The organism is Acinetobacter sp. ANC 4910 (genome assembly GCF_004331035.1).
Taxonomy (GTDB): Bacteria; Pseudomonadota; Gammaproteobacteria; order Pseudomonadales; family Moraxellaceae; genus Acinetobacter.
On sequence record NZ_SJNT01000008.1, the window covers coordinates 115344 to 173014 of the forward strand.

General features: G+C 42.9%; 44 protein-coding genes and 4 tRNA genes (2 of these 48 cut by a window edge). 14 read left to right on the forward strand and 34 right to left on the reverse strand.

The features are described 5' to 3' along the window. The 13 genes from E0H82_RS10620 to E0H82_RS10680 form a co-directional block, all read right to left on the reverse strand. A protein-coding gene (locus E0H82_RS10620) for a TPM domain-containing protein (RefSeq protein ID WP_131264616.1) crosses the window boundary here: on the reverse strand, positions 1-1011 show its 5' portion. It extends 39 nt beyond the left edge of the window; the window shows 1011 of its 1050 coding nt (coding positions 1-1011); it begins with the start codon at positions 1009-1011; its stop codon lies beyond the left edge, outside the window. 26 nt (positions 1012-1037) lie between these two features. After that, the gene (locus E0H82_RS10625) at positions 1038-1628 is read right to left on the reverse strand and encodes a LemA family protein (protein WP_131264618.1); all 591 of its coding nucleotides are present in this window, start codon (positions 1626-1628) and stop codon (positions 1038-1040) included. A 142-nt stretch (positions 1629-1770) separates the two neighbouring features. Then, positions 1771-2649 carry a metal-dependent hydrolase gene (locus tag E0H82_RS10630; protein WP_131264620.1) on the reverse strand — a complete coding sequence of 293 codons (879 nt, stop codon included), beginning with the start codon at positions 2647-2649 and terminating at the stop codon, positions 1771-1773. A 190-nt stretch (positions 2650-2839) separates the two neighbouring features. Beyond that, positions 2840-4261: an FAD-dependent oxidoreductase gene (locus tag E0H82_RS10635; protein ID WP_131264622.1), complete on the reverse strand. Its 1422-nt coding sequence runs from the start codon at positions 4259-4261 to the stop codon at positions 2840-2842. A gap of 69 nt (positions 4262-4330) precedes the next feature. After that, a complete protein-coding gene (gene gltB / locus E0H82_RS10640) occupies positions 4331-8806 on the reverse strand; it encodes a glutamate synthase large subunit (protein WP_131264732.1) in 4476 nt (1491 codons plus the stop codon). A gap of 446 nt (positions 8807-9252) precedes the next feature. Beyond that, entirely contained in the window at positions 9253-10125 is an 873-nt protein-coding gene (locus E0H82_RS10645; RefSeq protein ID WP_131264624.1) for a hypothetical protein, read from the reverse strand. A gap of 10 nt (positions 10126-10135) precedes the next feature. Continuing rightward, on the reverse strand, positions 10136-11218 hold the full coding sequence (gene aroB, locus E0H82_RS10650; RefSeq protein ID WP_131264626.1) for a 3-dehydroquinate synthase: 1083 nt from the start codon (positions 11216-11218) through the stop codon (positions 10136-10138). A 20-nt stretch (positions 11219-11238) separates the two neighbouring features. Continuing rightward, positions 11239-11781: a shikimate kinase AroK gene (aroK, locus tag E0H82_RS10655; RefSeq protein ID WP_116760968.1), complete on the reverse strand. Its 543-nt coding sequence runs from the start codon at positions 11779-11781 to the stop codon at positions 11239-11241. A 37-nt stretch (positions 11782-11818) separates the two neighbouring features. Continuing rightward, the gene (pilQ, locus tag E0H82_RS10660; protein ID WP_165492944.1) at positions 11819-13933 is read right to left on the reverse strand and encodes a type IV pilus secretin PilQ family protein; all 2115 of its coding nucleotides are present in this window, start codon (positions 13931-13933) and stop codon (positions 11819-11821) included. Between the two features lie 60 nt (positions 13934-13993). Beyond that, complete coding sequence (locus E0H82_RS10665) at positions 13994-14521, reverse strand: pilus assembly protein PilP (RefSeq protein WP_131264630.1); 528 nt, start codon at positions 14519-14521, stop codon at positions 13994-13996. After that, entirely contained in the window at positions 14518-15264 is a 747-nt protein-coding gene (locus tag E0H82_RS10670; protein ID WP_131264632.1) for a type 4a pilus biogenesis protein PilO, read from the reverse strand. The genes E0H82_RS10665 and E0H82_RS10670 overlap by 4 nt, the downstream gene beginning before the upstream one ends. Continuing rightward, on the reverse strand, positions 15261-15938 hold the full coding sequence (locus tag E0H82_RS10675) for a PilN domain-containing protein (protein ID WP_131264634.1): 678 nt from the start codon (positions 15936-15938) through the stop codon (positions 15261-15263). Before E0H82_RS10675 ends, E0H82_RS10670 begins: the two co-directional genes overlap by 4 nt. Continuing rightward, complete coding sequence (locus tag E0H82_RS10680; protein WP_116760958.1) at positions 15938-16996, reverse strand: pilus assembly protein PilM; 1059 nt, start codon at positions 16994-16996, stop codon at positions 15938-15940. The genes E0H82_RS10675 and E0H82_RS10680 overlap by 1 nt, the downstream gene beginning before the upstream one ends. Positions 16997-17161: 165 nt before the next feature. Here E0H82_RS10680 and ponA point away from each other — a divergent pair, with 165 nt between their 5' ends. Next, entirely contained in the window at positions 17162-19687 is a 2526-nt protein-coding gene (ponA, locus tag E0H82_RS10685; protein ID WP_131264636.1) for a penicillin-binding protein PBP1a, read from the forward strand. A gap of 56 nt (positions 19688-19743) precedes the next feature. Here the strand turns inward: ponA and E0H82_RS10690 are convergent, their stop codons facing one another. The 8 genes from E0H82_RS10690 to E0H82_RS10725 all read right to left on the reverse strand — a co-directional run bounded on the left by E0H82_RS10690 (position 19744) and on the right by E0H82_RS10725 (position 28937). Next, complete coding sequence (locus tag E0H82_RS10690; RefSeq protein ID WP_131264638.1) at positions 19744-20547, reverse strand: putative RNA methyltransferase; 804 nt, start codon at positions 20545-20547, stop codon at positions 19744-19746. A 73-nt stretch (positions 20548-20620) separates the two neighbouring features. Then, on the reverse strand, positions 20621-21739 hold the full coding sequence (gene mraY, locus E0H82_RS10695) for a phospho-N-acetylmuramoyl-pentapeptide-transferase (protein WP_131264640.1): 1119 nt from the start codon (positions 21737-21739) through the stop codon (positions 20621-20623). 1 nt (position 21740) lies between these two features. Beyond that, entirely contained in the window at positions 21741-23150 is a 1410-nt protein-coding gene (locus E0H82_RS10700; RefSeq protein WP_131264642.1) for a UDP-N-acetylmuramoyl-tripeptide--D-alanyl-D-alanine ligase, read from the reverse strand. Between the two features lie 12 nt (positions 23151-23162). Beyond that, positions 23163-24659, reverse strand: coding sequence for a UDP-N-acetylmuramoyl-L-alanyl-D-glutamate--2,6-diaminopimelate ligase (locus E0H82_RS10705; RefSeq protein ID WP_131264644.1), 1497 nt, complete (start codon positions 24657-24659; stop codon positions 23163-23165). 10 nt (positions 24660-24669) lie between these two features. After that, positions 24670-26493, reverse strand: a complete 1824-nt coding sequence (ftsI, locus tag E0H82_RS10710; protein ID WP_131264646.1) for a penicillin-binding protein PBP3 — start codon at positions 26491-26493, stop codon at positions 24670-24672. A gap of 12 nt (positions 26494-26505) precedes the next feature. Then, positions 26506-26769: a cell division protein FtsL gene (locus E0H82_RS10715; RefSeq protein ID WP_228157497.1), complete on the reverse strand. Its 264-nt coding sequence runs from the start codon at positions 26767-26769 to the stop codon at positions 26506-26508. A gap of 79 nt (positions 26770-26848) precedes the next feature. After that, positions 26849-27760 (reverse strand): 16S rRNA (cytosine(1402)-N(4))-methyltransferase RsmH, encoded by a 912-nt coding sequence (rsmH, locus tag E0H82_RS10720; protein ID WP_131264648.1) that lies wholly within the window; start codon positions 27758-27760, stop codon positions 26849-26851. A 175-nt stretch (positions 27761-27935) separates the two neighbouring features. After that, on the reverse strand, positions 27936-28937 hold the full coding sequence (locus E0H82_RS10725) for a sulfate ABC transporter substrate-binding protein (RefSeq protein WP_228258648.1): 1002 nt from the start codon (positions 28935-28937) through the stop codon (positions 27936-27938). A 401-nt stretch (positions 28938-29338) separates the two neighbouring features. On the opposite strand from E0H82_RS10725, the gene E0H82_RS10730 reads away from it, so the two are divergent. From E0H82_RS10730 to E0H82_RS10750, 5 genes are all read left to right on the forward strand, one after another. Further along, a complete protein-coding gene (locus E0H82_RS10730) occupies positions 29339-29635 on the forward strand; it encodes a hypothetical protein (RefSeq protein ID WP_131264650.1) in 297 nt (98 codons plus the stop codon). A gap of 125 nt (positions 29636-29760) precedes the next feature. After that, positions 29761-31269, forward strand: coding sequence for a glutamate--tRNA ligase (gltX, locus tag E0H82_RS10735; protein WP_131264652.1), 1509 nt, complete (start codon positions 29761-29763; stop codon positions 31267-31269). A gap of 57 nt (positions 31270-31326) precedes the next feature. Then, positions 31327-31402: transfer RNA gene (locus E0H82_RS10740), tRNA-Ala, on the forward strand. A 30-nt stretch (positions 31403-31432) separates the two neighbouring features. Further along, positions 31433-31508, forward strand: a tRNA-Glu gene (locus E0H82_RS10745). 128 nt (positions 31509-31636) lie between these two features. Next, entirely contained in the window at positions 31637-31978 is a 342-nt protein-coding gene (locus tag E0H82_RS10750) for a hypothetical protein (protein ID WP_131264654.1), read from the forward strand. 22 nt (positions 31979-32000) lie between these two features. Here the strand turns inward: E0H82_RS10750 and E0H82_RS10755 are convergent, their stop codons facing one another. Next, positions 32001-32978: a cation diffusion facilitator family transporter gene (locus E0H82_RS10755; RefSeq protein WP_131264656.1), complete on the reverse strand. Its 978-nt coding sequence runs from the start codon at positions 32976-32978 to the stop codon at positions 32001-32003. A 169-nt stretch (positions 32979-33147) separates the two neighbouring features. Between E0H82_RS10755 and E0H82_RS10760 the strand changes: the two genes are divergently transcribed. Beyond that, positions 33148-33951, forward strand: coding sequence for a DUF4198 domain-containing protein (locus tag E0H82_RS10760; RefSeq protein WP_131264658.1), 804 nt, complete (start codon positions 33148-33150; stop codon positions 33949-33951). Between the two features lie 45 nt (positions 33952-33996). On the opposite strand, the gene E0H82_RS10765 is transcribed toward E0H82_RS10760, so the two are convergent. The 4 genes from E0H82_RS10765 to E0H82_RS10780 are packed head-to-tail and all read right to left on the reverse strand — an operon-like array spanning position 33997 to position 40271. Next, a complete protein-coding gene (locus E0H82_RS10765; RefSeq protein WP_131264660.1) occupies positions 33997-37179 on the reverse strand; it encodes an efflux RND transporter permease subunit in 3183 nt (1060 codons plus the stop codon). Beyond that, the gene (locus E0H82_RS10770; protein WP_131264662.1) at positions 37169-38416 is read right to left on the reverse strand and encodes an efflux RND transporter periplasmic adaptor subunit; all 1248 of its coding nucleotides are present in this window, start codon (positions 38414-38416) and stop codon (positions 37169-37171) included. The genes E0H82_RS10765 and E0H82_RS10770 overlap by 11 nt, the downstream gene beginning before the upstream one ends. A gap of 1 nt (position 38417) precedes the next feature. Next, positions 38418-39785, reverse strand: a complete 1368-nt coding sequence (locus E0H82_RS10775) for a TolC family protein (RefSeq protein WP_131264664.1) — start codon at positions 39783-39785, stop codon at positions 38418-38420. A 57-nt stretch (positions 39786-39842) separates the two neighbouring features. After that, the gene (locus tag E0H82_RS10780; protein WP_416224499.1) at positions 39843-40271 is read right to left on the reverse strand and encodes a cation efflux protein, CzcI-like; all 429 of its coding nucleotides are present in this window, start codon (positions 40269-40271) and stop codon (positions 39843-39845) included. Between the two features lie 180 nt (positions 40272-40451). On the opposite strand from E0H82_RS10780, the gene E0H82_RS10785 reads away from it, so the two are divergent. Beyond that, positions 40452-40880 carry a tetratricopeptide repeat protein gene (locus tag E0H82_RS10785; RefSeq protein WP_228258650.1) on the forward strand — a complete coding sequence of 143 codons (429 nt, stop codon included), beginning with the start codon at positions 40452-40454 and terminating at the stop codon, positions 40878-40880. Positions 40881-40932: 52 nt separating this feature from the next. Here E0H82_RS10785 and ettA read toward each other — a convergent pair whose 3' ends face one another. Next, positions 40933-42594, reverse strand: a complete 1662-nt coding sequence (ettA, locus tag E0H82_RS10790) for an energy-dependent translational throttle protein EttA (RefSeq protein ID WP_131264669.1) — start codon at positions 42592-42594, stop codon at positions 40933-40935. Positions 42595-42888: 294 nt separating this feature from the next. Here ettA and E0H82_RS10795 point away from each other — a divergent pair, with 294 nt between their 5' ends. Together E0H82_RS10795 and E0H82_RS10800 are read left to right on the forward strand one after the other, a co-directional pair. After that, the gene (locus tag E0H82_RS10795; RefSeq protein ID WP_131264671.1) at positions 42889-44166 is read left to right on the forward strand and encodes an O-acetylhomoserine aminocarboxypropyltransferase/cysteine synthase family protein; all 1278 of its coding nucleotides are present in this window, start codon (positions 42889-42891) and stop codon (positions 44164-44166) included. Between the two features lie 284 nt (positions 44167-44450). Next, entirely contained in the window at positions 44451-45338 is an 888-nt protein-coding gene (locus E0H82_RS10800) for an SDR family NAD(P)-dependent oxidoreductase (protein WP_131264673.1), read from the forward strand. Between the two features lie 124 nt (positions 45339-45462). Here E0H82_RS10800 and E0H82_RS10805 read toward each other — a convergent pair whose 3' ends face one another. Next, a complete protein-coding gene (locus E0H82_RS10805; RefSeq protein WP_131264675.1) occupies positions 45463-47652 on the reverse strand; it encodes a SulP family inorganic anion transporter in 2190 nt (729 codons plus the stop codon). 275 nt (positions 47653-47927) lie between these two features. Further along, a complete protein-coding gene (locus tag E0H82_RS10810) occupies positions 47928-50294 on the reverse strand; it encodes a Tex family protein (protein ID WP_131264677.1) in 2367 nt (788 codons plus the stop codon). Positions 50295-50631: 337 nt separating this feature from the next. Between E0H82_RS10810 and ompR the strand changes: the two genes are divergently transcribed. The 3 genes from ompR to E0H82_RS10825 all read left to right on the forward strand — a co-directional run bounded on the left by ompR (position 50632) and on the right by E0H82_RS10825 (position 55078). Further along, positions 50632-51396, forward strand: coding sequence for a two-component system response regulator OmpR (gene ompR / locus E0H82_RS10815; RefSeq protein ID WP_116759040.1), 765 nt, complete (start codon positions 50632-50634; stop codon positions 51394-51396). Between the two features lie 271 nt (positions 51397-51667). Further along, a complete protein-coding gene (locus E0H82_RS10820) occupies positions 51668-53128 on the forward strand; it encodes an ATP-binding protein (protein ID WP_131264679.1) in 1461 nt (486 codons plus the stop codon). Positions 53129-53560: 432 nt separating this feature from the next. After that, complete coding sequence (locus E0H82_RS10825) at positions 53561-55078, forward strand: acetyl-CoA hydrolase/transferase family protein (protein WP_131264681.1); 1518 nt, start codon at positions 53561-53563, stop codon at positions 55076-55078. A gap of 76 nt (positions 55079-55154) precedes the next feature. On the opposite strand, the gene E0H82_RS10830 is transcribed toward E0H82_RS10825, so the two are convergent. The 5 genes from E0H82_RS10830 to E0H82_RS10850 form a co-directional block, all read right to left on the reverse strand. Then, positions 55155-55667 carry a hypothetical protein gene (locus E0H82_RS10830; RefSeq protein WP_131264683.1) on the reverse strand — a complete coding sequence of 171 codons (513 nt, stop codon included), beginning with the start codon at positions 55665-55667 and terminating at the stop codon, positions 55155-55157. Positions 55668-55752: 85 nt separating this feature from the next. Then, complete coding sequence (locus E0H82_RS10835) at positions 55753-56505, reverse strand: class I SAM-dependent methyltransferase (RefSeq protein ID WP_131264685.1); 753 nt, start codon at positions 56503-56505, stop codon at positions 55753-55755. A gap of 111 nt (positions 56506-56616) precedes the next feature. Beyond that, a tRNA-Phe gene (locus E0H82_RS10840) sits at positions 56617-56692 on the reverse strand. Between the two features lie 138 nt (positions 56693-56830). Further along, positions 56831-56906: transfer RNA gene (locus E0H82_RS10845), tRNA-Phe, on the reverse strand. A gap of 219 nt (positions 56907-57125) precedes the next feature. Then, positions 57126-57509 carry a GNAT family N-acetyltransferase gene (locus E0H82_RS10850; protein ID WP_131264687.1) on the reverse strand — a complete coding sequence of 128 codons (384 nt, stop codon included), beginning with the start codon at positions 57507-57509 and terminating at the stop codon, positions 57126-57128. Between the two features lie 96 nt (positions 57510-57605). Here E0H82_RS10850 and hisB point away from each other — a divergent pair, with 96 nt between their 5' ends. Beyond that, on the forward strand, positions 57606-57671 hold the 5' portion of the coding sequence (hisB, locus tag E0H82_RS10855) for an imidazoleglycerol-phosphate dehydratase HisB (RefSeq protein WP_131264689.1). The gene runs 528 nt beyond the window's last position; 66 of the gene's 594 nt are visible here — the first part of the coding sequence; its start codon is at positions 57606-57608; the stop codon falls past the right edge of the window.

The following is a 57671-nucleotide window of genomic DNA, read 5'->3' on the forward strand; positions in this document are numbered from 1 at the left end:
GCCACCACCTCGATAGCCGCCTCCTCCACCAAAGCCTCCTCCGCCTGAACCCCGCCCAGAGCCTGAAGCCAGTATTTGCAAAATTAATTGTGCCAAAGAGGTAACTAATAATAAGAAAATACCGGCACCCACCAATAGACTGGTCAATACACCTACGCCACTGACCAAGCCCGCAACCACACCTGCCACACCCGCAGTCGCTGCACTGAGGCGTTTACCGATCATCATCGATGCAAAGGTGCCAACAACAATAATAATTAAAGCATAGGTCCAAAATTGTGATCGTGCTTTTTGTTCATGTAATGCCTGAGCTTGTTGCTGTTGTAATTCTTGTGCTGCTTGTTGTGCAATTTCAGGATCTAAATTCAAGATCCGCTCAATTTCATTCAGTCCCGATTGAATGCCTTGTGCATATTCAGCTTGTTTAAAATAAGGGGTGATGTCGTTACGAATGATTCGCCCAGCCACAATATCAGGCAATACCCCTTCTAAACCGTAACCCGTTAAGATTTGAATTTTACGGTCATTAATCGCAATGACCATGAGCAATCCATTATCGCGCTTTGCCGTTCCCAACTGCCATTGTTCAGCGACTCGCATCGCATAGTCAAAAATGGCTTCCTGCCCTGTAGTCGGCACAATCACTACACCAATTTGCGCCTTACCCTGTTCATGCAGTTTTAAAATATGTTGGCTCAAGGCCTGTTTATCTGAATCAGACAAAATATTGGCTTGATCAATCACAGGCGTATTTAGACTTGGCAATTGGCGCATTTGCCCATCAGCCAAATCATTTGCAACTTGTACTGAAGATGCAGCCTCTTGTTCAGGGGCTAAAGATTGAGCGCCTTTTTTCGCTTGCTGAATAACCTTACCAATCACCACAGCATCTTCTGAATTATTGATAGTCGGAGATGTCTCAGCCCAGCAGATTGAACAGAAAATTAAAGACAGCAAAGCACCTAGCAGGAACTGTGTCGCCTGTTGGATGGGGTACTTTAAGCAATACATTCACTTATTCCAGTTAAGTTAAATACTTAATCAAAGGAGACTTTAGGTACAGTTTGTGCACTTTGTTCTGCACTAAAGTTTGGCTTGGTGTGCATGCCAATGACTTTTGCGGTCATCACCTGCGGGAATTGACGGACATAGGCATTGTAATCTTGTACTGTAGTGATATAGCGATTGCGTGCCACAGCAATTCGATTTTCAGTGCCTTCTAGCTGAACTTGTAAATCACGGAATTGTTCATTGGCTTTTAAATCTGGGTAATTTTCAGAAACAGCAATTAACCGCGATAATGCACCCGTCAACTGACCTTGTGCTTCTTGATACTTTTGAAAAAGTGCAGGATCTTCTAGCACTTCTTTATCCACTTTTAAACCCGCCACATTGGCTCTGGCTTGAGTGACTTCTGTAAGGACTTGCTCTTCATGTTTGGCATAACCTTTGACCACATTGACCAAATTCGGCACCAAGTCCGCACGACGTTGATACTGGTTTTGTACTTCTGACCAAGATGCAGTCACGGCTTCATCTTTGACTTGTAACGTGTTATAGCCACAGCCTGTCAACATCAAACTGCCACTCAACAATACAATCAACGCACTATTTTTAATCCACGGCATCGTTCAATCCTCATCTTTTTTTTGGCATGTCATTTCTTATTGAATGCAAATATTGTAGACCAAATTAATTTTCGTTGTGTTTGATTTATTTAATCGCCAATCAGTATAAAAAGACGGAAAAAGCCCTCACGTTGGTCTTTGATTATGATGCAGATATTGCTTCCACCACGAATTCTTGCATCTGATAATCCTCCGCCAAGCGTTGTTTCCAGTAATTCACAATTTGACTGTAGTCATATGCCGCAGGATGAAACTCCTTTTGGTAATAGCTTAAATATTCAGGTGCCAATTGAATCAACATTTTCAGCAATAAATAACTGCCAAAAAGATTCCCTCTCACTTTCAGTACACTTTTTTTACGATCTTGCCAAAACAAACGACTGGCGGAATAAAAAGTTAAGCTGGCAAAACCTGTGGTGACACTCCGCATAATCATGCGACGGATTGCATCATCTCCATAGACATGCTGATAAACATCAAACGCCACAGCTCGATGTTCAATTTCTTCTATGGCATGCCAGACCCATAATTTTTGTGCATCCTCCTCCAAAGTACTGAGCACTTCAGGATGGCGTAAAATATAACCCCCCAATAAAGCGGTAAAATGTTCAAAAGCACAGGTAATCGCTAACTGGATTTTAGGATGTAAGTTTTTGACATGATGATCTTTGCGTGCCAACCAATCTTGAAAACGATCTAAATTATAGTCTTCACGTCGCCACGCCTGATTAAACTCCATGTGTGCTTTGGAATGCATGGCTTCTTGCCCAATAAATGCAGTAATTTGCGCTTGTAACTGCACATCGGTTACCTGATCCCTTACATTACGCACACTATGAACAAAAAATTGCTCCCCAATTGGAAAGGTTGAGGACAGCGCGGTCAGTAAATGCGACATCACGGGTGAGTTGGCAAAATAATGGCGACGAATGGCGTGGGGATTAAACTGCAATTTTCGAACAGTAATTCCATGTGCCTTAGGACGATTTAAGTATGATTTTTCTGTCGTCTGTTTCAGCATGATGACGTCTCAATATAAGCAAAGTACAGATGCTCAGTATCTAAATGTCATGCTCATCACAAAATGGCAAAAATGCTTAGCCGATTAGCCAAAAGATTCAACCCGACCATTGGTCAAAGCATGAGCATAAAAAAACCCACCGAAGTGAGTTTTTATTTGCGTTCAGAATGCTTAAGAATGTAAATCTATCTTATACATCAAGATAGTCTAAAATACCTTCAGCAGCTTGGCGACCTTCCCAGATTGCAGTCACAACCAAGTCAGAACCACGCACCATATCACCACCCGCAAAGATTTTTGGATTCGAAGTTTGGAATTTATATTGTTGCTTTTCAGCAGCAACAACACGACCCGAACCATCTAAACCAATATTGGCACCCGCGAACCAGTCTGCTGGACTTGGACGGAAACCAAATGCTAGCAATACTGCATCTGCTGGTAAAATTTCTTCAGAACCCGGAACAGGTTCAGGGCTACGACGACCACGGCTATCAGGTTGACCCATTTGTGTGGTGACGAATTTAACACCTGTAACTTTGCCATTTTCACCGACAACCTCAATTGGCTGACGATTAAAGAGGAACTTCACCCCTTCTTCATAGGCATTTTTTACTTCACGTGCAGAACCTGGCATATTGCTTTCGTCACGACGATACGCACAGGTCACATCATGCGCCCCTTGGCGTAATGAAGTACGGTTACAGTCCATTGCTGTATCACCGCCACCGAGTACAATAACCTTCTTACCATCAACATTGATGTATTCGCTTGGATCTTTTTCCCAGCCTTGACAACGGTTCACATTGGCAATCAGGAAATCTAAAGCATCGTAAACGCCATCAAGATCTTCACCCGGGAAACCGCCTTTCATATAGGTATAAGTTCCCATGCCCATGAACACTGCATCATAGTCTGCAAGCAATTGTTCAATGGTCACATCGGTGCCAATTTCAGTATTTAAACGGAATTCAACGCCCATCCCCGTGAAAATTTCACGACGACGTTTCATCACGTCTTTTTCCATTTTAAATTCTGGAATACCAAAGGTTAATAAGCCACCAATTTCTGGACGCTTATCAAATACTACGGGCTTAACCCCACTGCGTACCAAAATATCAGCACAACCTAAACCCGCAGGCCCAGCACCAATAATCGCAACTTTTTTGTTGGTCCATTTCACATGAGACATGTCTGGACGCCAGCCCAGTGCGAATGCCGTATCATTAATATACTTTTCTGCATTACCAATGGTTACAGCACCAAAGCCGTCGTTTAAGGTACATGCCCCTTCACATAAACGGTCTTGTGGACAAACGCGACCGCACACTTCTGGCAAAGTATTGGTTTGATGACAAAGTTCTGCTGCTTGGAAAATACGACCTTCAGCAATCAGTTTTAACCAGTTTGGAATGTAGTTATGGACTGGACATTTCCATTCACAATACGGGTTGCCACAACCTAAACAGCGGTGGGTCTGATTAGCAGCCACTTCCGCAGTAAACGGTTTATAAATTTCCACAAACTCTGCTTTGCGGACAGTAATATCTTTTTTCTCTGGATCTTGACGCGCAACATCCAGAAATTGAAAGTCATTATTTAGGCGCTCTGCCATGTCTCTCTCCGTGGGTAGGTGCAGTCATGGTTATTTGCTGCACCTGCCTATATATCTGCAGTAGTGGAATTATTGAGGATCAGCTTTGGTCGTTTTTAAAAGCGTAAGCAAATTAGCAGCTTTTGGTTTTACAAGCCAGAATTTACGGCTGTAAAAATCGAACTCGTTGCGGATCTTATAGGCCCAAGCACTACCCGTTTCAGCAATATGCTCATCGAGAATACGCAGTAAGAACTCTTTATGTTCTTCCATTGATTCAGTTGAGATACGGTTCAACTCAATTAACTCATGGTTGTAGTAGTCAACAAAGTCATTGTCCAAATCCAGTACGTAGGCAAAACCACCTGTCATACCTGCACCGAAGTTGTGACCGACTTTACCCAGTACAGTGACCACACCACCTGTCATATATTCACAGCAATGGTCGCCCGCACCTTCAATTACCGCGAAAGCACCTGAGTTACGCACCGCAAAACGCTCGCCCGCTGTACCTGCTGCAAACACCTTACCGCCAGTTGCACCATATAAACAAGTGTTACCAATAATCGCAGTTTCTTGCGTTTGGAATGGCGAACCTTTTGGTGGAAAGATCGAAACACGACCACCCGCCATACCTTTACCGACATAGTCGTTCGCATCACCTTCAAGTTTGATATGCAAACCACCTGCATTCCATACCCCTAAAGATTGACCCGCTGTACCTTTTAGATTCATCACAACTGGGTGTGATTCCATATCCAAATTGCCATAACGACGTGCAATTTCACCAGAGATACGTGCACCAATTGAACGGTCACAGTTACCGACCGTGAAGCTATACTCACCACCAGTTCCGGCTTCAATTGCTGGCAACATTTCTGCCACCATTTGCTCTGCCAATAAGCCTTTGTCGAAAGGTGCATTGCCTTCAACTTGGCAATATTGCGCCTTACCGTTAGCCGCAGGATGTGATTCAAGCAATGCGCTTAAATCAAGGTGAGCATGTTTTTCAGTCTCACCGGGTAAAACTTCAAGCAAGTCAGTACGGCCAATCAAGTCTTTCAAGCTCGCCACACCTAAGGCAGCCAACCACTCACGTGTTTCTTCTGCAATAAAGTGGAAGAAATTGATCAACATTTCAGGTTCACCAATATAGTGTTCCTGACGAAGATGATCTTGCTGCGTTGCAACACCAGTCGCACAGTTGTTCAAGTGGCAGATACGGAGGTATTTACAACCTAAAGCGATCATTGGCGTAGAACCAAAACCAAAGCTTTCTGCACCTAAAATTGCGGCTTTAACCACGTCTAGACCTGTTTTTAAACCCCCATCAGTCTGCACGCGCACTTTGCCACGCAAGTCATTCACACGAAGTGCTTGATGTGCCTCACTTAAACCGAGTTCCCATGGTGAACCCGCATGGTGAATCGATGAAAGTGGCGAAGCGGCTGTACCACCGTCATAACCTGAAATGGTAATGAAATCGGCGTAGGCTTTCGCAACACCTGCGGCAATTGTCCCTACGCCTGGCTCAGACACCAGTTTCACAGAAACCATGGCTTTTGGATTGACCTGTTTCAAGTCAAAGATCAATTGCGACAAGTCTTCAATCGAATAAATATCATGGTGCGGCGGTGGTGAAATCAAGGTCACACCCGGTACTGAATAACGTAAACGTGCAATTAAGCCATTCACTTTACCACCTGGCAACTGACCACCTTCACCTGGTTTTGCACCCTGCGCGACTTTGATCTGCAACACTTCAGCAGAGGTTAAGTAGGCTGGTGTTACACCAAAACGACCTGATGCAATTTGTTTGATTTTTGAGTTACGAATTGTGCCGTAACGTGCAGGATCTTCACCACCTTCACCAGAGTTCGAACGACCACCAATGGTGTTCATGGCAATTGCAATTGCTTCATGCGCTTCAGGAGACAATGCACCCAAAGACATACCCGCAGAGTCAAAACGTGGCAAGATTGCCTCAACTGACTCAACTTGCTCTAAAGCAATCGAGTTATCTGTTTTTAACTTGAATAAATCACGAATGGTTGCAATTGGACGATGATTCACCAACTCAGCATATTCTTTAAAGTCAGCATAATTGCCTGAACGTACTGCTTTATGCAACGCATTAATCACATCAGGGTTAAATGCATGGTATTCCTTGTCGAATACAAATTTCAGCAAACCACCTTGCTCAATTGGCTTACGTGCTTTCCACGCAGTATCGGCCAATTTTTTCAAGTCATTTTCAAGGTCAACAAATGTCGCACCTTTAATACGGCTTGGTACACCTGTAAAGCATTTACTCACAACTTCTTCAGATAAACCTACCGCTTCAAATAACTGACCACCGCGATAAGATGCTACTGTTGAAATCCCCATTTTTGATAGGACTTTAAGTAAACCTTTATCGATACCTTTACGGAAATTCGCTTGTGCATGAATTGGATCACCCAATAATTCACCTTTTGCAATCAAGTCATTGATTACATCGTAAGCTAAATATGGGTAAATCGCTGTTGCACCAAAACCTAAGATCACTGCAAACTGATGTGCATCACGCGCAAGTGCTGTCTCTACAACAATATTTGCATCTGTACGTAAACCAGCATTGATCAAGAAATGATGAATTGCGCCTGTAACCATTGCAGCATTCGCAGGTAAAAAGCCTTCACGGATTTTACGATCTGAAATAATTAATAAAGTTTTTCCATCACGAATCGCCTGTGCGGATTCTTCACAGATTCGGCTTATTGCAGACTCTAAGCCTTCCTCTTCAGGATAGTTCAGATCAATATCTGCAATTTCATATCCTTTACGTCCTAATGTACGAATCTGGTGCATTTTCGAATTCGACAATACAGGACTTGAGACGATTAAACGATCTGCATGTTCTGGACCTTGTTCAAATACATTTTGCTCACGACCAAAACACGTTTCCAATGACATCACAATCGATTCACGTAATGGATCAATCGGTGGATTGGTGACTTGTGCAAATTGCTGACGGAAATAATCAGTCACATGACGAACTTGACGGGACAACACCGCCATAGGTGTGTCATCACCCATTGAGCCGACTGCTTCCTGACCACTTTCAGCGATTGGGCGAAGTAGTTGATCACGCTCTTCAAAGGTGACCATAAACATCTTTTGAGCTGCTTTGAGGTCATCACCTTTCAGGCCTTGATCACACAAATATTCTTCAAGTTCTGGGCTGCCTTGTAGGCGAATTGAATTTTCACGCAACCACTCACGATATGGGCGCATTTTTTTCAAATGGTTGCTGACATCTTTAGTATCTAGCAATTTACCTGTAAAGGTATCTACCACAAGAATTTGACCAGGACCGACACGACCTTTTGAAATTACATCTTCAGGTTGATAATCCCAAACACCAATTTCAGAGGCTAAGGTAATATAGCCATTTTTAGTGATCACCCAACGTGCTGGACGTAAACCATTACGGTCCAGCATACAGATCGCATGACGACCATCCTGAATCACGAGACCTGCAGGTCCATCCCATGCTTCCATGTGCTTCGAGTTAAACTCATAGAATGCACGTAAGTCTGCATCTAAAGTTTCAACATTCTGCCAAGCTGGTGGAACCAACATCCGTAGCGCACGGAACAGGTCCATGCCACCGCCAACGAGAATCTCAAGCATATTGTCTAAGCTTGAAGAGTCTGAACCTGTACGGTTCACAATCGGCTTAAGCTCAGTTAAACCTGGTAATAACGGATTTTCAAACTTTGGAGTACGCGCCATTGCCCAGTTACGGTTTGCCGTAATGGTATTAATCTCACCATTGTGTGCAAGATAACGGAATGGTTGTGCCAAAGGCCAACGCGGTAAAGTATTGGTCGAGAAACGCTGGTGGAACACCACGATATGTGAAGCTAAACGCTCATCAGCAAGGTCTGTATAGAAGTCTGCAATTGCAGCAGGCATCATTAAGCCTTTATAGCTGATGACTGTTGAACACAATGTTGTGACGTAGAATGATGGATCATTACTAAGTTGCTGCTCTGCACGACGGCGTGCCAAGAATAACTTACGGTTAAATTCAACCTCAGTTACTCCCATAGGGCAGTTCACAATAACTTGTTCAAAGGCTGGTAAAGATTGCATCGCAATTTCACCCAGTACCGCATTATTGGTTGGCACTACACGCCAAGCCAGAACACGTAAACCTTCTTCTTCAATTTCTTTACTTAGAATTTGTTTTGAATGTGCAGCGATTGCTGGATCCAAGTTAAGAAAAATCGTACCCACTGCAAAAATTTCACTGAGGGTAGTATCGCTCAGTTTTTTCGCTTCTTCACGGAAGAACTGTTTCGGCATCGCCAACAATAAACCACACCCATCTCCGGTCTTACCATCGGCGGCAATACCACCACGGTGGGTCATACAGCTCAAGCTATGAATAGCGGTCTTGACCAGATCATGACTTTCGTTCCCTTGCATATGTGCAATAAGGCCGAAACCACAGTTATCTTTAAACTCATCCGGTTGGTATAAACCTTGAGCGGGAGCTACAGTATTAGGCGATGGCATGTGCATAGCGTACCCTTCTTTCTACTTGGCCCTGAATCGGGCGCTGACTATCTAACTTCTTTGCGACTTAGTCTAACTTTCTCACACTAAGATCAATTTAATGCAATGATCTTGCACTCTCATGTCAAAGATAGACTGAATTTATCTTTTGTACATGACCGAAATGCAAGAAACTATTGCGACTTTTGCGCACTCTTTTAAAGCAAGCAATCTTGATGTTTTCGCACACTCTTTGAATCTTTTCGCGCCAAAATAGTGACATCAACTCAAATCATGCACCATTTAAGCAAAAAATATGCCAACTTAGTGTTATTAGATCAAATTCTTTTAAATACAGAAATATCAAGTGTTCGACCTAAATTAGAGCATTTGAAGACTGATCTTAATTGCACCATTTTTGAGCATTTAATCATTGGTATAGCACAATGTGCTCTATTTTAGAACGATTAATTAAATGGATCTGCAATTTCTTGGCGCACAGGCGAATTTGAATTGGCAGGTGTAGGCGTTGATTTTGTGCCAGTCTCAGCATGTGATTGAGATTTTTGCACATCAATCACATTGCCTTCAGCATCTCTACGGATTACTGTCGTGTTAGTAGATGTATTGCTCGTATCTGAGCCATTCTCTGTTGTATCCACAGTTTTCGGTTTGTTTAAATTCAACATAGCTGCGTCTGATTTTGGCAAAGCCGCAGGATTTAATTTAACTTCATACACTGGTATGGAACCCTGCAACTCCTCCATCCCCATATCATTCACTTGCGCCTGATAATCCTCCAAAGCTCTCACTGTCGGATGGACAGATGCTGGTAATTTTAAATCAAGCTGCTCTCGCGCTTGGTTTGCTTCTCTCTCATTCGAATATAAGCCATAAAATAAAACATATCGCTCTTGTTGTTGATCTCCAGCCAAACGGAGATAAAAATAATTTTGTCGATTGCTCTGTTTATTCAAGAAGCTTTTAATAATGTCTTCTTCAGTGACACTAAAGAGTTCTAGCGATGACTTATTTTTCTGCTCCTCAATAAACTTACTTCCTCGGAATTCATTCGTATGATTTCCCGTCGCAACAACTCTAGTGGTCAACGTAATAGGACGAACTTCTTCTTGTAAAGTGCCTAAATTGGTTGTCGCCGTGACACGTGCGGGTTGAATTTGTAGCTCTGCATCAGACTCCACCGTTTTATTCACTTCGACCAGCTCTTCACGACTGTCCGATCCTGCCCAAAATATCAATGCTACGAAAAGACACAGCACTCCACCCACAAGCCAAATATAACGCTGTGTATTTTGCCAATATTTGTGGAGTGCTGTCATGATTTCACCTTTATATTGTTTGATTGGCAATAATCGCCTGCTGCATCAGTTCAACATCAAACTCTTTCGTAATGATTGCTTGCCCCAACTGTTTTAGCAACACCAATCTCAGTTGGCCATTTAATACTTTCTTATCATGCGCCATATAGCCCAAGAAATCTTGCAATGGAATCGCGGGACATACTATCGGCAAACCAGCGCGCTGTATGATTTTTTTTGTACGTTCCAAGTCTGCTACCGAAATCCACCCCATGCGTTGTGATAAATCTGCAGCCATGACCATTCCTGTCGCAACAGCTTCTCCATGTAACCATACACCATAGCCCAAATAAGACTCTATTGCATGACCAAAAGTGTGGCCTAAATTTAACAAGGCCCGCTCACCTTGCTCTTTTTCATCATTTGCCACAATTCGTGCTTTATGTGCACATGAACGATAGACCGCTTCAGCCAGCAAATCAGGATCTCTTGCGACCAAGCCATCCATATTCGCTTCTAACCATAGCAAAAAGCTTTCATCGCCCAATAAGGCATACTTGATGACTTCAGCCAAACCTGCAGAGAGTTCACGATCAGGCAGACTTTTTAATTGTGCCATATCTGCCATTACCACTTGTGGTTGCTGGAAGGCCCCAATCATGTTTTTACCCAAAGGGTGATTGATCCCTGTCTTGCCGCCAACACTAGAATCTACTTGAGACAAAAGCGTGGTTGGTACTTGAATAAAATACACACCACGCTGAAAACACGCCGATGCAAAACCAGCCATGTCGCCAATCACACCACCACCCAATGCCAATACCGTACAATCGCGGTTAAAGCCAGCTTCAAGCAAAGCATCAAAAATCAGATTCAAGTGCTGAATATCTTTATATTTTTCACCATCAGGCAAAACACAGGTAGCAACCTTTTTACCCAATGCTTCAACAGCTTTTACATAATGTTCTAAATACAAAGGCTGAATGGTGGTATTGGTCACAATCATGACTTGCTGCCCGAAAATATACGGCGCCAGTAAATCTTGAGGATTTAAATCACTGCCAATGAAGATAGGGTAACGGCGCTCACCGAGTTCTACATGTAAAGTTTGCATGGGTTCAACTACTTTCGTATTCAATCAATAGGTTGTGTGGTAATCATCGTTAAGATTTTATGCGCAAGATCTCGTGCAGCACCTTGATTGGTCTCAATAATATAATGAGCCACATCCCGATATAAAGGATCCCGAATCGCAAGTAAATCACGTAATTTTTGCTCAGGGTTCTCAACCTGTAGGAGAGGACGATTTTTATCGCGATAAGTACGCTGAAGCTGAATTTCAACAGGAGTATAGAGATAAACAACGATACCACGTTGCTTTAAAAAATCACGATTGGGGGCTTGAGTTACTGCACCACCACCAGTCGCCAAGACCAAATCTGGTCGGGCAGTCAACTCATCAATCACTGTAGTTTCACGGGTACGAAATCCCGTCTCACCTTCTTTTTCAAAAATCCACGGAATTGTCGCACCAGTTTTTCGTTCAATTTCATGATCACTGTCTAGAAATTCACGACCCAACAATTCTGCCAAATGCCGTCCGACTGTTGTTTTTCCTGCCCCCATTGGCCCTACCAAATAGATATTTGGTAGGGAACTAAACTCTTTGCTTGGCAAGGAGTCACCTATTAATTTTGTTTAAATTGAAAATATATTAATGATTTCTTGAAACACTGTCATTAACAATTCGTGGCGTCACAAAAATCAACAGCTCTTGCTTATCATCCGACTTGGTATCCTTCCTGAATAATGCACCAATATAAGGAATATCTCCCAAGAAAGGCACCTTAGTTTGTGAGTTACTGGTGGTCTGCTCAAATACACCACCTAAAATCACCGTTTCGCCATTATTAACTAAGACATTGGTCGTAATCGTATTCTTGTTCAAAATCAACTCGCCATTTGGTGCTTCACCTGCTATCGAATCTTTAGCGATATCGAGTTGCATTTGCACTTTACCATCTGGAGTAATACTTGGTGTCACTTCCAAACTGAGTAAAGCTTCCTTAAATGAGGTGGTTGCTGTTGAGCCTGAAGCAGAGTTGGTTGTAGTTTGATAAGGTACTTCCTGACCGGTCGCCACCTTAGCTTTTTGCTTATCTCCTGTCAGTACTTTTGGTGTTGAAATGACTTCACCATAGCCATCAGCTTGCAAAGCTGAAAGCTCTAGATCCAACATAAAATCAGACAAGCTAATCAAGCTAAAGGCAATTTGCCCCGCAGGATTGGCCACACCCAAATCGACATTTAGGTTATCAGGACGCTGAATGGTGTATTTTCCATCAGCATCAGGAGTTTTTAAATCCCATAAAGTTTGATCACTCCCCCCAACCAAGAGGTCGTTATTGCTATTAATCCCTTGTGAAAGAATTCCCCACTTCACCCCCATTTCCTTGGTAAACGAAGTGGATGCTCGAACAATTCGCGCCTCTACCATCACTTGCTGCACTTGTACATCAAGCAAATCAACCATTTTTCTAATTTTATCTATGTTTTGTGCCGTATCATTTACGATTAACGTATTCGTACGATCATCTGAAACAATACTTCCTCTCGCGCTTAATAAACTTTCCAAAGCTAAAGAGTCTTGATTATTACTCCCTGTATTTTTACCAGCATCCTTTCTAGAATCTGTTACAAGTTTAAAAACATCAGCAGCTTTTGCATAACTTAAACGTAAATATTCAGTTTGAATTGGTGCCAACTTAATACTCTGTGCAATCGCCTTGGCTTCTTCATCTTCCGCCTTAATCAACTCCGTAACAGGTGCAATCCAAATCACATTGCCATTACGACGCTTGTCTAAATTTTTTGTTTTTAAAATAATATCAAGCGCTTGATCCCATGGCACATCTTTTAGGCGCAAGGTAATATTGCCTTGTACCGTATCGGCGGCCACCATGTTAATGCCAGTAAAATCTGCCAATAATTGTAATACGCGGCGTACTTCAATATCTTGGAAATCCAGTGAAATTTTCTTGCCCGTATAGCTATTTGCCGCACGTGGCTTCATTGGATTCTTATCCACAGGACGCTTTAAACTGATCGTTAACTTATTCTCAGCTTGATAAGCCATGTATTCGTAGCTGCCCGAAGACTGAATAGTAATCACACCACTATTGCCATCATTATAGGCATCGACGGTCGCCACAGGTGTTGCAAAATCATTGACATTTAGACGGCGAGTCAAATGTGCTGGGATTTTACTACCCAACATCCGCACCACAATTTTACTACCTTGTTGCTGCACATCTGCTGGTGTATTGCTACCGAGCAAATCAATAACAACCTGACCTTCGCCCTCTGAACCGCGTTGAAAACCAATGTTAGAAACACCTTGCGATGAGGCTTTAACTGATGTTGCCACAGGGGTCGCAAAACTATTATCTGTTGCATTTATTTTCAGAATAAAGGTATTGCCCTCAACTCGGGTAGTAAAAGCACCTGCATCCGCAAGATTAACAGTTAGTCGAGAACGCTGTGCATCTGAAGACACGTCAACTGAACTGGCCTCTTTTGTCGCAACCTGAATATTATTTTGCTTTAATGTTTGTTGTGCTTTATCAAAATCTAAAATCAGTCTTGATGGTTTTTCAAGTTGGTAAGCTTGAGGCTGTGGCGGTATTCCGTTAAACATCACACGAATTTCAGTCCCTTGCTCAGGAACTTGCATAGGTACGACATTCGTGATGCTCACTTGTGCACTGGCAGCTTGCATGACAGCCATAGCAACCGCACCCATAGAAAATTGACGGAAAATATGATTCATTGTATTACCATCCCCAAATATAAAATCTTGAATACTGTTTTTCATTTTTATTCCTTTAAATTAAGGCGCGGGTCCAATTAAGACGAGGCTACGCGGACGCTCTACATACCCCTCTCGACCATCGGGAATAATTTCCACAAGATCAATCTGTGTAGGCGTAATTTTCACAATTCGCCCTTGATTCACCCCCATGTAATTTCCGACTTGCACACGCTCAATTTCACCATCAGGCGTCTGGATTAGCCCCAAAATTTGTCCAGACTGATTACGCATACTTCCCTTCATATTCAAGGATTCTAAAGCATAACTTTCTAATGGCTGCGACTGACGTGAGAAATTCGGATACACTCGCTTACCCGACATAATTTTTAATTCTGCTGCCAAGGAACTCGGCATAAACGGACTTTTCAATTGATGTGCTGCATAATTGAATGTAGGTACAGGTGGAAAAACAGGTGCTGGCTCAATCGGCAAAGGTTGCTGATTACGAATATTCACCATTTCCATGTTCACCGCATCAATACGTGAATCACACCCCACCAAAACCAATCCAAACATCAAAGCAAATGCTATTTTTTCAAATTTCATTTCTTCGCTCCTTCTGGAGTAACTTGAGCAGGTGGAGTTGTGGTTTTTGCATCAACTGCCGCAGCTTGATTCTCTGTATTACCTATATAGCGATAGGTACGTGCCTTCGCAACATAAGTCACTTGCGGAATTTCAGATTTTTTATCTGTACTAATTGAAGAACTGATATCAAAATCATGTAAGGTCACAATTCGAGGTAATGCTGCAATGCCACTCGCAAAAGAACCAAAGGCATGATAATCGCCTGTCGCCTCAATACTAATTGGCTGCTCAACAAAAAATTCTTGTTTAACTTCAGGCTCTAAACGAATATTTTTAAACTTCAGTCCAGAGTTAACACCTGTCACGTTAATATCTTCAACCAGACCAGGAATTTCAGTTTCCTTCGGCAATTGCTCTAGTTGTTGATTAAAGTTCGCTTCCATCTCCTGCAACTGAGCTTGATATTGTTGCAAATTACGTAACTTTGAATCTTTCTCTCTAAATTCATTCAGCAAATTTTGCTCTTGTGCATGTGCACCAGAAATCGCATCTAACTGCGGCTTGATCACAACAAAATAACCAACAGCACAAATTAAAAAGACAATAAAAATCCAACAGGTAATTTTGACTGATAATGGCCAACTGCCATAATTATTAGGATCCAACGTGTTAAATTGTTGAAAAAATTTATCCACTGTCATTTTTTTCTTAGGTTTAACAACAGCCTCTTGATTTAGATCATCAAACTCATCACGACTCATTTTGCTGCCCCCGCTGTTGAACTAGCTGCTGCATTTGCATCATTTGCCGCCACTGCCATAGAACCTGCAGCCTCATTCGCTGCATTCGTCGGCATAGCGATCTCATCCAGATCCGCAGTCACCACAAAGCTGCCATAACTATCCTCAACACGAGGAACAATAGAGCTAGGTGCTTTATTTTTATTATCTTCCACAGCCAAGAAGGAGTTCATAAAGGCATTACGATACCAAGGCGAAGCCTCTAAATTACGTAAAAATTCAGCCACCGCATTTGGACTTTCGGCCTTACCTTCGATGGTAAATTTATCGCCAACACGAGTGAACTTGGTGATATATAAATTCGAAGGAACTACACGCGCCATTTCATCAATTAAACGCACAGCAATTGGACGTTGACTTTGCAGACCTTGAATCAACTTCATCCGTTCTACAATCGCATTACGCTGTTCTTGCAAACCTTCTAAAGATTTTAGCTGTACATCTAGGTTTTGATTGGTACTGATAATGAGCTGATTCGCTTGTTCTTGATCTTCAAGCTTATAGTTGTAATAGAACCATGCCCCTACAACCAATAACACCCCAATTAAAGCTGCCCCAATACAAATCACAATAAATTCTTTTTTTCGTTTCTCTCTCAGCTCATCACGCCAAGGGAGCAGGTTAATTTTTGCCATTAATCAAAACTCCTCAATGCTAGACCACACGCCACCAAGAGAGAGGAAGCATCATTTTCAATTTTTTTAATATCAATTTTTGGCGAGAAGCCCATTTGTAAAAATGGATTCGCAATCGTGACACGATATCCCAGTTTTTGTTGCAATAACTTGGCCAAACCGGGAATATTGGCATTTCCGCCCGCCAATAAAATATGATCAATTTCATTAAACTGCGAAGATGAAAAGAAGAACTGCAAAGAACGTGCAGCCTGTTGCACCACAGCCTCAAGAAACGGCTCCAAAACTTCCACGTCATAATCGTCGGGCAAAGTACGGCTTTTCTTCGCACGTCCCGCTTCTTCAAATGACAGTCCATAACGATTCTGGATTTCTTGGGTCAGTTGCTTTCCACCAAAAACCTGTTCACGGGTATAGATAATTTTGTCATTTTGCATGACCGATAACGTGGTCATGGTATGCCCAATATCTAAAATACCGACTGTATTCACTCCCATCGGCATAGTATCAGAGAATACTTTATAGACATTTTCCATTGCGAAGCTTTCTACATCCGCAATTTTAGGCGTAATTCCAGCCAGCTCCAGTACTTCTGAACGCGCTTCCACGTTTTCGAGACGTGTTGCCACCAAAAGCACATTGACCCGATTGGGATTAGCTAAACGATCAGACAAAACTTCAAAATCAAGGCTGACTTCATCTAAAGGGAACGGAATATATTGTTCAGCATCCATACGGATCTGAACTTCACGTTCATCATCCGTCATATCCGCATCCATCTCGATAATTTTACTAATCACCATAGACGTTGGAATGGCAATTGCTGCTGCATGCGATTGAACATTTGCTAAATTTAAAGCACGCTCCAAAGCCTCCCCAATAGCTTCAGGATTCAAAATGTTCTTTTCAACAACGCTGCCTTCTGGTAATGGGACCAAAGCATAGCTTTCTACCCAATAGCGACCGTTTTTTACAGACAGCTCTAACAACTTAACAGAAGTGGAACTAATATCTACCCCTATTAACCCCTTATTTGGCTTACGATATAACCTGAGCACAATACTATTCCTATTATTTTTTTATCCCCAATAGAAGTAACTAACCAATTGGCTGCGGTCTATAATTTTATACGGATACAATAACTCATTAACAATCCGTATCTGTAAACGGCTATACTGACCACCAATTAGTTTGCCATTAGCTCCTATTAAAACTTACTTGTTATGAAAAAGCTATCTTGTTCAGGCCGTGTTCATCCATTTTTTTTGATCATAATTATAGTTTTGGTCGCAATTCCTATGGGATTTTATGGCATGTATCTCTATATTGCCCCCTCTTTGCCTGAAATGAGCATCCTAAAAAAAGCCCCCTTATTAAAACCATTACAAGTTTATAGTGCGGATCAGCAACTTATTGCAGAATATGGTGGCAAACTTTCTGTTCCTGTGGAATATGATCAAATTCCAAGAACCTTTATTCATGCTTTTTTAGCCGCAGAAGATTCAGCTTTTTTTGAACACAGTGGGATTAGCTTTAAAGGTCTGGGGCGTGCGGTGAGTGAGAGCATCACAGGCTCAAATGTACAAACTGGTGGTTCTACCATTACCATGCAGGTGGCAAAGAACTATTACCTCAGTCCTGAACGTACACTTAAACGCAAACTAACCGAAGTTTTTCTTGCGCGCAAAATTGAACAAAACTTAAGTAAAGAAGAAATTCTAACCTTATATGTAAACAAGATTTTTCTGGGTAAAAATGCCTATGGCATTGCTGCTGCTGCCAAAATTTACTACAACAAAAATTTAGAAGATTTGAGCATTGCCCAAATGGCAATGATTGCGGGTCTTCCTAAAGCCCCTTCAAAATACAACCCCGTTGCCAATCCCGAACGCGCATTAGAACGTCGCAACTGGATTCTGGGGCGTATGCTGCAATTGGGTTATATCAATCAAGAACAATATCAAAATGCCATTGCTGAACCCATCAATCTCGATATGCCTGAACGCGGTGTAAGCAATCAATTTCCCTATGTTGGCGAAATGGTCCGTGCAGAATTGGTGAGTAAATTTGGGGAACAAGCAATTGATTCTGGTTATAAGGTCTATACCACTATTAATAGCCAACGCCAATTTTTTGCTGAACAATCCGTACAAGATGGTTTAGAGGCCTATGATCGACGCCATGGTTGGCGTGGTGCCGAAGCACATGATAAAGATTTAAAACAATTTACCGCTTATGCAAACACCTACCCTGCAAAAGTCAGCAAAGTGAATGACAACTCCTTTGAAGCCTTCATGCAAGATGGTTCCAGTGTGACTGTACCTTGGTCTGGGATGTCTTGGGCACGCCCTTATCGCAACGCCAACAGCGTAGGCCCTGCACCCAGTCGCGCTTCTCAAATTGTAAACGTCAAAGATATTGTTCGTTTAAGACCAAATGCGGACAAAACCTCATGGTCACTGGTACAAATCCCGAAAGCCCAAGGACAGCTGATTGCACTAAATCCCAATAATGGTGCGATTGAAGCGGTTGTCGGGGGATATAATTTTTATCAATCCAAATTTAACCGAGCTTTACAAGGCTGGCGTCAACCTGGTTCAACCATTAAACCGTTTGTTTATGCTTTGGCATTAGAACGCGGCATGACACCTTTTACCATGGTCAATGATAGTCCTATTACCATCGGAAAATGGTCACCACGAAATTCAGATGGGCGCTATCTGGGCATGATTCCTTTACGTCGTGCTTTATACTTATCACGAAATACGGTCTCGGTACGTTTACTTCAAGCGGTAGGCATTGAACGCACACGCCAATTGTTTATGGATTTTGGTTTACAAGAAGATCAAATTCCAAATAACTACACGATTGCTTTAGGCACACCACAAGTATTGCCCATTCAAATGGCAACAGGTTATGCCACATTTGCGAATGGTGGTTACCGCATTCAACCACATTTTATTGATCGCATTGAAGATGCTTATGGCAAGGTAATTTATCAAGCCAACCCTGAATATGCCTGCATTGAATGTATCAATGAAACCGCAAAAGACGCATCAGAAAGTACACCTGTCACTCCTGATGACGAAGTGATTGAAGTTACCAATCAATCCGCCGAAGCGAAGATAACAGAACCCCATGCAGCCAATGCAGAATACCGTCAAGCACAGCGAATTTTAAAATCCAGCTCTGCCTTTGATATGGCCAACATCCTCAAAGATGTTATCCAACATGGTACAGGGCGTGCTGCACTTAAAATTGGCCGCGATGATTTAGGGGGTAAAACAGGAACCACCAATGATGCCAAAGATGCATGGTTTGCAGGCTTTAATGGCAAATTGGTCACGGTGGCATGGGTCGGCTTTGACCAACCAACCACCTTAGGTCGACGTGAATACGGGGGCGTTGCAGCATTACCCATTTGGACCAACTTTATGGACAATGCTTTAAAAGGCACACCATCAGCTTGGGTACATTTTGACAAAGATGCTAAGGCACCTACATTACATAACGACACCCAATTTATTGAAGGCGAAACCAAAAAAGATTACCGCTCCTCACCTCCGCTGGCACAACCTTTATATCGCCCTAAACCAGCAGCTCCTACACGTGCACCTGAACGAGATTTTGATGATTTGCCAGATGAAGAAAACTTGGTTCCAAGTGATCAAACTCCACCTGCAATGCAACCGAATGCTCCAAGTAAGAAATCAGATGCCATTGAACATTTGATTGATCAATTTCAATAGCAGATCTTAGTCACCCAATAAAAAGCCCTCATGATTTAAGAGGGCTTTTTATATATTTATTTCTTTTGAAATAAATATAGCTGGAATTGTGCAGTCACTTTAAATTCAGCTAAAGCCTCTAAAGCACTTCTTCGATCTACTTTTGCTTTATAAGCATACGGCGTCATTGCAATCAAATTTTTGAGCTGTTGCTGTGGCAGCGTTAAATCTGCACTCACGATATGCGACTCAATGAGTTCAAAATCCTGTGCCAACTGCTGCACAAACTTATTCGGCTCATGTGGCTTCACCTCTTCAAATAAAGCCTCTCGAATAGCAAATAGGTGTTCAGGTGCTGGTGTTACCACCAACAAATATCCTTTATCCTTCAGCACACGCAATATTTCTTGCTGAGGAATCGGACTAAATAAACTACTGCACAGGTCGATAGATTGATCCAATACAGGCAAAGTCGCTCCTGTGCCCACCACCCATGTCAATTCCGAATTCAATTTAGCCGCAACTTGCACTGCATTTTTCGCAATATCGACACCCACACATTGCAACACCTCTGCCTGCATCGCATCGGTGTAATAGCCTTCACCGCAACCAATATCTAACAGGTTTTCAATGCGAAGCTGACGCAGTTTTTCGACCACAGCCTGCTGTAAAGGGGCATAAAATCCGGCACTTAAGAATGCGCGTCGAGCTTGTACCGACTCGGGTGTATCACCCGGGGTTTTGCTGTGTTTATGCTGCACCACATGCAAATTCACATAACCCTGTTTGGCAATATCATAGCTATGACGATGTTCACATTGCCACGTTTTATCTACCAAATTTAATTTCTCACGACATACAGGGCACATGAGCAGATTCATTATTTTCTCCAATAATTGATCAACGAAAATAAAAAAGGTCGGCATATGCCGACCTGATTTTCGCGGATTTTACTTAACGCAATTTTAAAGTCATTAGACCCAAAACCACCAGCATAATTGTAATAATCCAGAAACGAATCACCACTTGGGTTTCACGCCAGCCTTTCTTTTCATAATGATGATGTAAAGGTGCCATCAAGAAGACACGTTTATTCCGCATTCTTAACGAGCCAATTTGCAAGAAGACCGAAATGGCTTCAACCACAAATACACCACCCATAATCGCGAACACGATTTCTTGGCGAACCATGACCGCAATGGTTCCTAGCATGGCGCCGAGTGATAAAGCACCAACATCACCCATAAATACTTGCGCAGGATGCGCGTTATACCAGAGGAAGGCCAAGCCTGCGCCAATCATCGCAGCACAAATCACCACCAATTCAGACGAATATTTCACATAAGGAATATGCAGATAATTGGCAAAACGAACATCACCCGCCAAGTAGGCAAATACACCTAAACCTGCGGCAACCAAGACAATTGGCATAATCGCCAAACCGTCCAGACCATCCGTTAAGTTGACTGCGTTAGAAGCCCCATTAATCACTAAATAGGTAAAGAGAATAAATCCAATTCCTAAAGGAATAACCGACAATGGAATACTGAGATTCTTAAAGAATGGGATGAGAAGATCCAGCATATTTGCCGTATGAATTGGATTCTCTTGTTGCTTGGCAATCACATACAACGCAATCCCTGCACCTAAAGATGCGACCGAGGTCCAGAAAAATTTCTTCCGTGCTGGCAAACCTGCATTGTCTTTATAACGAATTTTAATCCAGTCATCCGCCCAACCCACAGCACCAAAAATGACCATGACAGCCAAAACAATCCACACATAAGGGTTGGATAAGTCTGCCCAGAGTAGAGTCGAAATCCCAATCGAAAGCAGAATCAGGACACCCCCCATGGTCGGTGTACCCATTTTTTTAGCATGGCTTTCAGGTGCAAAAGTACTGACTGCCTGACCATATTTTAGGGCTTGTAATTTACGAATCATTACTGGACCAAGCACCAATCCAATGGAGAGTGCGGTCAAAACACTCAGCAGTGAGCGCAATGTTAAATAGCGTACGACTTGGAATGAGCTGTGATAGCCCGCAAGCTGTTCAAATAACCATAACAGCATTTTAGAGTTTCTCCATCAAGTCAGTCATCAAGGTTTCCATATGGGTATAACGAGAACCTTTAAACAGGAAACTCATCGACTGAGGTTGATGTGTTTCGACTAAACTAATTAAAAAAGGTAAGGCTTGTTCTTGACTCAAGAAAGCCTGTAATTTCTTACCATATTGGGTACTGCGCGCCCCTTCTTGCGTAGCTGGCGAGAACTCACCCACAGCTACGACAAAATTAATGCCTTTGATCGAGACCAAATCACGCCCTAACATATAGTGTTGTTGTGCAGCACTTTGACCTAACTCACCAATATCCCCAATAACCATGACCCGCACACCTTCTTGTTGTGCAAGCACTTCACCCGCTGCACGCATTGAGGTTGGATTGGCATTGTAAGTATCATCAATGAATAGATAAGGTGCTTGCTGAATAAAATTCAAACGCCCTTTGGCACCTTGTGCTTGCTCGAGACCCAATACAATATCATCCAAAGCAATACCAATCGCAAGCGCAAAGGCAACAGCGGCTGTCGCATTCTGGACATTATGCTCACCAGCAAACGGTAAATTCACAACTCGTTCGCCCTGTGGTGTGTGCAAGTTGAAACGCGCTGATTGCGGTTCTAGCTGTATATCAGAGGCATACACGTCACCCCCTTGACCAAAACTCACTACCTGCTCAGTTTGCACGACTTGGCGAATTTGATCTGTAAAATCATCTGCCGCAGGCACAATCGCAGTACCGGATGAGGCAATATGTGCATAAATTTCAGATTTGGCACGACAAATGCCTTCTCGTCCACCAAACTCACCCAAGTGTGCTGTGCCGATATTAATAATACCGGCCACCTGTGGCCGAACCAATTGTGAGGTGTAATCAATCTCACCTTGATGGCTAGCACCCAGCTCCATGACCGCATAGCGATGCTCCGCACGTAACTCCAACAACATCATGGGTACACCCAAATCGTTGTTTAAATTACCGCGCGTGATCAAGGTCGGGGCCAGACGTGACAAAATACTGCCCAACATTTCTTTGGTGGTGGTCTTACCACTACTACCAGTCAATGCAATCACTTTTAAGTCTGGATACTGTGCACGACGATAAGCACCCAAATGCCCTAAAGCCAAACGTGTATCAGCAACAACCAACTGACAAATATCTGCATCTACAGGATGACTGACGATAGCCACTTCACAGCCCTGCTCTACGACTTTTACAACAAAATCATGCGCATCAAAGCGCTCACCTTTCAGCGCTAAAAAAGCATCACCTTGTTCCGCATGGCGGGAATCAGTCAAAATTCTTTTAATTTCAGCGCTTGGCTGTCGGCCATGTAACCAATAACCTTGTGTTGCTTCCAGTAATTCTGCTGCAGTCCACGGTTGTAAAGGAACTGTACTGGTCGTTGAAGTATGCATCTTAGTTTCCTACTATTGCGCGGGATATGCTGAGTCTGTAGCGAGATGTTGTGCATCAATCGCCGCCTGTACTTCAACCACATCATCAAACCAGTGACGAACACCCTCAATTTCTTGATAGTTCTCGTGCCCTTTGCCCGCAATCACTACAATATCACCTGCTTGCGCAGTTTTTACCGCAAATTTAATTGCTTCACGGCGGTCATGAATCTCGTGTACCTCATGGCCAGAGAAATCAATGCCCGCTTTCATATCTGTGAAAATCTGTTCAGGATTTTCTGTCCGTGGGTTATCTGAGGTTAACAGCACCACATCGGCACCATTTAAAGCCGCTTGAGTCATCAAGGGTCGTTTCCCCCGATCTCGATCACCACCACAGCCAAACACCGCCCATAAATTCCGTTCAACATGGCGCTTTAAGGTGGTTAAGACTTGTACTAAGGCATCTGGTGTATGTGCATAATCCACCACAAACAAGCGTGCATCATCACGAATCACCTGCATACGTCCTGGCGCACCTTGCAACTGAGGTACTGTTGCAATCAACTGTGCCAAATCAAAACCAGCGTGCTGTGCCACGATTAAACTCGCCACCAAATTCTCAATATTAAAATGTCCAAGCAGTGGACTTTGCACCTCAAACTGATCTTGCGCTGTTACTAAACTAAAATTTGCGCCAGATAAGCTGTACTGAATATTCTTAACTTGATAATCCGCAGCTTGGGTCATGGAGTAAGTCAATATTTTTGGCTGTGCTGGATTCTCACGTGCTGCCGCCAACATGATGGATGCATATTCATCATCAAGATTAATCACCGCGACCTTCAACGACTCGAATTTAAACAACAGTGATTTAGCTGCTGCATAAGCTTCGAGTGTCCCGTGATAATCCAAATGATCACGGCTTAAATTACTATACGCCGCTATTTCAATGGCACAACCCGTTAAACGACCTTGTTCTAGACCATGCGAACTTGCTTCAATCGAAGCAAATTTTGCACCTTGTTGTGCGTAACCATGCAAGGCATTTTGCAACTGCAAGGCATCCAAAGTGGTGTGTGAAGAGCTCTCTAAATGTGGAAGAATGCCATTGCCTGTGGTGCCCATTACCGCACAGGATTGTCCTTGCAACATCAATAGCTCTGCGACCAGTCTTGAAATCGTGGTTTTACCATTGGTTCCTGTCACCGCCAAAATCTGTACAGCTTGTATTGGAGATACCGCTTGCAAATATTGTTTTTGCCATACACCCATTAAATGGCGAATTTCAGGCACCACTAAACTCGGAGAAACACCCAACTCAGTTTCACTAATAATAGCCAGAGCACCTTTATCCAAGGCTGTCTGTGCAAATTGTACGGTTTTTTCTGGTTGGCTCAAACTGTTCAGGGCAATAAAGATTTGTCCCGCTTGCACATAGCGACTATCCAAACAAAAACCTTGGAAAGGTTGACTCATCCATCCAGCGATTTGATCAGCAGGATGCAGTTCTTGAAATGTAATTGACATTCAGCACCTATTACTGGATTTGGGGGGTGTCTAAAGGCTTATCTAAAGGCACATTCATTAAACGGAGTGACTCTTGCATCACTCGAGCAAAGACAGGCGCAGCAACTAAGCCACCATAATATTGACCTTGTGGATTTTCCACGACCACAAAAATCGCTAGACGCGGATCACTCACAGGTGCAACCCCTGAAAATAGGGCACGATATTCTTTTTCCGAATAACCTTTACGGTCAGCACGTAATTTATGTGCAGTTCCTGTTTTACCTGCCACACGATAACCTGGAATATTGGCTTGACGTGCTGTACCGCCTGGTAGCGTCACTGCTTCCATCATCAACAACACTTGATCGGCAATTTTCGGATCAATCATTTGCTGGCCTTTAGGCGGTTCTTCGAGCTTATACAGACTTAGGGGAACTTTTACCCCATGATTCGCCAACATGGCATAAGCATCGACCATTTGCAGTACAGTTGCGTTAATCCCATAACCATAAGCCATGGTCGCAACCTCAGACACATTCCACTTACTTGGCGGCAGCACCATACCCGAACTTTCACCTGGAAATTTGACTGCTGAACGCTGCCCAAAACCAACGCGTTTTAAAAAGGTCGGTAAAGTTGCATAAGGTAAAGATAACGCAATTTTCGCCACACCCACGTTAGACGATTTCTGAATAATCCCTGCTAACGTCAGTTGCCCGTAGTTATGCGTATCACGAATGGTATGGTTGCCAACACGCATAGAGCCTGGTGAGGTATTCACTACAGTCGTTGGCATGTATTTACCTGATTCCAATGCCATAGCAACCGTTAAAGGTTTCATGGTCGAACCCGGTTCAAACATATCCGTTGCACCACGGTTACGCATGGCATCTTTATTGGCCAAACCATTTTTATCATTTGGGTTATACGACGGCCAACTGGTCATCGCCAAGATTTCACCCGTTTTCACATCTACCGCAATGGCCGATGCTGAACGTGCATTGTTCGCCACACCTGCCGCAGTCAGTTCACGGTATAAAATATATTGCAGACGCGAATCGATACTCAGGGTAATGTTCTCCCCTGACTCGACCTCTTTCACCACTTCAGGGTCTTTTACACGGTTGCCTTTCTTGTCACGCACCACTTGCTGCTCACCATCCACACCTGCAAGGCGCTTGTTGAGCTGCATTTCTAAACCTTCAATCCCTATCCCTTCACTATTGGTCAGACCAATAATTTGTGCGTTGGGCTGTGGTTGTGGGTAATAACGTTTATAGTTTTTCTCGGTATACACCGCTTGAAAGTCGCGCTTTTCAATTAATTCTGCCTGCTGTGGCGGAATCTCTTTTTGCAGCACTAAATAGCGAGAACGAGGGCGCTCGTTCATTTTTTTCTTAAGTTCCGCTCGATCCATGCCTACCGCATCGGCTAATTCATCCAGATTAAGGTTCTTTTCTGGCAATTGGCGCTTTAGTTTTCGGTTATGCGGATCTTTCGCCAATTCAGCAGTAATTTCATCAAATAATTTTTTATTATCAAAATAGTCACGTGGATCAATCACCACTTTCATGACAGGCGTACTGATTGCCAAAGGCACGCCATGGCGATCATAAATCACCCCACGCATGGCTTTGAGTTTTTCAGTCCGTAAAATATTGGCATTGGCCTTATTTTGTAAAAAGTCATGGTTAATCACTTGCACATAAAATGCACGACCAACCAATGCCAAAAAGCATAATAACACCACGGCCCACATGAGATAAAAACGCCACATTTCTACACTAATGGCATTTTTATCCGTAATCGACTGCTGCTTCTTACGTGGTTGCTTGGTCTGCTTGTCTACCATATACAGCTAGCCTTATTTATTGTCATCTGAAGTCATAGGTAAAGAAATTACAACCGTTTGCACAGCAGGCGGAGAATACATACGTAACTGAGTCACTGCACGAGTCCCGATTTGTGCAGTTGCACCAAAGGTTTGTTGCTCAATCAGCAACCGTCCCCATTCTGCATTCAAGTCATCACGATCACGCATAAATGAACTCAGCTCACGATAATCATGTCGATATTCAAATACCTGAAAGACCACCATAATTGCGCTGATGAAAACTAAAATTAACATACAGGCATAAGTGATATATTTTTTCGTCCGCAATTTTTCTGCTTTCTTTTCAACTGCTTCAGTTTTCATAGTTCGCCTTTTAAACTAAGCGTTCCGCAACACGAAGCCAAGCACTACGTGAACGTGGATTGGCCTTAACTTCTTCTTCACTCGCACGCACACGTGCAATTTTTTTCAAACGACGGGTATCTTGCTGTTGTTGTGGTAGTCCCCATCCTGTGTCTTCCGCCAAAGTCGATTCTTTTTGAATAAATTGCTTAATCAGTCGATCTTCCAATGAATGGAAACTAATTACAGCCAAACGAGCTTCTGGTTTTAACACCTCAACCGCTTGAGGCAAGAAAGCTTCAATATCTTCTAATTCTTTATTAATCGCAATACGTATTGCCTGAAATGTACGCGTTGCAGCATGTTTATTTTTTTCCCACTTCGGATGTGCAACTTTCACAATTTCTGCCAACTGACGTGTAGTGTCAATCTGCCCTGCCGCTTTAATTGCTTTGGCAATGCGGCGGCTATAACGTTCTTCTCCATACTTGAAAATCACATTGGCCAAGGCTTCTTCTTCAATCTGCATCAACCACTCTGCTGCGGTCAGACCTTGCGAATTATCCATACGCATGTCCAAGGGACCATCCTGCATGAAGCTAAACCCACGTTCCGCCTGATCCAACTGCGGTGAAGAAACGCCTAAATCTGCCATGACACCATCGACTTGGCCTAAATCTAATGCAGCAAGCGCTTGCTGTAGATCTGCAAAACTGGCATGAATAATGTGAAAGCGAGAGTCTTCAGCGGCTAATGCAGCAGCAACTGCAAGGGCTTGTGGATCTTTGTCGAAAGCATAAACTTTAGAATTTTCATCGAGTTTTGAAAGCAGCAAACGGGTATGTCCACCTCGACCAAAAGTGCCATCGACATAAATCCCTGTATTCCGACCTGCCAACAAGGCATCCACAGTTTCATGAAGTAATACAGAAATATGAGACATAACAGTGCAATCAAAGTACCAAAAATTTAACTGCACATTATTACCTTGTTTTAGTAAAGCTCCAAACGTCTTTTTGTAGGGAAATATTACTTTCTATAGAGAAAACCGTTTCTATTGTACGACCTAAGCAAAAAAGCCCCCTTTAGAGGCTTTTTTTGTACTATTTTAAGCCAGTTTAATTGGCTTGATTATAAATCTGATCAAAAATCGCCCCATTTACAAAGTGCGTTTGTTGCGCTTTTGCCCAGCCGCCAAATACATCACCAATCGTGAACAATTTAATTTTTGGAAATTGGGCAGCGTATTTGGCTGCGGCTTGGGCATTGCGTGGGCGGAAATAATATTTTGCCGCTAAATCTTGTCCCTTCGGTGAATACAAATAATTTAAATACCCTTTGGCTAAGTTACGATTGCCATCTTTATCAACTGTTCTATCCACAATCGCGACAGAAGGTTCTGCCAAAATAGAAACCGAAGGATAAACAATTTCAAACTCGCCTTTTCCCAAACCTTTGGTTGCCAACAAAGCTTCGTTTTCCCAAGACAACAACACATCCCCTATGCCACGTTCAGCAAAAGTGGTTAAAGATCCTCGCGCTCCCGAATCCAGCACTTTGACATTGTGATACAGATTTTTGACCAACTCTTTCGCTTTAGCATCATTGCCCCCGGGTTGTTTTAGAGCATAACCCCATGCCGCCAGATAAATCCAACGTGGTGCTCCACCTGTTTTTGGGTTAGGCGTAATAATTTCTACGCCCGGTTTTACCAAATCATTCCAGTCTTTAATGTGTTTTGGATTGCCCTTACGCACCAAAAAAACCACGGTGGACGTATAAGGTGCCGAATTATTTGGAAATTCTTTTTGCCAATTTTTATCGATATAACCAGCTTTGACAATTTCATCAATATCATTGGCCAGAGCTAAAGTTACCACATCGGCTTCTAAACCCGTCGCCACTGCGCGTGCCTGCTTACCAGAACCACCATGAGATTGTTTAAATTCAATGTCCTGACCCGTGCGCTGCTTCCAGTACTGCCCAAATTCTTTATTGTATTCTTGATAAAATTCACGGGTCGGATCATAAGATACATTCAAGAAACTTTTTGCTGCAAAGACGTGCCCCGAGACCCCAGCTAAAATTGCAATTCCCAATGCAAAGAAAGATTTATTCATTGTCGAACTCTAATGACTGTTTTTTGCACTATATTTTTAATCAATAGTTTGCACAATCATGTGGCTATAAGCATTTATTCATAGTTTTTCTAATTTTAAGATATATAAAATGTTGCAATATAAGCCAAAAATTATGCTGAAATCATGTCATGAAATGGTCTAAAATTTGTCACAATATTACAATCTTCATGATGTCTCCATATTTATTTGCTACAACAACAATAGATCGATATTACTGTAATGATTACGCGTAGAATCACTTAGATTTTCTTATCTTTTTGTAAAAAGTGTGACGTAAGTCTACTTTTTTGTTTCTAAAGATGTTTAAATTGTAGCTATAGTATGTAGAACAGTATTTTATAAAAAAGTTCTCAACATGTTGAGTTAAAGGGGAATTCGCGATGAACGTACACTTTTTTCAAGCCATCTTTCTGAGTGTAGGCTTGGGTTTAATGGCTCAATCGGGTCACACTGCTGCAATTAAAGCCACAATAAACAAAAGTGCAGCACCAGAAAAAGTCTCTTTGATTGAAAAAGCACTCAATCAGCAAAAGCAAGGTGACAATTATTTGCAGGCAGATAATAATTTAAAGGTGCTGACTGCAATTAAAGTTGCACCGACCCAAAGTTTCTTTGCAACGCAAAATGAGCGCTTCTCACGTTTCTTACAAGCGATTTTCCCGCAAAATAATTCTTGATTCAAACGCCCAATTTTCCCCCCTTAAAAATTGGTCATAAGCCCAGTCACAAATGTTGAATTAAGCATTAAGTGATTGGGCTTTTTCGTTATAATAGCTTCAGTTTATTTTCTGAAAATATTGTTATGACTGTTCGTACCCGTATTGCTCCCTCACCTACAGGGTTTCCTCATGTAGGAACTGCCTACATCGCATTATTTAACATGTGTTTTGCAAAAAAACATGGCGGCGAATTTATCTTACGTATTGAAGATACCGACCAGCTACGCTCGACGCCTGAATCTGAAAAAATGATTTTAGATTCTTTACGCTGGTTAGGTTTGAATTGGTCTGAGGGACCAGACGTGGGCGGACCACACGCGCCTTACCGCCAATCGGAACGTATGCATATCTACAAGCAATATGCTTTGGATTTAGTAGAAAAAGGGCATGCATTCTACTGCTTCGCAACGGCTGAAGAACTGGATCAAATGCGTGAAGAACAACAAGCGCGTGGCGAAACACAAAAATATGATGGCCGTGGCTTAAAACTCACCCAAGAAGAAGTACAACGTCGCCTTGCAGCGGGTGAGCCACACGTAATTCGGATGAAAGTTCCTGGAGAAGGCGTGTGTAAAATTAATGACTTATTGCGCGGTGAGGTTGAAATTCCTTGGGCGCAAGTCGACATGCAAGTGTTATTAAAAACCGATGGCTTGCCAACTTATCACTTGGCAAACGTGGTTGATGACCACTTAATGGAAATCACCCATGTGCTTCGTGGTGAAGAATGGCTACCATCTGCACCAAAACATCAGTTGCTTTATCAATATTTTGGCTGGGAAATGCCAACACTGTGCCACATGCCATTGTTACGTAACCCAGATAAATCAAAACTGTCTAAACGTAAAAACCCAACGTCTATCAACTACTACCGTGACATCGGTGTGTTACCTGAAGCACTCTTGAACTACTTGGGTCGTATGGGCTGGTCGATGCCTGACGAACGTGAAGTGTTTACTTTAAATGACATGATTGAACACTTTGATGTGAAACGTGTGTCTTTAGGCGGCCCCATCTTTGATGTGGAAAAACTCAATTGGCTCAATGGTCAATGGATTAAAGGACTGACTCCAGGTCAATTACTGGATCGTCTATTAAGCTGGAAAAGTGACCGCAATACCTTAGAAGATATTGCTGCTGCAATTCAACCACGGATTCACTTGTTGTCTGAAGCAGTGAATTGGGCAGGTTTCTATTTCAACCACATGCCACAAATTAGCAAAGAACAGTTTGAAAGCAAGAAATTAACTGAAGAGCAAGTACGTCAAAGTTTACAGTTTGCCATTTGGCGTTTAGAAAGCCAGTTTGCTTGGAACAATGACACGGTAAGCCAAATCCTGATGGATTTAGCGAGCCAGATGAACATTAAGCTGCGCGATTTCATGCCAGCCTTCTTTATTGCGATTGCAGGTTCGACTTCTTCGACACCAGTCATGCAATCGATGGTGACTTTAGGCCCAGACTTAACCTTCGCTCGTTTACGTCATGCACTGGAAATTGTGGGTGCACCGAGCAAAAAAGAAGCGAAAGTATGGGAAAAATTGAATGAAAGCCTGAAATTGCCGAAAAATGATGCAATTGAACAAGCCTAATTAAATTAGCTGTTGACGTGTGAGCAGAATATCCCTAATATTGCGCTCACACAGACTGGGGTCATAGCTCAGTTGGTAGAGCGCTACAATGGCATTGTAGAGGTCAGCGGTTCGATCCCGCTTGACTCCACCAAAAAATCGTTTTACCTGTGTTGCCTCATAAGTCCCTATCGTCTAGAGGCCTAGGACATCGCCCTTTCACGGCGGTAACCGGGGTTCGAATCCCCGTAGGGACGCCAAATTCAAAAAAGCCACTGTTCAACAGTGGCTTTTTTATTGCCTCAACAAAACATAAATTTGCCTGAATTATTTTGGCTCTGTACAAGATTCCGCTAGAATAAACCCAGATAAAAATGATGGAGCTGAAATGCAATACCGTTGCCCAAAATGCCAAAGTCCGAAGATTATGCCTGTTGCTCAAGCCAATGCACCTGCGGCACGTCCTGTTGTCCCTAAAAGTTTAGTGTTTCTTGTGCCTTCCATTTTTGTCTTGTTGCTTTTGGTGTTAATTAGCATCGCCATGTGGTTATTCGGTGATGGCGCAGGCTCAACCCTGCAAATTGCAACGGTGGTGGTGTTTGTGATTTGTGCTGTTGCTGGTTTCTTGTTCTACCGCGATTTACCTGATTTCAAAATTTCAATGCAATCATTTATGCAATCCCAAAAGAAATGGAAATGCCGTGAATGCGAACACGAGTGGGAAATCTAATTCAATCCTACTTCACATCAGCTTAATGCTGATGTGAATGGTCATGAGTGTCTTGCTCTGAATGAACATGTGCTGGTGCTTCATGTTGATGAGCGCCTTGCTGACTATGTGTATGGGCCAGACATTCATCATCTTCAATCTGTAAGGTCATTTCGGCAATGCCATGTTGCTGATGCAGCATCGCGGAAGCTGCCTGATACAACTGTTTTTGATCAGCTTGTGGGGCATACAGATGCACAGTGAGATGAATATTTTTAGAACTAATGGCCCAGACCTTGAGTTGGTGGATACTTTCAACCTTAGGCAATTGCAGTAAATCTTGGCGTAATTGCTCGATATCAATTTCTTCTGGTACCCCTTCTAATAAAATATTAATGCTCTGTTTGAGTAAAATCCATGTCCGTGGCAAAACCCAAAAACCAATTAAGACCGCAATCAGCGTATCCACCCAATACCAATGAGTAAAATAAATCACAATTGCCCCAATAATCACGCCGACTGAACCTAAGGCATCACTCAAAACCTCTAAATAAGCGCCTTTCACATTCAGACTTTCCTGAGCACTGGAAAACAAGATGCGCATGGAAATTAAATTAATGATCAAACCAATGACGGCCACGACCAGCATACCCATACTTTGAATTTCTGGCGGATGACTAAAACGCTGATAGGCTTCGTATAAAATATACACGGCAACCAAGAACAACATTAGCGCATTAAATAAAGCTGCTAAAATTTCGAAACGTTGATAACCAAAGGTCCGTTTGTTATCTGCAGGCAATTTGCCAATTTTAATGGCGACCAAAGCAATCGCGAGTGCTGCTGCATCGGTAAACATATGTGCCGCATCCGAAAGCAATGCCAGACTCTGCGTGATAAACCCCGCAATGACTTCAATAATTAAGAAAATACTGGTCAGCACTAAAGCAAAACTTAACTTCTTGGCATTTTTTTCAGTCACGGTTGCATGTGTATGATCATGCCCATGCGATCCACTCATATTGTCGCCTCTATTCATTCTTATTACAGTCTATTTGGCCAGATTCGACCGACACAAACCTATATTTTACTTTGCAAAATACATGAAAATAATTATCATTTACAAACTCAATTTATTGGCTAAGTCTTCATCCATCTTCTCGCATCATTTTTGAAATTGGAATTCTGTTATGAAAAAAATTGTTATTCTTTCTGGGGTACTGCTGAGTAGCTATAGCTTTGCACATGAACCTTATGTCGCTCCATTGGCCTTTACCACAGATAACACCCAAATTCCTGTTATTGCAGCTTATGCAGAGCAAGCCTTACAAGCAGAATATGCCCTCAAAGATCCACAATTTACCATTATTCAACCCGACCAAAAGCAAATGACCGTGCAGCCCGTAGTGAGCTTAAAATCGGCCACCACCTTTGATTTACCCCTCCCAGAAAAAGGCACCTATACGGTTTTTGCCAAGACCAGTTACCCGATCCAATATGTTCAGCATAATAAACAATGGAAAATTTTAGCCAATGCTACAGCAGATCAAGTCCCGCCTTTAAGTGAGCGTGATTATGTGATTGCTAGCGACTTTAAGGGCAAATTACCCCAAAAAGTAGACACCGTTCGTGAATGGACCTTGCAGACTTATATCAGCAAACAATCGACTTCTGCGATTGCTGCAAGTTCAGCACCGATTCAAGTCCATTTTTCTATTCATCCAAATGCACTGATCGCGCAGCAAACGGTTCAGCTCCAAATTCATAAAGCCAACAAACCTTTAGCTCAGGCTGAGTTAGTGGTTCGTGCCCAAGGTGCAACTGAAGCTCAAGCACTCAGCATTCCTGTCCAAAATAACGGCAGTGCCAATATTACTTTTCCACATGCCGGAAATTACTTGATCGAAGTCTCTGAAAAAATCGATAGCAAAGCGACTCAGAAAAATCAGTACGCCACCATTATCAGTGTCCATGTTGCTCAAGCAAATTCTTAAGATTCAACAATGCCTTGATTCAAAGTGAATCAAGGCACATTTCATTTAACGCACTTTTGCTTCATGCATCCAACGATACAACACAGGTAAGAGCACCAAGGTCAGCATCGTCGAAGATAAAATCCCGCCAATCACGACTGTTGCTAAAGGTCGTTGTACTTCTGCCCCCGTTCCTGTTGCCAAAGCCATGGGAATGAACCCCAATGAAGCAACACAAGCAGTCATCAATACGGGGCGTAAACGCAAAATTGCACCTTGCCACGTGGCATGGTAAATATCTAAATGCTGTCTGAGTTCTTTGATAAAGGTCAGCATGACCAAACCATTCAAGACTGCAACACCGGATAAAGCAATAAAACCTACTCCTGCTGACATTGAAAGTGGAATATCACGCAACCATAAAGCAATCAGACCACCACATAATGCAAATGGTACGCCAGTAAACACCAATAGACTTTCTTTGATGTTATGAAACACAGCCATAAGTAAAACAAAAATCGCAATGAGAGCCAACGGAACTACCCAGAGCATACGGTTTTTAGCCGAGATTAAATTTTCGAACTGACCACCATAATCTAACCAATAACCTTCGGGTAAAGGCTGCTCTGCTAGTATCGTTTGCAGCTCCTGTACAAATGAACCCAAATCACGCCCTTCAACATTGGCCGTGACGATCATACGGCGTTTGCCATCTTCACGGCTCACTTGATTAATCCCCAAAATGGTTTCAACTTTAGCCACATCTTGCAGTTGAATGAGTCCTCCATTGGCGGTTTGTAGCGGTAATACGGCTAAATGTTCTGGTGTTCGCTGTGGGTCATCTAAACGAATGACAAAATCAAAGCGTCGATCACCTTGTAAAATTTGTCCAATATTTTGCCCCCCCACACTGGTCGCCACCAAATCTTGAATCGCCTTGACCGACAAACCATATTGTGCCGCTAAGGCAGGATTCACCTCTACATTCAACAAAGGAAGACCGCTGGTTTGTTCAATATTGACCGCAGTTGCGCCTGAAATACGCTGAATTTTTTCTGCAATGCGGGTAGCCTGCTGATTCAGCACCTGCATATCATCGCCAAAAATCTTGACCCCAACATCGCTGCGTACACCTGAAATCAGCTCATTAAAACGTAGTTCAATCGGTTGAGAAAACTCACTGTTATTACCTGGTAAAGTTGCCAGAAAAGCGATCATACGTTGACGTAGCTCATCGAGGCTTTGTTTGGAGTCTGGCCATTGCTCACGTGGCTTTAACAATACAATCGCATCAGAAATATTGGGGGGCATCACATCTGTTGCGACCTCTGCGGTTCCCGTACGCGCAAAAATTGCCTTAATTTCAGGAAATTCTTTTAACAGTAACTTTTCAGTATTTTCCTGCATACGCAAAGACTGCTCTAAGCCTGTACTGGGTGAACGCATTTGTTGTACCGCAAAATCCCCTTCGCTCAATTGCGGTGCAAACTCACTCCCTACCTGTGTGGCAAGCACGCCTGTAAAAAATAAGATACACAGTGCTAGGGTCAGTACCAAGGCTTTGAATTCATAGGCCCAATTCAGTAATCGCGTGTATTGCTGTTTGAGCCAGAGCATCCAGCGACTTTCCTTTTCCTTGATCTCCCCCGTGACCCATAATGCCACCGCTGCTGGGACAAAACTGATCGAGAGAAGAATGGCACCAATCAGGGCTAACACGACCGTCATTGCCATGGGGTGAAACAATTTGGCTTCCACCCCTGACAGCGCAAAGATCGGGAAATACACCACTAAAATAATCAACTGACCAAAGATTAATGGTCGTCGTGCCTGTTTCGCTGCTAAGAACACTTCCTGAAATCGTTCAGAACGGGTGAGTAAGCGTCGATGTCGATGTTGGGCTTCTGCTAATCTGCGAATACAGTTTTCCACAATCACCACAGCCCCATCCACGATGATGCCGAAATCCAGTGCCCCCAAACTCATCAAATTGGCACTGATATTCTGTTGCGCCATTCCTGTTAAGGTAAATAGCATCGAAAGTGGAATCACACAGGCGGTGATCAGTGCCGCACGGAAATTCCCCAAAAATAAAAACAGAATCACAATAACCAGTATTGCACCTTCGACCAGATTTTTCTGTACGGTTTTTATCGCACGATCGACCAGACTGGTACGGTCATATACGGTTTCAATGACCACACCTTGAGGTAAAGACTGTTGCACCTGTTTCAATTTGGCATCTACAGCTTGGGCGACGGTGCGGCTGTTTTCGCCCATCATCATCATCGCGATGCCCAATACCGTTTCTTCTCCGTTATAGGTTGCCGCACCTGTACGTAAATCATGACCTATGGACACTGTGGCAACATCAGCCACCCGAATTGGAAAACCATTTTTATTGGCAATACTCACATTTTGAATCGCTTTGATATCCGTGAGTGTACCGGGCACCCGTACCGTCAGTTGCTGCCCATTCTGTTCAATAAAGCCCGCACCACGGTTTTCATTATTCTCCGTCAGCGCAGTTTGTAACTCACTGAGTGGAATTTGCAATTGCTGTAAGCGTTGTAAATCTGGAGTGACCACATAGGTTTTGCTATAGCCGCCAATCGAGTTGACCTCCGCCACACCTGCGACACGTTGCAGTTGTGGGCGGACAATCCAGTCCTGAATTTCACGTAAATCCATAGCGCTATACGCTGTACCATCAGCCTTACGCGCATTCGGTTCTGCCTTAATTACCCATTGATAAATTTCCCCCAATCCCGTGGAAATGGGCGACATGGTCGGAATAATGGCTTCGGGAAGTTCTGCCTGTGCTTCTTGTAGACGCTGATTGATCAACTGCCTTGCCCAGTAAATATCGGTGCCATCCTGAAAAATAATGGTGACCTGAGACAGACCATAACGTGAAATGGAACGAGTTTGCTGTAACTCAGGTAACCCTGCCATCGCATTTTCTATGGGATAGGTAATTCGTTGCTCGACCTCCAAAGCAGTAAAACCTGCGGCTTGGGTATTAATTTGCACCTGCGTATTGGTAATGTCAGGCACAGCATCAATTGGCAATTGTTGATAGCTATAAATTCCGACCCCAATCCAAGTCAATACAAAGAGCATGACCCAAATGGCATTGCGAATAGAAAACTGGATGATGCGGTCAAACCATCCTTCTGGCGGAGGTAAACCGTCTGAAGTCAGCTGTGCCGTTTCAACCTCTGGCGGAAGCGGTGGTTTAGTGTGCATGGCTCGCCTCTCCTTTTTCTAATTCAGACTTGAGTAAGAAACTGCCTTGTGCTGCATATTGTTGCCCCTTATTTAAACCAGATTGCACCTCTATCCATTGACCATCACTAGAGCGAGTGCCCAAAGTCACGACTTGCGGCATAAATTCAATTTTTTGCCCATGCTGCGTTGCCACAAACACCGCATCTTTCCCTTCCACTTGCTGTAGCGCACTGGCAAGAACACGTAATCCCTGCTGCGCTTGTTGCTGTTGTAACTGCACATTGACCATCAAATTCGGACGTAATTCAGCCGCACTGGACAAGACTTTTGCACGGACTTGCAAGCGACCTGTTTGCACATCGGCCTGACTATTTAAGCTTTGAATTTGTGCCTTAAATACATGCCCTGTTTGTAAGGATTTAAACTCAATATTTTGATTTGGCACAATTGTGGCAAATTCACTACTTGGCGCAATAAATTCCAACCATAATTGATCTAACTGATCAATCACAAACAATTGATCAGCCAGTTGTACATTCTCCCCCACCACCAGATCTTTCTGACTGATCACACCTGCGATAGGTGCCTTTAACACATAACGTCCTTGACTGTTCGCTTGAGCACCAAAAGCAGATAAACGTGAACGTGTTGCTCTGACCTGAATCTGCGCTTGCTGATAGGCGTTATAAGCACGTTGATAATCCTGCTTGGCAGAAATACCTTCTGACCACAACTTTTTCTCGCGCTCATAGTCTTGTCGTGCCAATTCCAAATTGGCTTGTTCTGTTTGTAAATTGGCTTGTTGATCAACCAAATCTGGCACCAATAAACTGGCAAGTGCTTGCCCTTTGCTTACCTGCTGCCCCAATTCGACATAGACGGTTTCGACATGCCCTGCAAATGCAGGTGCCACATGCGCTTGGCGGTCAGTATTTACCACCAATTTGGCAGGATAAGCCGCCGATTTCACAACAGGACCCAACTCTGCAACAGCCAATTGAATCCCTTGTTCAGTCACCTGTTTAGCCGTTAAAGCAATTGCAGCTTCATGTTCCTCCGATTCTTCATGACCTTTTTCATCTGCATGTTCTTCTGCTTCAGCATGTCCGTGCTCATCTTCATTCGTAGATGACTTTTGCGTCAAGAACAACACCGCTATAGACACCAGTGCCGTAACCACGACCGCCAATATGATTAACAGTTTTTGGGAGATTTTCCCCTGTTGATTTAATCTCTTATTACTCAAATTCAACATGTTAGTTTCCCCCACCAATCGCCGATAATGCCTGTGTGTCTTGCCACAGGCTTTGATTTAATTGTGCAATCGCATCTTTATTCATGACCAGATTCGGATCAATGCCTAAACTGAGGCTTTCCGCTGCAAGGGCGCGCTGCCAAGCATCTTTTAATAGTTGTACTTTACGCATACGAACTTCTTGCAACTGCAAAGTGGCTTGCTGCACATCCAAAAGTGCAAATTTACCGACCTTAAAGCCTTGCAGCGTCTTTTGTTGAACGGTTTGAGCCAAAGGCAATTGCGTTTGTTGCAATGCACGAAACTGTACTTCTAGACCTTGTAATTCCGTCAGTAAACTCCCCACCTGCAAGGCATTTTGCTTCAGATAAAATTCCTGTTGCTGCTCAAGCTGAACTTGCTGCGCCTGCGCGATTTCCTTGCCATATTGCTGGCGGTCAAACAGATTCAAAGGAATGGAAACACCGACCACTAAGGCATTTTCAGCACGCGTTTCAACCGATTGGCTCCGATTTACCCCAACATTCAAAGTAGGATTAGGACGTGCTTGTGCTTTCAATTGCTCAATTTTGGCGTGTGAATCAAGCAACAATAATTGTCGATTTTTTTCCATTAAATTGGCGGCTAAATGCTGCTGGACTTGCTGAGCTGTCGTTGTAGGCCATACGTGCTGTGGGCTAAGTGCAACAGCCACTGACTGATCTCGTTCGCCCCAAGCACTCGACAAATACTGTTTTTCCAACTGGACTTGTAAATCAGCCTGTCGGAATAAACGCAAACTTTCGGCATGACTTAATCGAGCACGATCAACATCGACCTGTGCCACACTGCCTGCCTGATAACGCTTTTGAATGGCATCCAGATTTTCTTCACTGACCCGTAATTGCTCTTGTACCACCTGACGTTCCAATTCATAGATCGCCAGTTGTGACCACAAATATTTGACGGCCAATTCCAATTCGGCTTGATAGATCTGCTGTTTCAGTTCAATGTGCTGTTGGGCAATTTGTGCGCGTTTTTGCTTGATCTTGCGTTCACCAAACACATCCAGACGCTGGGAAATACCCAGTGCAAGTTCCCGATCTTGATCGGAATTAAAGCCCGTTTGCTCTATGGACAACTCTGGATTTATCCACAGTTTTGCCTGTTTTATATTCGCCGTGGCAATTTGCTGTTGTGTTTTCCATATGCCTTGGGTCTGTTGATACTCTGCTGAACGTTGTATGGCTTGCGACAACGTGAGTGTTTGTATCTGCTCACCTGCCCAGACTGGCAAGCTGTAAAGCGTCACACTCAACGCCAGTCCTATTGCACATATAGAGATATGTGAACGGTCGAAATTTGAAACTTTTGAAGTTTTAAAAGACATGTTGATGCCCCACTAAAATAAAAAATTAGTGGTGGGCTATATTTTCGGCTACCCCACCTATAGCGGGGTCAAAACAGGAGGCGGATTAGCAGGAAATAAATGGGGCGATTGATACAGGTTTTGCCAATTGAACTGGGCCTGAACCAATTGGGGAATAAAAACAGGAGATAAAGCCGACTGCTGCGCTTCGGTCAGCATCACATGTGCAAAAGAAGGTAAATGATCACTATGATCGTCTTGGGCAAAGGCCGCTAAATCAAAGGAAGATGTGTCTTGAGTTGTACTTTTTTGTAGTACTCCATGCGCCATAGACTCGCAACTGGCTGTTGCATGATGTCCAAAATGCGGCATCGTACTCACACGCTTAGGCTCTTCATGCACACAAAATGCCGCTGCCACATTCCAAAGACTTTGAAACATGAACAAACTGAACAATACGGTGACAAAAAGACGAGAACGTTTCACTGCATAAAATACGGTCAACACAATTTGCCAACACTATAACAGCTTCATCCATGTAATAAAATTACACGCCAAAATTGACTGGCAGTTTTAACAGAACATACAGAAAAAATCCATTTTGTTACAATAATTTAATACATCTCTACGCCAGAGCGTTTAAATTAAATATTAACCACTGCAGTTGTCAGCAACAAGGAGGCAATGATGAATATGCAATACTTCAACACAGTACGGACACTGTTATTTCACACTCCCTATAATGACTCGGCGGCCCCCGTGTTTGACTTTTCTGCCGAACATGAATACCAACGTGGACTGCATTTCGAACAATTGGCTTTAAGCGAACATTACCATATGTTCATGCAAAAAAATGTATTGCAGTCTATACACAGCTCAAACCACTCCATCACGTCAAGCCATACCCGTAATGCCATGTGGTATTTTCTCCGTTCTGCTTTACGTGGCCACCCTGAAGCAGAATTTAAAATGGGCATTGGCTACTTAAATGGGCAGTTGGGTCTAGATCGTAATTATGCCAAAGCCGAACGATGGTTAAAAAAAGCCGCTCAGGATGGTCATCCAGATGCGAAGCGCTGCCTATATCATGCCTACAGCGAGCTGGCTTTTTCTTAAATCATTCCCGTAAAAAAACCAGCCCGAAGGCTGGTTTTTTTACGCAGTGAGATTAACCACCGATTTTTTTGTATTTGGTACGCTTTTGTACCGCATCGTCGCCTAAACGGGCCAAGCGGTATGCTTCATACTCAGCATAGTTGCCTTCATAGAATTCAGGTTGTTCATTTTCAAATGACAAAATGTGCGTTGCAATACGGTCAAGGAACCAACGGTCATGCGATACCACCATCACTGTACCTGGGAATACCAAAATGGCATCTTCAAGCGCACGTAAAGTTTCGATATCCAAGTCGTTCGATGGCTCATCCAGTAAGATTACGTTTGCGCCCATTTGCAGGATTTTCGCCAGTTGTAAACGGTTACGCTCCCCCCCTGACAATTCGCCTACACGTTTTTGCTGATCTTGACCTTTAAAGTTAAAGCGACCGATATAAGCACGTGATGCAATTTCATAATCGCCAATTCTTAAGATATCCAAACCGCCAGAAACTTCTTCCCAAACAGTTTTGTTGTTATCTAAAGTGTCACGAATCTGACCGACATACGCCACTTTAACCGACTCGCCCAACGTTACCGTACCTGTATCTGGCTGTTGTTCACCAGTCATCATACGGAATAATGTGGTTTTACCCGCACCGTTTGGACCCACGATACCCACAATTGCTGTAGGCGGCACGGTAAAGCTGAGGTTTTCGTACAGTACACGACCATCAAATGATTTGCTGATACCTTCCACTTCTACCACTTTATTGCCTAGGCGTGGACCAGGTGGAATATAGATTTCAGAGGTTTCATTACGCTGTTGGAATTCGCGTGAGTTAAGCTCTTCAAAACGCTCCATACGCGCTTTGTTTTTCTTTTGCTGACCTTTGGCATTTGAACGAACCCATTCAAGTTCTTTCTTCAATGCTTTAGCAAAAGATTCTTCTTGCTTGTTCTCTTGTTCTAGACGCGCATTCTTTTGCTCTAACCAAGAAGAATAGTTACCTTGATACGGAATACCCATACCGCGGTCAAGCTCCAAAATCCATTCCGCCACGTTATCCAAGAAATAACGGTCATGCGTAATCGCCACAATGGTGCCCGCAAAGTCTTTCAAGAAACGTTCTAACCAAGACACAGACTCTGCATCCAAATGGTTCGTCGGTTCGTCTAGAAGCAACATGTCTGGCTTAGATAAAAGCAAACGACACAACGCAACACGACGACGCTCACCACCTGACAGTAAATTCACGTCAGCATCCCAAGCTGGAAGGTTCAACGCAGCTGCGGCTTGATCCATTTGGTTGCTGAGGTTATGCGCATCCCATGAATGGATAATCGCTTCTAATTTTTCTTGTTCTTTCGCTAACTTGTCAAAGTCTGCATCTTCAGCCGCATATTCTGCAAACACTTCGTCCAAACGCGCCAAAGCATCTAATGGTTCACGTAAACCATCTTCTACGTTGCCACGAACGTCTTTATTTGGATCGAGCGGTGGTTCTTGCTCTAAATAACCAATTTTGATACCCGGTTGTGCACGTGCTTCACCAGAGAAATCTTTGTCTACGCCCGCCATAATACGAAGCAAGGTCGATTTACCTGCACCGTTTAAACCAAGTACACCAATTTTTGCACCCGGGAAAAATGACAAAGAGATGTCTTTTAAGATTTCGCGCTTAGGCGGAACCATCTTAGACACTCGGTTCATCGTATAAATATATTGGGCCACGTAGGACTCCTCAATAGAAAAACCAAAAAATCGCAAGAAGCGAAAAAATATTTGCGGGCATTATACGATGAATACGTTGAAAAAATAAGGCATCAAACCGATCTTCAATGCAATGTTACAACTTTCATCTCGGTTATTTTTTAAACACACCCTTTATCACCCTCTTCTGCAGACAAAGCATTCCCTACAGCTCATCTTTATGAATTTTTTAGATAAATATTCATTATTTTCACAGTTTGCATCATATTCATTAATGATAGACTGTGCAAAATTTAACTCACGCAGATGAAGTTCATGACCTATAAAGACGAAACTTTAGCCATTCATGCAGGTTACAGCCCTGAAGCCACCACCAAAGCGGTGGCTGTACCCATTTATCAAACGACCTCGTATGCCTTTGATAATACGCAACATGGTGCCGATTTATTTGACCTTAAAGTTCAAGGCAACATTTATACCCGAATTATGAATCCGACCACTGCGGTGCTAGAGCAACGTTTAGCCGCACTCGAAGGAGGCATTGGCGCGTTAGCCTTAGCATCTGGCATGGCAGCCATCACCTATGCCATTCAAACCATTACCGAAGCAGGCGACAACATTGCTTCAGTGTCGACCTTGTATGGTGGCACTTATAATCTGTTTGCCCACACTCTACCGAAGCAAGGCATTGAGGTACGTTTCTTTGATTATCAAGATCCAGAAGCCTTACGCAGTTTAATTGATGAAAAAACCAAGTTGGTCTTTGTTGAATCGATTGGCAATCCACTGGGCAATATTATTGACCTAGAAGCCATTGCCAAAGTTGCACATGAATATGGCGTGCCTGTGGTGGTTGATAATACTGTCGCAACGCCTGCACTGCTGAAACCCTTTGAATATGGCGCAGATATTGTGGTGCATTCCTTGACCAAATATATTGGCGGGCATGGTAACTCGATTGGCGGCGCGATTGTCGATAGCGGTAACTTCCCTTGGGGCAAATACCCTGAACGCTTTAAAGTCTTAAATACGCCCGACCCAAGCTATCACGGCGTGAACTATGTCGAAGCTTTAGGTGAAGCCGCTTATATCGCACGTGCCCGTGTGGTGCCATTACGAAATACCGGTGCTGCAATTAGCCCTTTAAGCGTATTCTTGATTCTACAAGGCTTAGAAACTTTAAACTTACGCATGGAGCGCCATACCCACAATGCCCAAAAAGTGGCGGAATATTTGCAAGCCCATCCTAAAGTGAAATGGGTCAACTATGCAGGACTGAAAGACCATCCTCAACACGGCTTGGCGCAAAAATATGTCAAAGGCCAGCCCTCTGCAATTTTATCCTTTGGGGTACAAGATGGTCTTGAAGGTGGAACGCGCTTTATTGATGCGTTACAACTGTTTACGCGCTTAGTTAATATCGGTGATGCAAAAAGTCTGGCGTGCCACCCTGCCACCACCACTCATCGCCAACTGAATGCAGAAGAGCTAAAAGCAGCGGGGGTAAGTATTGATATGGTTCGTCTTTCTGTCGGGATTGAACATATTGATGATCTGCTTGCTGATTTAGAACAAGCTTTAGCCAAGGTCTAAGCAATCGATCAAGACCTCAAAAGAGGTCTTGATTTTTTAGTATTATCTCTTGGAATTTAAATAAAAACGTGTTAAAAACTAATAAAATACAGCTTTTAAATAGAGTAATTGCTCTATTTTTATTTGTGAATTCAAAGACTTATTTATAGCTTTTTTCATTATATCCGCTATCATTATCCGTGTGAGTTTTAGTCAACTCATGGAATAATGTGAACTAAGTTCTCCAATAAAATAAAGACAATTTAGAATTTAAGTGAACTAAATTCTAATCAGGGAAACACAGCGTGAAAGCAAAATTAGAGAAACTCTTTCAGGACCGTATACACGGCAAAACCGTACTTATTACAGGTGCATCCAGCGGAATTGGATTGACCACAGCACATCGCCTAGCTGATGCAGGTGCACATGTGCTGCTCGTCTCGCGCACCAAAGAAACGTTAGATGAAGTTAAGGCGGAAATTGAAGCTAAAGGCGGCAAGGCCTCTGTATTTCCATGTGACCTTAACGATATGGAAGCCATTGATGCGGTCTCTAAAGACATCTTAGCGTCTGTAGATCATATTGATATTTTAATTAACAATGCAGGTCGTTCAATTCGTCGTGCAGTACACGAATCACTTGATCGCTTTCACGATTTTGAACGTACCATGCAACTGAATTATTTTGGGGCCGTACGTTTAGTCCTGAACCTCTTGCCACACATGATGGATCGTAAAGGCGGTCAAATCATCAATATTAGCTCGATTGGTGTTTTGGCCAATGCGACTCGCTTCTCTGCTTATGTCGCTTCTAAAGCAGCTCTAGATGCATTTAGCCGCTGTCTGTCTGCAGAAGCACATGCACATAAAATTGCCATTACCTCAATTTATATGCCGCTGGTGCGCACGCCAATGATCGCGCCAACCAAAATGTATAAATACGTCCCTACGTTATCTCCTGAACAAGCAGCCGACTTAATTGCTTATGCGATTGTGAAGCGTCCAAAGAAAATTGCCACCAATCTTGGTCGTTTAGCATCTATTACTTATGCCATTGCTCCAGACATTAACAATATGCTGATGTCGATTGGCTATAACTTGTTTCCAAGTTCTTCTGCATCGATTGGAAAACAAGAACGCCTCAATTGGGTACAAAAGGCGTATGTCCGTCTGTTCCCAGGTGAACATTGGTAAGTTCCAAATATTCAAAAAGCCTGTCAAAAGACAGGCTTTTTTATATCTTTATTTTTTATTTCAGTCTCACCATATTGCTGCAGAATGCTCAGGATTTCAGCACTATTTAAGATGCAATCAACCTTTAGGTTTCCAGAAAATTGACTCGACCTGTTTGCACATCGTAAATCGCACCCACAATTGCAATTTGTCCCTGCTGTAGCATCTCTGCTAACACGGTACTGTGTTGCTGAATATATTGAATGTTATACAGCACATTCATCGCAGTAACTTGATCCAAGAAGGCTTTACTGAGCTCACGCGGCTGCATAATCTGATACACGCTGTTTACTGATTGCATTAATGGCCCCAACACATATTGAAGATGCGGCATCTCCTTCACCTCCTCAATCTGTTTCTGCTGTAAGCGTAATTGGCATGCACTACTGACTGCACCACAGTCGGTATGTCCTAGTACCACAATCACTTTAGAGCCTTTGGCCTGACAGGCGAACTCAAGCGAACCTAACACCTTTTGTCCTGCAATATTCCCTGCAATCCGTAAACTAAACAGATCGCCAATCCCAACATCAAACAACATTTCTGTTGGTGCACGCGAATCCATACACCCCAATACGGCTGCAATCGGGTGCTGACCTTGATCAGCCGTGACGCGAATCTGACGGTAGATATCTCGTTGCAAACGATCATTTTGAACGAAACGCGCATTCCCTGCTTTAAGTAAATCAATCACTTGTGATGGACTCAATTGACGTTGTAATTCGGCTGTGCTGATATCAATATCTAGGACTGCATCATCCAGTTCTTGATAATGTTGTTTAAAGCCAATCAATTTCACATCAACCTGACGTTTCAGTGCAGTTTCAGCTTGATAATCCTGAATGACCTGATAAATATCCGCATCAATCGATTCCGATTGTGTGGCATCAATAATTAACTGCTCACCTGCATGAATATGCTCCAGTGCTGAAATGAGGGCGGAACGATTCAAAAAAGTGACTTGTGACGGTAGTTCAATACGGGTGATGACACCATGCAAATGATGCTCTTTATAAATTCTGACACCTTTATAAAAGTTGCCGTACAGAATAAAAGCCGCACTGCAAAACAAACCCACCAAAATACCCATCAACAAATCGGTCAGTAAAATGGCTATCAGGGTAATAATAAATGGCACAAACTGTTTCCAGCCCTTTTGATACAGCTGCTGGAACAACTTAGGATGCGTAAGTTTAAAACCCGTCACCAATAAAATGGCAGCCAATGCAGATAAGGGAATCATATTCATCAACGGCACAAAACACAGCACAGCCAACAACAGCAATAGCCCATGAATCACACTGGAATACTTACTCCGTGCTCCTGAATTGGCATTGACCGAACTACGGACAATCACTGAAGTGAGTGGCATACCCCCGACAGCGCCCGAAACCACATTACCAATGCCTTGTGCCCACAATTCACGGTTTGGGGGTGATGAGCGTTTATAAGGATCTAACTTGTCAGCCGCTTCCAGATTCAGCAAAGTTTCCAAAGAAGCGACCACGGCTAAGGTCAGTGCTCCTGTATAAATTAAGGGTTCGGTTAAATAACGCCAGTCAGGCCCCATCAATACCTGCTCGGGTGCCTGCCAAATATTCGGTAATTGAATTAAATTTGACGTACTCACTGCCCAATGAGACTGAGTGATGACCAACAGATAATTTATCCCTGCCGCCAAAATTATAGCCACCAAGGCTGAGGGAATATTATATTTTTTGAGAGGGCTGCAATCCCACATCAAGATCAGCAATAAGCTGAATAAGCCAATCAGTGCAGCACCAGCATCGACTGTGGCAAACACGGTGTGAATTTGACCGCCCCAGAGCTGTTCCCATGAAAAATTGGAAAAACCCAACAGGTACGGCAATTGGCTGAGAATCAAAATAATCCCGATCGCCGCCAAAAGCCCTAAAATGACATTATTGGGGATAAAGTTGGCAAAGAAGCCGAGTTTCAGTAAACCAAAGCCAATTTGCAGTAGACCTGCAAAAATAATACACAATAAAAAAGCGGCATAATTGCCGCCTAATTGATCCAATTGTACCAGAATTACTGCCGTTAGCCCTGCTGCTGGACCCGCAACACTAATATGTGAGCCACTCAAAAGTCCAACCAATATACCGCCAATAATTCCAGAGATAATCCCTGAAATAATTGGAGCACCTGATGCAAGCGCAATACCTAAACACAGCGGTAATGCCACTAAAAACACCACTAAACCTGACAAAGCATCCCTGATATGGAATCGGTTTTTTCTTTCTAAAGTCAACATAGTTAAACCGTTTATAATGATCAAATAGCAAAAAATTTACGTCTGTATATTAATATCCAGACGCCCTCAATCTTGTCGGACAATCCGCTGTGTTAAAAGTGAAGTTCTGCTGTGCAGTTGTGACGGTTTATCAGCTTTTAATATTATTTTTGTTGATCTTCAGATTCGGCTCATCTTGCAATTGAAACCGTGACAACAGATAAATTCAAAATGAATAGATCTTTGAAAAATAAAAAACCTCCCAATTGGGAGGTTTTTTTTCGTTGAACTAAGGCTTATTTCGAACCTTTAATCCCTGCTTGCAACAACAATGCACCTAAACCACCGATTTTATTCTCTTGGGGTTTATTGGCTTGTGGTTTTTGACCACCTTGACGTTGTGGACGATCACCTTGAGGGCGGGCCTGCTGTGGACGTTTCGCTTGTGGCTTACGTTCAGCACGCTGTTCTTGAGTTTGCTCACGACGTGGTTGACGCGGTGCTTTCGCTGGAGCTTCAGAACCTTCCGGACGCATCGACAAGTTCACGCGGTTACGCTCGGCATCGACTTGTAATACACGTACCTGAACAATTTGACCTGGTTTTACCACTTTGTGTGGATCAGAAACAAACTCATTTGCCAATTCAGAAATATGGACCAAACCATCTTGATGTACACCGACATCAACGAAAGCACCGAAGTTAGTCACATTGGTCACGACACCTTCAAGCTGCATTCCTTCAGTGAGTTGTGCAACTTCAGTAATGTCTTCACGGAATTTAGCGGTACGGAATTCTGGACGTGGGTCACGGCCCGGTTTTTCTAATTCGCTTAAAACGTCTTGAATGGTTGGTAAACCAAACTGCTCATCAGCAAAATCTTCCGCCTTAATTTGACGAATAATTTCACTGTTGCCAATTAAGTCTTTTACAGTGGTTGCTTTCGCCGTCACCATTTTCTCGACTAAACCATAACTTTCAGGATGCACCGCAGACGCATCTAGAGGTTCGCTACCGTTTTGAATACGCAAGAAACCAGCCGCTTGTTCAAATGTACGATCGCCTAAACGAGGCACTTTTTTCAAGGCTTGACGGTTGTCAAAACGACCATTTTCTTTACGGAATTCTACAATTTGCTGGGCAATCGCTTTATTCAAACCTGCGATATAACCCAAAATTGCCGCAGAAGCAGTGTTTACATCAACGCCAACGGCGTTCACACAGTCTTCAACCACAGCATCTAAGGTTTTGGCTAAACCAGTTTGGTTCACGTCATGCTGGTATTGACCCACACCAATTGATTTTGGATCAATTTTGACTAATTCAGCCAATGGATCTTGTAAGCGACGCGCAATTGAAACCGCACCACGAATCGACACATCTAACTCTGGTAACTCAGCCGAAGCCAACTCAGATGCAGAATAAACCGATGCGCCTGCTTCACTTACCGTCACACGGGTAACCTTAAGTTCAGGGTGTTGCGCCATCATTTCTGCAACGACAGCTTCTGTTTCACGACTTGCTGTACCATTGCCAATCGCGATTAAATCGACATTGAACTCTTGGCACAAACGCGCTAATTCAGCGATTGAGCCCGCTTTATCTTCTTTCGGTGCAAATGGGTAAATCGTGCTATGTGCAACCACATCACCAGATTCATTCACCACAGCCAATTTCACCCCTGTACGAATACCAGGATCTACCCCGAGGGTACAACGGCTGCCTGCTGGTGCAGAAAGCAATAAGTGGCGTAGGTTTTCAGCAAAAACTTGCATCGCTTCAGCTTCAGCATTCAAACGCTTTTCGGTCAACAATGAATGTTCGATGCTTGGGCGAACTTTACCTAGCCAGAACAGTTTCGCAGTTTGCTTTAAAAAGTCCTGACGTGCTTGTGGCTGAACCTGATCTAAATTGTATTCAACTTCAATACGAGCCAAAAGTACAGCATCTTCGCCATCTATTTTTAAGCCCAAAACATTTTCTTGGCGACCACGTAACATCGCCAATAAACGATGTGAAGGGACTTTGTTTAGGTTTTCAGAGAAATCAAAATAATCACGGAATTTTTTACCGACTTCTTTTTTCTCTTCACTTGCCACTAAGCTTTTCAGTACTGCTGTTTTAGCAAAAGTAGTTTTTAACTCTGTAGTTAAAGCAATATTTTGTGCCCAGTCATCAATCAGAATGTGCTGGATCGCGTCAAGTTGGCTTTCCAAATCTGGGTATTCTTCATGACTAAAACCAGCCAAGGCTTCACTTGGTTCAACTGCATCTTGAAAGATTTTTTCTGCAATTGGACCCAAGCCCGCTTCTTTCGCTTTAAATGATTTACTGGTGCGCTTTGGACGATATGGCGCGTAAATTTCTTCTAAAGCATTTTTGGTTTCAGCAGCTTTTACACGTGCCAATAAATCATCTGACAATTTATTTTGTTCTTTCAATGATTCAATGACTTTTTCGCGACGCTCGTATAAATCTCTTAAATAAGCTAAACGTGTATCAAGCTGACGTAATTGAATGTCGTCTAAACCTTGCGTCACTTCTTTACGGTAACGTGCGATAAATGGAACGCTTGCGCCTTCATCGATTAGTTTAATCGCAGCTTCAACCTGATTTGAACGTACGGCAAGCTCTGTTGCCAACTGCTGAACTAAGTCAGTCATCGTGTTTGATCCCACAAGGATAAGTTCTAAAAGCCATGATTATAAAGACCAAGACCATAAAATCCACAACTGTTTTATTAAATTTCATTCTGATTGAATTTGCCAATTTTCGATTTTTTCACCATTCGCACACTTTTTTTGCATATTCAGGCAAAGAACTACAGTAAATCAGGCGTTAATCCGCTATTTTAGATGTATATATTTGGTATCTATGTCTTGATTTTATCTGCGATATTTGTTGCTTTAGAACATAGCAAATCGATATAAATGAATCGTATACTCCTAATGATCTCTCGACCCCGTATACGATGACAATAAAGAATAAGGAGCACACATCATGAGTTTAGTTGTACCTGCAGAACATGGCGATGTTGTACATGCAGAAACTGATCGCGTTGAACGCATTCTCGTCGTAGATGATGATGTGCGTTTACGGACACTGTTACAGCGCTTCTTGGAAGACAAAGGCTTCGTGGTGAAAACAGCGCACGATGCCACCCAAATGGATCGCTTACTCCAACGCGAACTATTTTCCCTTATCGTGCTCGATTTTATGCTTCCTGTAGAAGATGGTTTAAGTATTTGTCGTCGTTTACGCCACTCAAATATTGATACTCCAATTATTATGCTGACCGCTCGTGGTAGCGATTCAGACCGTATTGCGGGTTTAGAAGCGGGTGCCGATGATTATTTACCTAAGCCATTTAATCCGAATGAATTGTTAGCCCGTATTCGTGCGGTATTACGTCGTCAAGTGCGTGAAGTGCCTGGCGCACCTAGTCAGCAAATGGAAGTGGTAAGTTTTGGTCCATGGTCTTTAGACCTCTCCACACGCACCCTCACTCGTGAAGGTCAGGTGGTTACACTGACTACGGGTGAATTTGCTGTACTTAAGGCCCTCGTGCAACATCCTCGTGAACCTCTCACTCGTGACAAATTAATGAATCTAGCGCGTGGACGTGAATGGGGTGCCATGGAACGTTCAATTGACGTACAAGTCTCACGTTTACGTCGTCTAATTGAAGAAAATCCAGCCCGTGCCCGTTATATCCAAACGGTTTGGGGCGTCGGTTATGTTTTTGTTCCAGATGGCGCTGAATAATTAAAACTCAACGAAATAGCTTAAACCATGTTTAAGAATTTCGTGACATCACCATTCGCAACTGTTCGAGGCAGGAGATTTTAAATAAAAATGTTTCTGCGAGAATTCAGGTGAATGCTTGTATCTGTCGAGTTTTGCGAATGGAAATGGTTTTGCCTACTTTTGCCAAAACAAAAGTAGGTCGAACCGAAGGTTAAAACTGGAATTTAAATTAATCACAGTAAGACCCTGCAAAAAACTTCACCCTGTTCTTAAATTATGGGGAATTACCGTGAAATTAGATCCGATCAACCCGCAAGAATTTACCGATTTTGTTAGCTACTCAGAAAAGAAGCGTACTTCTTCGGAACGTTTTTTCGATAAAATTAAGCCACGTTCAGCCGCCATGCGCACCACGGTACTGGTGTTGTTTATAGTGTTCTTTAGCTTATTCATGTCGTTATGGTTCTTCTGGAAAACCCTGTATTTACCTGAAATTCAACAACATGCAAGATTTCTTGCCGTTGAATTGGAAATGATTAACAACCCACGCTTAAAAATTTACCACGATGATGTTCAACTCGACATTGACCAATGGCTCAAACAGCGTGTTGGTGTGGAATATGTCACCGATCCCAAAGAATTTCCGAACGTCAAAGATAAGCTCATAGCTGATTTCTTTACCAATCGGATTGAACATCAACTCGCCAAAGAGTTGAAAATTAAAGACGTCACCGTTTATTTCCAGTTTAAGCCCAGCCCCAGAATTTGGGTGCAAACCCCAGAAATGAATGGACACTGGGTTCGTGAACCGCTGAAAACCTATGCCAACTATAGCCCTGAATTAATTCTTGGTTGGTTACTGGGCATTCCGCTTATTTCCGCTGTCATTATTTTGACGTTGGTTCGTCAGTTGAACCGCCCATTGCGTCGTTTGCAAAATGCCGCCAACAGCTACAGTAAAACAGGCACCGCGCCGTACTTAGAAACCAATCATGGTCCACAAGAAATTCGCGAGGTGAATCAGGCGTTTAATCATATGATTTACACGCTAGATCAGACAGAACGAGATCGTCGTATTATGTTGGCAGGTATTTCACATGACTTACGTACGCCACTCACACGTATTCGCCTCAGTGCAGAAATGATGCCTGATGATGACTTTCTGAAAGAAGGTCTGATTTATGATGTGGAAGATATGGATGCCATCTTGAATCAGTTTATTTCCTTTATGCGCGATGGCTCAGATGAAGTTTTACAAGCCACGGATATCAATAATTTATTGCAAGAGTTGGTGATTCAATTTAAACCCCTCGATGTCCGTTTTAGCCCGCAAGAACTGCCGTTAATTCAAGCGCGTAGTCTGTCACTGAAACGCTTAATTGGTAATTTAATTAATAACTCCAAACGCTATGGCGCCGAGCCTGTCGAGTTATCCGCACGCGTGGAAGGTGAACATATTTTAATTAGTGTGGCCGATCATGGTGAAGGGATTCCAGAAGACCAAATTGAAGACCTGATGCAACCTTTTGTCCGTGGCAATGCCGCACGCACAGTTCAAGGCAGTGGTTTAGGACTGGCCATTGTGAAGCGTATTGTGGATATTCATCAAGGTAAACTCCTGATTCACAATCGTGAGCAAGGTGGTCTCGAAGCCATTATCTTACTGCCGTTACCGAAAGAAGAACCTGAAGAGCAGGTTATCATCAATCCAATTGAAAAATTAAAACAGAGTATTAGCGAACACTTCTAATTTCTTCGCTTATCCTGCAATGGTGAAAGCCGTCTTTCTAAACTATGGACTTTCACCTTTTAGCAATTGATAACTTTACTCATCCCCTTCTAAACAATCCTTCAACAGCAATTGAGTGAAATTTCCAGCATATTGAAAATAATTTGCTCTACTTTTTAATCTAAATTTTTCTGTATCGTGATGTTGTGATTCTCAAGACATGACATTTGTAACAATTTTTACACTCATTTTGCTTAATAACCGTACAGTCAGTATTAAAAACAGCCAAATTTATGCGAAATATAATCTATAAAATCAATTGATTAAAAATTATCAAAATTTGTTATACCAGCATTTTTCTAAAAAATTAGACCTTAGCCTAACAGGTATGCAAAATGCGTTTTCTGATGGGTACAATCCCTATCAGTTTCAAAATTCCAACGAGAGTAAACCATGTCATTAGATCGCATTCGTTTAGCTTCACTACACGACAAAGTCATCAGCGCAGAACAAGCTGCGGAATTCATCCAAGACGGCATGACCGTAGGTATGAGTGGCTTTACCCGTGCTGGCGAAGCAAAAGCTGTTCCATTGGCTTTAGTAAAACGTGCTCACACGAACCCATTAAAAATCACGTTAATTACGGGTGCGAGTCTAGGGAATGACCTTGACAAACAATTGACTGAAGCAGGTGTTTTAGCTCGTCGCCTTCCATTCCAAGTCGACAACACATTACGTAAAGCCATCAACAATGGCGAAGTGATGTTTATTGACCAGCACTTGTCTGAAACTGTTGAGCAAATGCGTAACCTTCAGTTGAAAAAGCCAGATGTAGCGATCATCGAAGCAGTTGCAATCACTGAAGATGGTGGCATTATCCCAACAACGTCTGTGGGTAACTCTGCAAGCTTTGCAATTTTTGCTGAAAAAGTAATTATTGAAATTAACACCAATTTAAGCCCAGCATTTGAAGGCTTACACGACATTTATATTCCAACTTACCGCCCTACACGCCAACCAATTCCATTGACTCAAGTGGATGAGCGTATCGGTACAACTGCGATCAACATCGACCCATCTAAAATCGTTGGTATTGTCATTAACAATGACTTGCACGACTCTCCGTCAACGGTAACTGCACCAGACGATGAAACACAATCAATCGCGAACCACTTAATCGCATTCTTCGAAAAAGAAGTTGCTGAAGAACGTTTACCGAAGAACTTAGGCCCGCTTCAAGCAGGGATTGGTTCAATCGCAAACGCAGTATTAACAGGTTTGAAAGATTCAAACTTCGAAGACTTGATCATGTATTCAGAAGTACTTCAAGACTGTACGTTTGAGTTGATCGATGCAGGTAAAATGATTTTTGCATCAGGTTCTTCAATTACCCTTTCTGCAAAATATGGCGAGAAAGTATTTAACAACCTTGAAGCATATAAAGACAAATTGGTGCTTCGTCCGCAAGAAATTTCGAATCATCCAGAACTTGTACGTCGTTTAGGTATTATCGGCATCAACACTGCGCTTGAATTTGACATTTACGGTAACGTGAACTCAACTCACGTTTGCGGTACGAAAATGATGAACGGTATCGGTGGTTCAGGTGACTTCGCACGTAATGCACACTTGGCAATCTTCGTGACCAAATCAATTGCAAAAGGTGGCGACATTTCTTCAATTGTTCCATTTGCATCACACGTTGACCATGCAGAGCACGACGTAGACATCCTTGTAACTGAACAAGGTCTGGCAGATCTTCGTGGTTTAGCGCCACGTGAGCGTGCTCGTGCGATTATCGACAACTGTGCACACCCACTTTACCGCGATGCACTAAACGACTACTTTGATCGTTCATGTGCAAAAGGTGGTCATACTCCTCACTTACTTCGTGAAGCGTTGTCTTGGCACTCTAATTTCGAAGAAACAGGTCACATGCTTGCACCTCAAGCACAAGCAAAATCTGCTTAATTTGATCCGTCATTAAAAACGCCCCATCGGGGCGTTTTTTTATATGGGTTGTATCTAAAATTTAAGCCATGACAGTTTAATGTGGCGTCAATAAAAACATTTTTATCAGCCCATCGACATTCATCTGTTGCTCTATAGTGCCTATAGAAACCACACCCAAATTCAGCTGAATTTGAGGTGCTGGCTGTAGGTGTTGGATCGGGCTATTCGGATTTACGACAGGATCAATCATGCGATATAAGCCCAGTCTAGGATCCTCCGACTGTAATCCATCAGCAATTGAATAGACCTGCAATAAAATGGGTAAAGGTAAATCAAAAGTTGGAATACGCTCAGGAGGTAAAACTTGTTGTGAAACTCGTGCCGTGTCGATCAATGCCCATTGCTGCGGTGCAGCTTCAAGTTTCATCAGATAATGTTCAAAGATTTGTTGTCTCACGTCATCGGGTTGGGATTGAATGTCCCCTGTTTGAATACGTAAATCTTGTTCTGTCAGCACGGAAAGATCCGATGGGCCATTGGCATAGCCATGACCCATGAACAATACACTCAAAGCCAGTGCATTGAATATTTTGGGAGAGAAATACATGGCAAAATATCCATTAAAATTTCTACTTCTCTTATTTTAAAACTCGACGAATAATTAAACAGTTGTTTCCACGTAAAACGGTCATTCAGGCAAGTTCAGCAGCAAATTGACGCCCTACCCGTAACAAGACAGGAAAACTCAACTTCACCCGAGGATTTCCCTGTGCTGCCAAGCACTGTCGTATGTCCTGTAGTGGGTCTTGCTGGTGATGCCGCTGATAATGCTGTAAGCCTGACCATGTCGCTAAATACTGCAACAATTGCGTACTGCTCCAGGTGTAGTGCAATGCTAAAGCAGGAACAGCCAACTCCTGAAAAGGAAAGGGAATGGTTTGGTAATGTTCATCAATATAGTGCCGCTCTGGGTCCCAATAACCTTGCAAGGTTTTGCAATAGAGCTGCTGTAAGGCATGCTGCAACTCGACATCTTGCAATTGAATAAGCCCATAGCCAATCACAGCTAGCACTCCGTTGGGTTTCAGTACACGCTTTACCTCAGCATAGAAGGTCGTAAAATCGAACCAGTGAATGGCTTGTGCGACACAAACCAAATCGGCTGATGTCTGTGCACACGGACTATGCTCCGCCGCTGCTTGTAAATAACGTACATTCGCAAATGAAGAGGCTTGCTGGAGTTGCCGCTCGCTCAAGTCTGTTGCGAACACCTGTGCAAAATGAGGCGCAAGTAGCTGGGTAAATTGCCCTGAACCTGCACCACAATCCCAAGCCAATTCACGCTCGGGCACATAAGTCAAAATAGCATCAAGAATTTCTGTCGAATATTGAGGACGCGCCTGTTGATACAATTTACTATTTGCAGAAAATAAATCCTTGACCATGCCCCCTCACTCCCTGCCATTTTGATTTGAAATTTAGTCATGATTGTACAGAGCACAACTTTTTTTGTGCATAAAAAAACCCTCAAACATTGTTTGAGGGTTTTTTGAATATGGTGGCGAGACCCAGGATCGAACTGGGGACACACGGATTTTCAATCCGTTGCTCTACCTACTGAGCTATCACGCCGATGCCGTGTATTAAGCCCGATCTCAGAGGATTAGTCAATCCCAATCCGTAACTTTTTGATCAATCGGATATTTTTCAGCCAAAAAAAATCCCTGATGGGATCAGGGATTGAAAACACAAATTCGGTTTTAAAATATATGGTGGCGAGACCCAGGATCGAACTGGGGACACACGGATTTTCAATCCGTTGCTCTACCTACTGAGCTATCACGCCGATGGGGCGTATTAAAGCGTTTTAAGATACAAGCGTCAAGCACATTTTTATAAATTTTGTATCAAATGATGACTTTTTCAACAAATTTTAAATTTCACCCAAAAACTACACCCATTCTCATACACCATTCAGGCTTGAAACTAAAAAGGCAGCACCCGTGCTGCCTTTTATTCAATATCTACATGAGCAATGCCATTACTGCAGCATGATCAATTTTGTTTAGCCAGGTAATTTATTTAAATGAGCCAAACAGCGGTGAATGGCTCCACAGCCCGGTTCAAATATTTTCACCCCTTTGGCCTCTTCCATACGACAAACTTCTGCGACCAAGCGTTCTGCAACGCCACGACCACGGTTGGCAGGATGCACCACAATATACTCAAGCGTCTTACTTTCACCCTGCCCTGTACACCAAATGGCACCAATCACTTTAGTATTAAATTCTGCGGTGTAAACTAGGGTATACTGAGCTAAGTTTTGTTCAAGTTGTTCAATGGCATCGTGCCCATCGCCAAATTCTGGGCTGGTGTCATACAGTCGCTCAAGCTGGCTGCGCATTTCTTCATTTTCTAGTGAAGTATAAGCATGTACGGTAATAGGCATTGATAAACCCTCCTGAGCAATCTAATATGCGGTGATTTCGTCACGGCGAAAAACATTTTACATCAATCATTTTTGACGTTTTTGAGGAACGTGTCTATGACAGAACGTATCAGTGAAGTGGTAAGAAATACCAACGAAACCAAAATTCGAGTACGCTTAAAT

Coding starts and splice junctions, on each gene's coding strand:
- E0H82_RS10625 (WP_131264618.1), bottom strand. CDS start 1,628: ATGCCGTGGATTAAAAATAGTGCGTTGATTGTATTGTTGAGTGGCAGT.
- E0H82_RS10630 (WP_131264620.1), bottom strand. CDS start 2,649: ATGCTGAAACAGACGACAGAAAAATCATACTTAAATCGTCCTAAGGCA.
- E0H82_RS10635 (WP_131264622.1), bottom strand. CDS start 4,261: ATGGCAGAGCGCCTAAATAATGACTTTCAATTTCTGGATGTTGCGCGT.
- gltB (WP_131264732.1), bottom strand. CDS start 8,806: ATGCCATCGCCTAATACTGTAGCTCCCGCTCAAGGTTTATACCAACCG.
- E0H82_RS10645 (WP_131264624.1), bottom strand. CDS start 10,125: ATGACAGCACTCCACAAATATTGGCAAAATACACAGCGTTATATTTGG.
- aroB (WP_131264626.1), bottom strand. CDS start 11,218: ATGCAAACTTTACATGTAGAACTCGGTGAGCGCCGTTACCCTATCTTC.
- pilQ (WP_165492944.1), bottom strand. CDS start 13,933: ATGAATCATATTTTCCGTCAATTTTCTATGGGTGCGGTTGCTATGGCT.
- E0H82_RS10665 (WP_131264630.1), bottom strand. CDS start 14,521: ATGAAATTTGAAAAAATAGCATTTGCTTTGATGTTTGGATTGGTTTTG.
- E0H82_RS10670 (WP_131264632.1), bottom strand. CDS start 15,264: ATGAGTCGTGATGAGTTTGATGATCTAAATCAAGAGGCTGTTGTTAAA.
- E0H82_RS10675 (WP_131264634.1), bottom strand. CDS start 15,938: ATGGCAAAAATTAACCTGCTCCCTTGGCGTGATGAGCTGAGAGAGAAA.
- ponA (WP_131264636.1), top strand. CDS start 17,162: ATGAAAAAGCTATCTTGTTCAGGCCGTGTTCATCCATTTTTTTTGATC.
- E0H82_RS10690 (WP_131264638.1), bottom strand. CDS start 20,547: ATGAATCTGCTCATGTGCCCTGTATGTCGTGAGAAATTAAATTTGGTA.
- mraY (WP_131264640.1), bottom strand. CDS start 21,739: ATGCTGTTATGGTTATTTGAACAGCTTGCGGGCTATCACAGCTCATTC.
- E0H82_RS10700 (WP_131264642.1), bottom strand. CDS start 23,150: ATGCATACTTCAACGACCAGTACAGTTCCTTTACAACCGTGGACTGCA.
- E0H82_RS10705 (WP_131264644.1), bottom strand. CDS start 24,659: ATGTCAATTACATTTCAAGAACTGCATCCTGCTGATCAAATCGCTGGA.
- ftsI (WP_131264646.1), bottom strand. CDS start 26,493: ATGGTAGACAAGCAGACCAAGCAACCACGTAAGAAGCAGCAGTCGATT.
- E0H82_RS10715 (WP_228157497.1), bottom strand. CDS start 26,769: ATGTTAATTTTAGTTTTCATCAGCGCAATTATGGTGGTCTTTCAGGTA.
- rsmH (WP_131264648.1), bottom strand. CDS start 27,760: ATGTCTCATATTTCTGTATTACTTCATGAAACTGTGGATGCCTTGTTG.
- E0H82_RS10725 (WP_228258648.1), bottom strand. CDS start 28,937: ATGAATAAATCTTTCTTTGCATTGGGAATTGCAATTTTAGCTGGGGTC.
- E0H82_RS10730 (WP_131264650.1), top strand. CDS start 29,339: ATGAACGTACACTTTTTTCAAGCCATCTTTCTGAGTGTAGGCTTGGGT.
- gltX (WP_131264652.1), top strand. CDS start 29,761: ATGACTGTTCGTACCCGTATTGCTCCCTCACCTACAGGGTTTCCTCAT.
- E0H82_RS10750 (WP_131264654.1), top strand. CDS start 31,637: ATGCAATACCGTTGCCCAAAATGCCAAAGTCCGAAGATTATGCCTGTT.
- E0H82_RS10755 (WP_131264656.1), bottom strand. CDS start 32,978: ATGAGTGGATCGCATGGGCATGATCATACACATGCAACCGTGACTGAA.
- E0H82_RS10760 (WP_131264658.1), top strand. CDS start 33,148: ATGAAAAAAATTGTTATTCTTTCTGGGGTACTGCTGAGTAGCTATAGC.
- E0H82_RS10765 (WP_131264660.1), bottom strand. CDS start 37,179: ATGCACACTAAACCACCGCTTCCGCCAGAGGTTGAAACGGCACAGCTG.
- E0H82_RS10770 (WP_131264662.1), bottom strand. CDS start 38,416: ATGTTGAATTTGAGTAATAAGAGATTAAATCAACAGGGGAAAATCTCC.
- E0H82_RS10775 (WP_131264664.1), bottom strand. CDS start 39,785: ATGTCTTTTAAAACTTCAAAAGTTTCAAATTTCGACCGTTCACATATC.
- E0H82_RS10785 (WP_228258650.1), top strand. CDS start 40,452: ATGAATATGCAATACTTCAACACAGTACGGACACTGTTATTTCACACT.
- E0H82_RS10795 (WP_131264671.1), top strand. CDS start 42,889: ATGACCTATAAAGACGAAACTTTAGCCATTCATGCAGGTTACAGCCCT.
- E0H82_RS10805 (WP_131264675.1), bottom strand. CDS start 47,652: ATGTTGACTTTAGAAAGAAAAAACCGATTCCATATCAGGGATGCTTTG.
- E0H82_RS10810 (WP_131264677.1), bottom strand. CDS start 50,294: ATGACTGACTTAGTTCAGCAGTTGGCAACAGAGCTTGCCGTACGTTCA.
- ompR (WP_116759040.1), top strand. CDS start 50,632: ATGAGTTTAGTTGTACCTGCAGAACATGGCGATGTTGTACATGCAGAA.
- E0H82_RS10825 (WP_131264681.1), top strand. CDS start 53,561: ATGTCATTAGATCGCATTCGTTTAGCTTCACTACACGACAAAGTCATC.
- E0H82_RS10830 (WP_131264683.1), bottom strand. CDS start 55,667: ATGTATTTCTCTCCCAAAATATTCAATGCACTGGCTTTGAGTGTATTG.
- E0H82_RS10835 (WP_131264685.1), bottom strand. CDS start 56,505: ATGGTCAAGGATTTATTTTCTGCAAATAGTAAATTGTATCAACAGGCG.
- E0H82_RS10850 (WP_131264687.1), bottom strand. CDS start 57,509: ATGCCTATTACCGTACATGCTTATACTTCACTAGAAAATGAAGAAATG.